This window comes from Butyrivibrio sp. (assembly GCF_017635265.1).
GTDB lineage: Bacteria > Bacillota > Clostridia > Lachnospirales > Lachnospiraceae > Butyrivibrio.
In genome coordinates, this window is the sequence record NZ_JAGBLU010000004.1 from 1 (window position 1) to 57671 (window position 57671).

At 39.0% G+C, this 57671-nt stretch carries 51 protein-coding genes (1 of these 51 running past the window's edge); 45 read left to right on the forward strand and 6 right to left on the reverse strand.

The window, feature by feature from the left end; all coding sequences use genetic code 11:
- Positions 1-152: transposase (locus J6O61_RS00545; RefSeq protein ID WP_442861687.1), on the reverse strand; the 152-nt coding region annotated here is incomplete at its 3' end.
- A gap of 105 nt (positions 153-257) precedes the next feature.
- Between J6O61_RS00545 and J6O61_RS00550 the strand changes: the two genes are divergently transcribed.
- The 28 genes from J6O61_RS00550 to J6O61_RS00685 all read left to right on the forward strand — a co-directional run bounded on the left by J6O61_RS00550 (position 258) and on the right by J6O61_RS00685 (position 34259).
- Positions 258-590, forward strand: a complete 333-nt coding sequence (locus tag J6O61_RS00550; RefSeq protein WP_292208284.1) for a hypothetical protein — start codon at positions 258-260, stop codon at positions 588-590.
- Positions 578-1435 carry a helix-turn-helix domain-containing protein gene (locus J6O61_RS00555; RefSeq protein ID WP_292208285.1) on the forward strand — a complete coding sequence of 286 codons (858 nt, stop codon included), beginning with the start codon at positions 578-580 and terminating at the stop codon, positions 1433-1435. Before J6O61_RS00550 ends, J6O61_RS00555 begins: the two co-directional genes overlap by 13 nt.
- 156 nt (positions 1436-1591) lie before the next feature.
- Positions 1592-2392 carry a signal peptidase I gene (gene lepB / locus J6O61_RS00560; RefSeq protein WP_292208287.1) on the forward strand — a complete coding sequence of 267 codons (801 nt, stop codon included), beginning with the start codon at positions 1592-1594 and terminating at the stop codon, positions 2390-2392.
- 48 nt (positions 2393-2440) lie between these two features.
- Positions 2441-2881 carry a hypothetical protein gene (locus J6O61_RS00565; RefSeq protein ID WP_292208290.1) on the forward strand — a complete coding sequence of 147 codons (441 nt, stop codon included), beginning with the start codon at positions 2441-2443 and terminating at the stop codon, positions 2879-2881.
- Between the two features lie 169 nt (positions 2882-3050).
- A complete protein-coding gene (locus J6O61_RS00570; RefSeq protein WP_292208293.1) occupies positions 3051-4523 on the forward strand; it encodes a transposase in 1473 nt (490 codons plus the stop codon).
- Between the two features lie 458 nt (positions 4524-4981).
- The gene (locus tag J6O61_RS00575) at positions 4982-7474 is read left to right on the forward strand and encodes an efflux RND transporter permease subunit (RefSeq protein ID WP_292208296.1); all 2493 of its coding nucleotides are present in this window, start codon (positions 4982-4984) and stop codon (positions 7472-7474) included.
- A gap of 1 nt (position 7475) precedes the next feature.
- Complete coding sequence (locus J6O61_RS00580; protein ID WP_292208298.1) at positions 7476-11186, forward strand: hypothetical protein; 3711 nt, start codon at positions 7476-7478, stop codon at positions 11184-11186.
- A gap of 159 nt (positions 11187-11345) precedes the next feature.
- Positions 11346-12002 (forward strand): F0F1 ATP synthase subunit A, encoded by a 657-nt coding sequence (locus J6O61_RS00585; RefSeq protein WP_292208572.1) that lies wholly within the window; start codon positions 11346-11348, stop codon positions 12000-12002.
- 27 nt (positions 12003-12029) lie between these two features.
- The gene (gene atpE / locus J6O61_RS00590; protein WP_292208300.1) at positions 12030-12248 is read left to right on the forward strand and encodes an ATP synthase F0 subunit C; all 219 of its coding nucleotides are present in this window, start codon (positions 12030-12032) and stop codon (positions 12246-12248) included.
- A gap of 32 nt (positions 12249-12280) precedes the next feature.
- Positions 12281-12772 (forward strand): ATP synthase F0 subunit B, encoded by a 492-nt coding sequence (locus tag J6O61_RS00595; RefSeq protein WP_292208303.1) that lies wholly within the window; start codon positions 12281-12283, stop codon positions 12770-12772.
- Entirely contained in the window at positions 12765-14558 is a 1794-nt protein-coding gene (atpA, locus tag J6O61_RS00600; protein WP_292208305.1) for a F0F1 ATP synthase subunit alpha, read from the forward strand. The genes J6O61_RS00595 and atpA overlap by 8 nt, the downstream gene beginning before the upstream one ends.
- The gene (gene atpG / locus J6O61_RS00605; RefSeq protein WP_292208307.1) at positions 14545-15474 is read left to right on the forward strand and encodes an ATP synthase F1 subunit gamma; all 930 of its coding nucleotides are present in this window, start codon (positions 14545-14547) and stop codon (positions 15472-15474) included. The genes atpA and atpG overlap by 14 nt, the downstream gene beginning before the upstream one ends.
- On the forward strand, positions 15461-16852 hold the full coding sequence (atpD, locus tag J6O61_RS00610) for a F0F1 ATP synthase subunit beta (RefSeq protein WP_292208309.1): 1392 nt from the start codon (positions 15461-15463) through the stop codon (positions 16850-16852). The genes atpG and atpD overlap by 14 nt, the downstream gene beginning before the upstream one ends.
- A gap of 2 nt (positions 16853-16854) precedes the next feature.
- Positions 16855-17280 carry an ATP synthase F1 subunit epsilon gene (atpC, locus tag J6O61_RS00615; protein ID WP_292208311.1) on the forward strand — a complete coding sequence of 142 codons (426 nt, stop codon included), beginning with the start codon at positions 16855-16857 and terminating at the stop codon, positions 17278-17280.
- Positions 17281-17294: 14 nt separating this feature from the next.
- The gene (locus J6O61_RS00620; protein WP_292208314.1) at positions 17295-17810 is read left to right on the forward strand and encodes a hypothetical protein; all 516 of its coding nucleotides are present in this window, start codon (positions 17295-17297) and stop codon (positions 17808-17810) included.
- Positions 17810-18862 carry an acyltransferase family protein gene (locus tag J6O61_RS00625; RefSeq protein WP_292208317.1) on the forward strand — a complete coding sequence of 351 codons (1053 nt, stop codon included), beginning with the start codon at positions 17810-17812 and terminating at the stop codon, positions 18860-18862. Before J6O61_RS00620 ends, J6O61_RS00625 begins: the two co-directional genes overlap by 1 nt.
- A gap of 43 nt (positions 18863-18905) precedes the next feature.
- A complete protein-coding gene (locus J6O61_RS00630; protein WP_292208320.1) occupies positions 18906-21368 on the forward strand; it encodes a homocysteine S-methyltransferase family protein in 2463 nt (820 codons plus the stop codon).
- Between the two features lie 20 nt (positions 21369-21388).
- Positions 21389-23014, forward strand: a complete 1626-nt coding sequence (gene ilvB, locus J6O61_RS00635) for a biosynthetic-type acetolactate synthase large subunit (RefSeq protein ID WP_292208322.1) — start codon at positions 21389-21391, stop codon at positions 23012-23014.
- 31 nt (positions 23015-23045) lie between these two features.
- Positions 23046-23528, forward strand: a complete 483-nt coding sequence (gene ilvN, locus J6O61_RS00640) for an acetolactate synthase small subunit (protein WP_292208325.1) — start codon at positions 23046-23048, stop codon at positions 23526-23528.
- Between the two features lie 111 nt (positions 23529-23639).
- Entirely contained in the window at positions 23640-24143 is a 504-nt protein-coding gene (gene ilvN / locus J6O61_RS00645; RefSeq protein WP_292208327.1) for an acetolactate synthase small subunit, read from the forward strand.
- A gap of 48 nt (positions 24144-24191) precedes the next feature.
- Positions 24192-25220 (forward strand): ketol-acid reductoisomerase, encoded by a 1029-nt coding sequence (gene ilvC, locus J6O61_RS00650; protein ID WP_292208330.1) that lies wholly within the window; start codon positions 24192-24194, stop codon positions 25218-25220.
- A 176-nt stretch (positions 25221-25396) separates the two neighbouring features.
- Positions 25397-27796 carry a YfhO family protein gene (locus tag J6O61_RS00655; RefSeq protein ID WP_292208332.1) on the forward strand — a complete coding sequence of 800 codons (2400 nt, stop codon included), beginning with the start codon at positions 25397-25399 and terminating at the stop codon, positions 27794-27796.
- A 138-nt stretch (positions 27797-27934) separates the two neighbouring features.
- Entirely contained in the window at positions 27935-29206 is a 1272-nt protein-coding gene (gene leuC / locus J6O61_RS00660) for a 3-isopropylmalate dehydratase large subunit (RefSeq protein WP_292208335.1), read from the forward strand.
- A gap of 57 nt (positions 29207-29263) precedes the next feature.
- Positions 29264-29755: a 3-isopropylmalate dehydratase small subunit gene (gene leuD / locus J6O61_RS00665; protein WP_292208337.1), complete on the forward strand. Its 492-nt coding sequence runs from the start codon at positions 29264-29266 to the stop codon at positions 29753-29755.
- Between the two features lie 105 nt (positions 29756-29860).
- Entirely contained in the window at positions 29861-30844 is a 984-nt protein-coding gene (locus tag J6O61_RS00670; protein ID WP_292208339.1) for a glycosyltransferase family 2 protein, read from the forward strand.
- Positions 30845-30901: 57 nt separating this feature from the next.
- Positions 30902-31708: an Mrp/NBP35 family ATP-binding protein gene (locus tag J6O61_RS00675; RefSeq protein WP_330613695.1), complete on the forward strand. Its 807-nt coding sequence runs from the start codon at positions 30902-30904 to the stop codon at positions 31706-31708.
- A gap of 38 nt (positions 31709-31746) precedes the next feature.
- Positions 31747-33153, forward strand: a complete 1407-nt coding sequence (locus tag J6O61_RS00680) for an AI-2E family transporter (protein WP_292208341.1) — start codon at positions 31747-31749, stop codon at positions 33151-33153.
- Positions 33154-33227: 74 nt separating this feature from the next.
- Positions 33228-34259 (forward strand): branched-chain amino acid aminotransferase, encoded by a 1032-nt coding sequence (locus J6O61_RS00685; protein ID WP_292208343.1) that lies wholly within the window; start codon positions 33228-33230, stop codon positions 34257-34259.
- 72 nt (positions 34260-34331) lie between these two features.
- On the opposite strand, the gene J6O61_RS00690 is transcribed toward J6O61_RS00685, so the two are convergent.
- The 5 genes from J6O61_RS00690 to J6O61_RS00710 form a co-directional block, all read right to left on the reverse strand.
- Positions 34332-34559, reverse strand: a complete 228-nt coding sequence (locus J6O61_RS00690; protein WP_292208345.1) for a hypothetical protein — start codon at positions 34557-34559, stop codon at positions 34332-34334.
- A 136-nt stretch (positions 34560-34695) separates the two neighbouring features.
- On the reverse strand, positions 34696-34842 hold the full coding sequence (locus tag J6O61_RS00695; protein ID WP_292208347.1) for a hypothetical protein: 147 nt from the start codon (positions 34840-34842) through the stop codon (positions 34696-34698).
- A gap of 267 nt (positions 34843-35109) precedes the next feature.
- Positions 35110-35367, reverse strand: coding sequence for a tyrosine-type recombinase/integrase (locus tag J6O61_RS00700; protein ID WP_330613699.1), 258 nt, complete (start codon positions 35365-35367; stop codon positions 35110-35112).
- Positions 35368-35450: 83 nt separating this feature from the next.
- Entirely contained in the window at positions 35451-36692 is a 1242-nt protein-coding gene (locus J6O61_RS00705; RefSeq protein ID WP_292208349.1) for a hypothetical protein, read from the reverse strand.
- Positions 36658-37509 (reverse strand): hypothetical protein, encoded by an 852-nt coding sequence (locus J6O61_RS00710; RefSeq protein ID WP_292208351.1) that lies wholly within the window; start codon positions 37507-37509, stop codon positions 36658-36660. The genes J6O61_RS00705 and J6O61_RS00710 overlap by 35 nt, the downstream gene beginning before the upstream one ends.
- Before the next feature lie 171 nt (positions 37510-37680).
- Between J6O61_RS00710 and ruvA the strand changes: the two genes are divergently transcribed.
- The 17 genes from ruvA to J6O61_RS00795 all read left to right on the forward strand — a co-directional run.
- Positions 37681-38301: a Holliday junction branch migration protein RuvA gene (ruvA, locus tag J6O61_RS00715; protein WP_292208353.1), complete on the forward strand. Its 621-nt coding sequence runs from the start codon at positions 37681-37683 to the stop codon at positions 38299-38301.
- A gap of 84 nt (positions 38302-38385) precedes the next feature.
- Positions 38386-39417, forward strand: a complete 1032-nt coding sequence (gene ruvB / locus J6O61_RS00720; protein WP_292208355.1) for a Holliday junction branch migration DNA helicase RuvB — start codon at positions 38386-38388, stop codon at positions 39415-39417.
- Positions 39418-39482: 65 nt separating this feature from the next.
- Complete coding sequence (zapA, locus tag J6O61_RS00725; protein WP_292208356.1) at positions 39483-39896, forward strand: cell division protein ZapA; 414 nt, start codon at positions 39483-39485, stop codon at positions 39894-39896.
- Positions 39897-39935: 39 nt separating this feature from the next.
- A complete protein-coding gene (locus J6O61_RS00730; RefSeq protein WP_292208358.1) occupies positions 39936-42203 on the forward strand; it encodes a peptidase U32 family protein in 2268 nt (755 codons plus the stop codon).
- 4 nt (positions 42204-42207) lie between these two features.
- Positions 42208-43569, forward strand: a complete 1362-nt coding sequence (locus J6O61_RS00735; protein ID WP_292208360.1) for an FtsW/RodA/SpoVE family cell cycle protein — start codon at positions 42208-42210, stop codon at positions 43567-43569.
- Positions 43547-44986 (forward strand): peptidoglycan D,D-transpeptidase FtsI family protein, encoded by a 1440-nt coding sequence (locus J6O61_RS00740; protein ID WP_292208362.1) that lies wholly within the window; start codon positions 43547-43549, stop codon positions 44984-44986. The genes J6O61_RS00735 and J6O61_RS00740 overlap by 23 nt, the downstream gene beginning before the upstream one ends.
- Positions 44987-45142: 156 nt before the next feature.
- On the forward strand, positions 45143-45472 hold the full coding sequence (locus tag J6O61_RS00745) for a hypothetical protein (protein WP_292208364.1): 330 nt from the start codon (positions 45143-45145) through the stop codon (positions 45470-45472).
- A gap of 19 nt (positions 45473-45491) precedes the next feature.
- Positions 45492-46601 carry a DUF2953 domain-containing protein gene (locus J6O61_RS00750; RefSeq protein ID WP_292208366.1) on the forward strand — a complete coding sequence of 370 codons (1110 nt, stop codon included), beginning with the start codon at positions 45492-45494 and terminating at the stop codon, positions 46599-46601.
- 25 nt (positions 46602-46626) lie between these two features.
- Positions 46627-47025 carry a GerW family sporulation protein gene (locus J6O61_RS00755; RefSeq protein ID WP_292208368.1) on the forward strand — a complete coding sequence of 133 codons (399 nt, stop codon included), beginning with the start codon at positions 46627-46629 and terminating at the stop codon, positions 47023-47025.
- 192 nt (positions 47026-47217) lie between these two features.
- The gene (locus J6O61_RS00760; RefSeq protein WP_292208370.1) at positions 47218-47754 is read left to right on the forward strand and encodes a hypothetical protein; all 537 of its coding nucleotides are present in this window, start codon (positions 47218-47220) and stop codon (positions 47752-47754) included.
- 340 nt (positions 47755-48094) lie between these two features.
- Complete coding sequence (gene recA, locus J6O61_RS00765) at positions 48095-49213, forward strand: recombinase RecA (RefSeq protein WP_292208372.1); 1119 nt, start codon at positions 48095-48097, stop codon at positions 49211-49213.
- A 286-nt stretch (positions 49214-49499) separates the two neighbouring features.
- Positions 49500-50120, forward strand: a complete 621-nt coding sequence (locus tag J6O61_RS00770; protein ID WP_292208374.1) for a regulatory protein RecX — start codon at positions 49500-49502, stop codon at positions 50118-50120.
- A 241-nt stretch (positions 50121-50361) separates the two neighbouring features.
- Positions 50362-51906: a ribonuclease Y gene (rny, locus tag J6O61_RS00775; RefSeq protein WP_022776027.1), complete on the forward strand. Its 1545-nt coding sequence runs from the start codon at positions 50362-50364 to the stop codon at positions 51904-51906.
- A 199-nt stretch (positions 51907-52105) separates the two neighbouring features.
- Positions 52106-52531, forward strand: coding sequence for a flavodoxin (locus tag J6O61_RS00780; protein ID WP_292208375.1), 426 nt, complete (start codon positions 52106-52108; stop codon positions 52529-52531).
- Between the two features lie 76 nt (positions 52532-52607).
- Complete coding sequence (locus J6O61_RS00785; RefSeq protein WP_292208377.1) at positions 52608-53153, forward strand: DUF3793 family protein; 546 nt, start codon at positions 52608-52610, stop codon at positions 53151-53153.
- 114 nt (positions 53154-53267) lie between these two features.
- Complete coding sequence (locus J6O61_RS00790) at positions 53268-53636, forward strand: metal-dependent transcriptional regulator (RefSeq protein WP_292208380.1); 369 nt, start codon at positions 53268-53270, stop codon at positions 53634-53636.
- A 320-nt stretch (positions 53637-53956) separates the two neighbouring features.
- Positions 53957-57671, forward strand: partial view of a hypothetical protein gene (locus J6O61_RS00795; RefSeq protein ID WP_292208382.1) — the 5' portion only. 188 nt of this gene lie beyond the right edge of the window; 3715 of the gene's 3903 nt are visible here — the first part of the coding sequence; it begins with the start codon at positions 53957-53959; the stop codon falls past the right edge of the window.

The window sequence follows — 57671 nt, forward strand, 5'->3', positions numbered from 1 at the left end:
GCGTAATTCTTCATGAAATCACCAATCTCATCCGTGATCACTTTCTTTCTGTATTTAGTTACGAAAATCACATGGTAAGTGAGTTTGTATACGGAATGTGATCCTCTTCTGTACTCGTTTAGGATATCTGATTCTACTATTGATTTCTGCATAAATTTACTTCCCACCCAAAAGAACAAATGTTTGCTTGTTTCTAAAAAGTGTGCTATAATACTAAATATAACTAAATATAGAATACTAATAAGGAATTTTTAACCGTGTACAGAACAAGGCAATACAGGATAAGCAACAACCACATACTCTATGACTATTGCAGGGATATCTGCAGAGCATCAGCCATTCTGTACAACAGGGCAAATTTCATCTTAAGGCAGTATTCGTCTGCAGTAGATTCAATGGCCTTGTTCAAGCCTCTTTTCCCAAATCAGATGATGGTTTACAGGCTCGTAAGGGATAGCCTTTTGGGGACTAAATATCTTGGTGACAGCAAGTGGCTCTCATATAATGCCCTTGATCATATGCTAAAGGTTACAAGGGATAAGGCATGTGACACCATGTCACGGAAATTGGAGAATTTATGTATAAGATAACAGGCAGACTTTCAGATGTACAGAAAAAAGAGCTTATTACAGGTTTCTTGAAAAACCTTGGAGAACGTCTGATGTTAAAGAGAAATGTCCGGAACATTTCACAGCAGGAGTTGGCGGAGTGCCTGAATATAGACCGTAGTACATTGAGCAAATATGAGAGTGGTGACAGGAATATGCAGGTGTCAATGTTGCCATTATTTAGCACGTACTGCAAGTTTTCCCTTCGAGAACGGTTTCCGGAGGATGAATCAAAAGAAATCCTTGACACCTTTTCAGTAGCGGTTATTATTACAGCTGACCGCAGGAAGCGCCGTGATCAGTCAAGGCAGAAAAAGATGGGCGTAATTGCACCTTATGGTCAGGTTGAACAAAAAAGAATTCTAAAGGGGCAAGTCTATGATGTTGACGGTCAGGAAGTATTTGAGCCCACTGTTCATAAGCAGAAACCCAAGTCATTGCGTGAAAAGTACAAGGATGCTGAGATGCACACTGAATTTAGTGCATATTCAGATATGGAGTTCTGTGATTTTGTAAAGAGCCAGAACGAAAGGCTTAAAGATTCCGTAGTATCAGCAGGCCAGTTCTTGAAGCAGATAGAAGAGTTGGCCAATAAAGAAACTTTAAAGGGATTATTGGCAGATTATATAGTAGACGAGCTTGTCATAAATCGTGTAGCCAATGAACACCCTGATGAAGTAAGTCGTAGAGCATACGCTTATTATCAGAAATTGTATCAGGAATATCTGTCAGGTGACAATGAGCGCAACGAAGGTAATGAGATTGATGACTGGCAACGCCCGGAAAAATTAAATCTTTTATTCATTGGAACAATCTTATTTTGCTAAACAATAGCTGAAAAAATGATTGATGAAGATTCAAGAGCACTCATGTTGAAGTTTATCAATTATTTATTGGTATCATAGCCATAATTATGCTATTTTATGTGTAAAAAGCCCGGGTAATACTTGAATACCAGATTGCGCCTTTATGGGAGTGGGACTATGTTAGCTCAAGCAGAAGAAGCTCAGATAATACCTATTGCAGATAACAATGGGAAAGATACTCTTTTTATATGGTGCGCCATATTATTGTCATGTTTCATCCTATACATGATAATCACCCTAATTCACGATATCGTAAGAGAAAAAAGGATTGAGAAATATAAGAGTACAGGATTATTTTTACAAAAACATATAGATATCGTTCCTATGTGGCTTCAGTTCATTCTAAGAGTCGGTATCCCTGTACTTGGTGTATTATTCCTTCTTAGCAAGGTTGTTTGTATTACCATAGTTGCCTCCGGTTCAATGGAACCAAAGCTCAAGACCGGAAATACGGCTGTTTATAACAGACTAGCATATACAAAAACAGTTCCTAAGAGGGGTGACATTATAGGCTTCTGGTCACAGGAATTTAATGCTACTTATGCAAAAAGAGTTGTTGGAATTGCTGGCGATAATGTTGAATTTCATAACGGCTATGTCTATATCAATGGTATGAGGGCCGATGAAAGTCGGTACCTCGATGATAACATTGCTACAAACTCTAAAAAGACCTTTACTGTGCCAGACGGGTGTGTATTCGTTCTTGGCGACAATAGGAGAAGATCCATTGATTCAAGGTTTTGGTCAAATCCGTATATTTCCTGCGATGACATTGTTGGAAAGTATATCGGGCAAGTTCCATTTGTACTCCCGGATATCTTTGGAATAGCTGCTGATGACAGGGAGAATCGTTCATATACCGCAGAAGATGTGAGAATGACAGTAGAGCTTATGGAATCGTATTCTGGGGAGGATTAGTGTCAAGACTAAACAACAACGATACAGTTCTAAATGAAGGAAAATGATATGGAAATAGAGAATAATTCAAAATATGCAGTTGTAAGATTGCCGCTGTTAAGGACTGAAATACTTGAAACCAAAGATCATGGCGAGATCTGCATAGATGTATCCGGTGTAAAGGAGTATCTTGAAAGCAAACGTTTACCGGAGTACAAATATGAATATTCAAAACCGAACATGTTATTTAGTAAAAAGAAATACAAAACGGCTCTTGAATCTGTTGATAAGGCAAACTGGGCATTTGCAAGTATTTATGGTTACTACACAGAAAACCCAGGAGATGACTATTACTATAAAATGGATATATTTGAGAACTGGTCGGAGGTTGATGGAATAAATAAGCAAAGGGGCTGCTTAAAATCTGATTGGCTGGATGCAGTAGATGAATATCTGAAAAGTTTAAATCAGAAAGAAACCGCAGAGGATATCGATTTGTGGTCGATTTGAAATTCCCCCAAAGTAATAGATAATATATAGGCGTTTGTGAAACGCCAAAAGCTGCATAAATACGGCACTTTTGCTCTATAAAAAATGAATAACCCCTCACCGGATATGGTACAATAGAATTGACGAGAAACCACTGACCAATACCAAGAAAGGAGTTATTCTGATATATATGATACCATATAAACAGCTTTCTTTGGCTGATATCTATGCAGATTGCCAAGATAAATTTGAAAATGACAAGCCTGCGTTTTTGTCTCTATTAGAAAACCATATCGACCTTGATGAAATTATTCCGCTTTCTTTTATAAAGCATTTCTATGCATCAACGGGAAGATCCCGTAAATACCCATTAAAAGCTATGCTCTGGGCTTTAATTATCCAACGCATTTTTACTATCCCCACAGATCAGCTTCTACTGGTCTTTCTTGCATACTCGAAGCCACTTCGTGAATTCTGTGGTTTTACCAAAGTTCCTGATGCTTCTAAAATAACCCGCTTTAAGCAAGATTTTCTGGATGACTTACAGCTTGTTTTTGATAAGCTCGTCGATATTACCGAGCCTATCTGTCAGGCTATTGATTCTGCAAAAGCCGACATGACCATCTTTGATTCTTCTGGGATTGAAGCCTTTGTCACTGAAAACAATCCCAAGTATGCTAACAGGATCATCAAACAGCTTAAGGCATATGCCAAAGCAATGGGGGTTAATAAATCCTATGATCCCTATAAGGCAGCCTATGGAGCAATGCCTTCTCATGCTTCTGCCAATCCTGAAATCAAACAGTTATATATCAACGGCCATTTCTGCTACGTTTTCAAGTTTGGCATTGTAACAAACGGCCTGGGAATCGTCCGCCATATTTCTTTTTACAACAAAGACTTTTTTTCATCTCACCCGGATATCGTTGTCGAAAAGAAATCTGATTCACCTGATGAGGACAAATGTGTTCATGACGCAAAACTTCTCATTCCCACACTTCGGGACTTCTTTTCAAAACATCCACTCATCAATCCAAAAACATTTTTGGGCGATGCTGCTTTTGATTCAGCTCTTCTGTATAAACAGCTACTTACAGGTGATACTTTTGGCACAGATAAACATTTTTCAAAAGCATATATACCCTTAAACAGTAGAGCAGGAATCAAATATCCTGATTGCAAAGTAAATGCTGACGGTATACCCTGTTGTCCTAATGATGACTCACTTCCGATGAAATCCGATGGTAAATCTTCAAGTAAGAATGGTTTAGTAAGGTTCAAATTTGTCTGTCCAAAAATCAAATATGTTTACGATAAATCTACCGGCAAGCAACATCGAGAGTGCCAATGCGATAACCCTTGTACCGGTTCTTCCTGCGGTCGTATGATACATATTTATCCCGAAAAGAATCTACGAGCCTATCCAGGAGTACTTCGCGGAACTGAAGAATGGGATAATACCTACAAGATCAGAACTACCGTGGAGCGCGATATCAACCATATGAAGGATAATCTTTGTTTGGCTGGACGTCGCACTCAAAATGAGAAAACTCTGCATGCTGATCTGATACTTGCTGGAATCACTCAGCTGATATCTGTAGTACTTGCCGACAAGATTCATCACCATGAATACATCAGAAGCCTCAAGCCACTCATAGCATAGGACTTACCAACTTAATAAGGCATCAGCCTTATTCAAGTGCGCCTAAGATAAGCTTTATCAGCCCAATTCACGTCTTTGCCCTCAAAAAAGCGTTCCAAAATGCTTTTGTTAAGGTTACACCTTAACTTCTAATGAGTTTCGCAAATACCTATAATATTTTTATATCGTTAATTCTATGAAATTCCGCAAGGGACTGGCAATTCAGATAAGAAGTTTTTGTGTGCAAAAACAACCAAGTAGAATAGGCAGTAAGTTGTTGCATGGCAAAACGCAAAATTTGATTTATAATATCAAATCCCTCTGAGTAATCAAATAAGATCAATACATTCAATAAATTGTTATTGTTCTAAATAAGGTGTACAATATATAGAATAGATGCATTCGATATTGTAAGAATATATATCGAAGATTTGATAGGTGAATTTCTTATTCATACATCAACATACAGGGGGAACAAAATGGATAATAGTGGGGAGAATACCGGCAATAGCTTTATGCTGAAAATCTGCGCATTTATTGTTGATAAGCGCAATCTTTTCTTTTTAATCTACGCGATTCTGTGTATTTTTTCAGTTATTTCAAGAGGGTGGGTAGGTGTAGAAAACCAGCTGTCTGAATATCTGCCCAAAACTTCGGAGACCAGGCAGGGGCTTGATCTTATGGAGGAGCAATTCACAACCTATGGTTCGACCAAGGTTATGGTTGCAAATATTTCATATGATCAGGCACTTTTGATTCAAAAGGATTTGGAAAGCATGGATGGTGTTTTTTCTGCTGAGCTTGACGATACAGATAAACACTACAACAACGGTTCTGCTTTGTTCAACATTACTTTTGACTATGACGAAACAGATGATATGTGTCTTGTGCTTCTTGATCAGGTAAAAGAGTATTTTGATAAATATGACTATTATCTATCAACAACTCTTGGAGATACCCAGTCCGAGCTTATTGCCAAGGAGATGGATGTTATATCCGTAATTGTGGTTTTTGTAGTTGTGGGAGTACTTCTTCTTACGTCTCAAGCCTATGCGGAGGTACCGATACTCCTTTTGACTTTTGGAAGTGCGGCACTTGTTCAGATGGGCTCAAACTTTCTTCTCGGAACAATTTCTTTTGTATCCAATTCTGTTACAATTGTGCTTCAGCTGGCCCTTTCAGTGGATTATGCTGTTATTTTTCTTAACAGGTATAAAGAAGAACATGCACTTTTATCTGCCAGAGAAGCCTGCATAATAGCTTTGTCTAAATCAATTCCCGAAATATCCGGAAGCTCACTGACTACAATAGGTGGTCTTATAGCCATGCTCTTTATGCAATTCGGAATAGGAAGAGATATGGGTATCGTTCTTATAAAAGCCATATTGCTAAGTCTTTTGTCAGTGTTCCTCTTGATGCCCGGAATCATAATGCTTTTTTCAGGTCTCATGGAAAAGACAAAGCACAAGAACTTTATTCCTAAGATTCCTTTTGTAGGAAAATTTGCATATGCCACCAGATTTATTATTGCACCGGCATTCGTCGTTGTGATAATAATTGCCAACAGAATTTCTTCAGGCACACCATATGTTTATGGTTATACCAAGATAACGCCTCCGCTTATCAATGAGGTTCAGGCTGCTCAGAATATGCAGGACGACAACTTCAGATCTGATAACATGGTCGCCCTGGTATTTCCGTCAGGCGACTATGACAAGGAAAAGAAACTTATAGAGGATCTTTTGGCTGATGACAATGTTGCTTCTATAACAGGTCTTGCAAATACTGAGGCTTTAAATGGATATACCCTTACAGAAAAGCTTTCGCCAAGACAGTTTTCCGAGCTCTTAAATATTGATTATGAAATTGCAGAGCTGATATATACAGCTTATGCCGTTAATGATGAAGACTACGCCAAGGTTGTAAACGGTCTTGCCAATTACAAAGTCCCCCTTATAGAAATGTTCATGTTTGTATATGAAGAAGTTGAAGAAGGATATGTGACTTTAAGCGATGATCTTATGAATAAACTTGAAGATGCGAACAGAATGATGGATTTTGCAAAAAAGCAGCTTCAGGGTGAAGATTATTCGAGAATACTTGTGTATTTAAATCTTCCGCAGGAATCGGATGAAACCTTTGCCTTTCTTGAGAAGATGCATACCTACGCAGAAAAATATTATGACGCGGACAAGATATATGTGGTTGGCGAGTCTGTCAGCCAGTATGACCTTAAAAAGTGTTTTGCCAGAGATAATACAGTTACCGGTGTGATTTCAATTCTTGCGGTATTGGTGGTGCTTCTTTTTACCTTTAAATCAGCAGGTATGCCGGTGCTGCTCATTGCTGTCATTCAGGGCTGTATCTGGATTAATTTCTCTGTGCCTGCCATAGAACATGACAATCTTTTCTTCCTGGGATACTTAATCGTCAGTTCGATTCAGATGGGTGCCAACATTGACTATGCAATCGTTATTGCGGGCAGATATACAGAGCTTCGACAGACCATGGGAAAAAGAGATGCGATTATCGATACAATGAACCTTTCATTCCCGACTATTATCACATCAGGAACAATGCTTGCTGTGGCGGGAACTTTGATTGGTAAAATGACATCTGACTGTGCTATTTATGGAATCGGTAAATGCCTGGGACGAGGAACCATTATCTCCATCCTAATTACAATGTTTGTTCTTCCGCAGATACTTTTGGTTGGAGATAAAGTCATTGAACTTACTGCATTTGTCATGAACGTACCGCTATCCACCAAACAAAGGTCAGGAACTATGCGAATAGACGGCATGATCAGAGGCCATATTGATGGAAATATCACAGGTGTGATTCATGCTGTAGTAAAAGGAAATGTCAGCGCATTTGTTGAAAACGGTGATGTAACCATGATGGACGAAGAACCATTTGATGCAGCTGCTGAAAACAGTGAATTCTATTATTCGGAAGGGGAGGAAAACTAACATGAAAAAAAGAATATGTGTACTCCTTTTGGGAATAGTAGTTGGTTTTGAAATGCCTCTTTTAACTCTGGCAAAAGAAGGAGAGGTAGTTGAGACAGGAACCCAGCAAAGAGCAATAGAAAATGAAGTCGATGTAGACGAAGACATAAAAAAAGATATTGAAGAAAAGATTTCCGAAGATATTGAAGAAATAACAATAAATACAACCGATGAATTTATTGAATTTGCTGAAAACTGCAAGCTTGATACATGGTCAGCCAATAAAAGAGTTATCTTAAATTCTGATATATCCCTTTTGGGAACAGGATTTGAAGGAGTTCCTACTTTTGCTGGGGAGTTTGTAGGTAACGGTCATACCATAGGTGATTTTACAATAGGAAAAGACTCCTCGCATATTGGGCTTTTTATAAATCTTCAAAAGGGAGGAATTATAAAAAACTTAAAGGTCAGAGGCTCTATAATTCCATCCGGTGAAAATATCATAGTCGGAGGTATTGTTTCTGATAACAGCGGAATAATCCAAAACTGTGAATTTGAAGGCGTTGTCACAGCCAATGACTATGTGGGCGGAATAGTGGGAATCAACCAGCTTTCCGGAGATATAAAGGAGTGTACTTCCAGAGGATTCATTCACGGCGTTCATTATGTTGGGGGAATCGCCGGTGAGAATATGGGAAACATTTATGGATGTACCAATGAAGCACTGGTGAATACAACCAATGAAGATACACAGATAACCATTGATTCCATGAGTGCTCTAAATAAAGTAATCTCACTTGTTAAGAATATAAACAGTACATCTGAAGAAGCAAATGCGGATGTTACAGCTTCTGATGTTGGCGGAATTGCGGGACAATCAATAGGAATAATAGGAAGAAGCATTAATATAGCAGACGTTGGGTATGAACATGTTGGCTACAATATAGGCGGAATTGCAGGAAGGCAGTCCGGATACATCTATTATTGCAACAATAACGGAAAAATACTTGGAAGAAAAGATGTAGGCGGAATAGTTGGACAGGCTGAGCCTTATATTACGGTTGATCTTAGTTCGGATATTGCTTACCAGTTATCGGAGGCAATCGGAAAACTCCATGATATTGTAACAGAAACGCTAAATGATACCAAAAATCAGTCAGGTGTTATTTCAAGCAGATTATCTGCTATACAGCAATTTACAGATGGAGCAATCAAGGATGTAAAGGTAATTGCAACCGGGGCTGTTGATTATGCAAACGGAATATCAGGGGCAGCATCTGAGGCTTTTTCAAGGGTTGATTATGTGCTTGATGAGGCTTCAAAGGAAGATGGGCTTCTTGATCAGACTTCAAATGCCATTAACAGTACATCCAAGTCTGTGGATGAGCTAAAAAAGGCTGTTTCGGATTTGGGCATTGAGCAGTATATGTCAGATGCCGAAAAGGAAGAATACAACAGGCATAAGGATATTTTGGAGAGTGTTGCAAGCCAATATGCAACACTTACCGCAGCTGCCGAGAAAGGTTATTATAACAAGTATATTGATGAGAATAAGTCTTCATATGAAGGGACAAGTGATCTTCAGTACAGCGGGAGCTTTGCTGACAGCTCCGACCCGGTTGAAAAATACAATGTATCGGGCTCATGGTCACATAGTACTGACGGAGCGTCTTTTCCGGTAACAGATTCGTCAGATGAAAGACAAACAGATGACATAACTCTTAGTGATAACGCACTGTCATATGCAGCAGATAATTCTGAAACCTATGCTCTTGCCAATTATACAAGTCCTGTGGATGGAACAACAGGTGCAGATTCATATTACCGTGATCTTTCTGACTCGTCTGCGCAAATAAGCTCAATAGTTTCATCCAATATTCAAAAAATGACTGAAGCAGCAAGGAGTGATGCCCTTAAATCAATGTCTTCACTGCAAAGTGCAACGGACAGTTTAAAAGAAGCAGGAAGCGATGCAAAGAGCATTGTTACGCATGTTTCAGGAATGGATAATATTGCATTTCCTCAGTTTAGCAATGATTACAGGGAACATACTACATCTTTTGTAAATAATATGCAGGGAATGAATGACAATTTTGGCCTTCTTAACTCTGAAATGAACAATGCTACAGGAGTAATAGTTGATGATCTTCAGGCAATGAATGATCAGTTTAATACTATAATGATGCTGTTCTCCGATGCAGTGGATGGTGTGCTTGAAGCTGACTATACAACAAATTATGAAGATATTTCTTTTGATGAAGCGGAAAACTGTACGGATGCAACAATTGACTGGTGTATTAATTACGGTACAGTTGAAGGAGATATTGACACCGGCGGTATAGCAGGAACAATGGCAATCGAATATGATTTTGACATGGAGAGCGATACCACAGGGATAAAGGACTCCAAACTTAACAGCTCCTATTTGACAAAATGTGTCCTTAGAAATAACAAAAACTACAGCGATGCAACAGGAGAGAAAAACTATGTCGGCGGTATTTGCGGTCTACAGGAAATGGGGACGATATTAAAGTGCTCTAATCTTGGAAATTTAAAATCAAATTCCGGACAGTATACAGGAGGCGTTTGCGGAAGGTCATTGTCATATGTTACTAACTCAAATTCAATGGGAATTCTCACCGGAGAATCCTATGTGGGAGGCATAGTCGGGGATGGATACAATGTAAGTGACTGTCTTTCGCTGGTTAAGATTGAGGATGCTGAAAGCTTTTTCGGGGCAGTGGCAGGGCATGTGGATGATGCCGGCGTTATCAGAAATAATACCTTTATAAGCGATGATCTTGCAGGAATAGACAGGATAAGCCATTCGCATAAAGCTGAACCTGTAAGCTATAACGAGAGTGAACTTCCCTATGACTTTAAAAAACTTAGTGTTTCTTTTGTGCTTGAGGATGAAGATATTGACGGTGGAAAAGAACTGATAAATAAAGTCAGCGCCGATTATGGAGATAGTCTGGATGAAGAAGCATATCCTGAAATAAAGGAAAAAGAAGGTTATTATGTGGCATGGGATAAGGAGAGCATAGACAGTATAAAAACCGATGAAACAGTAACGGCATCCTATGTTAAATACAGAACCACCATTTCGGAGGATATGTCTGAAACCGGTGATGGATTTTATCAGGATGAAATACTTGTCGATGGACTGTTTAAGGAGGGTGATTATCTTACTGTAGAACATGACATACATTATGAGGATATTCAGTATGAAAAGGTGACAAAGATAAAAGATCTGGTGGAATATGAGACAATGACTGTCAATGTTCCTGATGATGGGCAAAAGACTCATCAGATAAGGATCAAGCCTTTGACAGAAATTGCAGAGAGCTTAAAGGATTTTGATGTTTATCTTGTACAGGGAGATAATGAGATTCTGCTTCAGAAAACAGGAGTTCTAGGCGATTACAATTTGTACGAAGTCGATGGTAATGCCTTTTCGTTAAAGATTAAGTTTAACGGTGCACAGAGAAAAGCATATATTGTTTTGGCTGAGATTTTTGGAATTATACTTGGCGTATTTCTGGTAATTGCTTTGATCATTATCTTTATAGTAAGGCATAGTGGGAAACTTCCGGGAATACTCAATAAGATTTTTGGAAAGATTTCTCAAAAAATTGAGAGTAAAGAGCAGATTTTCTATGATGACAGCAGTGATGAAAAAAATGAAAGAAAAGATGACGGAAAAGAGGATGATAATGATGGCGGTAAATAGGCTTATATAGCGATGGTTTAAGGAAAAGTAGAAAGGAAAATAGTGTTGCACATTCCTTTCTACTTTTTTATAATGATTGGTAGTGCCTGATTCGTCTGTAAACAGGCATTTGAGGTTTGGGGGCTATATGGTATGAAAGAATTACTGAATGAGATTCTGATGGAAGACAAAACATTAATTCACTTTCCGTTTGGCAATGGCTTTTTTGATATTTACAAGTCTGTTGTTATTTCGTGGGTGGTTATTGCTTTTGTCTTTATTTTTATTCTGATCATGACAAGCAACCTTAAAGTTCATAATATATCCAAAAGACAGGCGGCAGTTGAGGCGTTTGTATTGTGGATAAGGGGAGTTACCGGGGGAATGCTCGGAGAAGAGGGCGAGAGGTACGTTGATTACATTGCAACCGTCCTTATATTTATCGCCTGCTCCAATATGGTGGGACTTTTTGGGCTTACACCGCCGACAATGGATCTCACAGTGACTATTGCGCTGTCAATAATGAGTATAGTTCTGGTGGAGGCAGCAGGCATTCATAAAAAAGGACCAAAAAAGTGGATTAAGGGTTTTGCGGAACCTATGGCAGTCATAGCACCGATGAACATTCTTGAACTTGTGATCCGTCCCTTGTCACTGTGCATGCGACTTTTTGGAAATATACTTGGTGCTACGGTAATCATGGAACTTATCAAGTTTGTGATTCCGGTTATTTTTCCGGCGTTTCTTAGTCTGTACTTTGATATTTTTGACGGATGCATTCAGGCCTATGTATTTGTGTTTTTGACTTCGCTATATATAAAAGAGGCCGTAGAATGATGTAAACAACATAAAGGAGGATTAAAAATGAGTTTAACAGCAATCGGAGCAGCTATTGCTGCATTTACAGGAATCGGAGCAGGCATAGGTATCGGACTTGCCACAGCAAAAGCTACAGATGCAGTAGCCCGTCAGCCTGAAGCAGACGGCAAAATCATGAAGCTTTTACTTCTTGGTTGTGCTCTTGCAGAGGCAACCGCTATTTATGGATTCGTAGTAGCTATAATGATTATTCTTTTCTCATAAAAGAAGATATTTTTGTATAAAGGGGATACAAAGTGTTAACAACCAGTATTGTAAACATAGCATGTACTATATTTAATCTTCTGATCCTGTATTTCTTGTTCAAGAAGTTTTTGTTCGGGAGAGTTGACAAGGTTCTGATGCAGAGAAGAGAAGAAGTTGAGACTGCCACCAAGGCTGCTGATGAGATGACAAAGTCTGCAATTGCCACCAAAAAAGATTACGAAAAGAAAATCGAAAAGGTTGATGAGGAAAAAGAGCAGATTCTGGCTGATATCAAAAAGCAGGGATATGATGAGTATGACCGTATCATAAATGAAGCAAAAAGGAGAGGCGAGCAGATTCTCGTAGAGGCAAGGCACAACGCTGAAGTTGAGAATGAGCGTGCCAAGGAAGTTTATGCAGCTCAGCTCACAGACATGGTTGTGGATGCCGCGTCTAAAATTGCTGCGACTAAGCACAGCAAGGAAGACGACATGGAACTGTATGAGAAATTTATAAGTGAAGCCGGAGCAAATAATGAGTGAATCTTTGAAAGCAAAACTGCGATATGCCAATACTGCTCCCAGTTCAGAACAGATAGAAAAGATAAAAAAGGTTCTTGAAAAGAAATTTGAAAATGCAGACATCGATATAGAAATAAAAGAAGATCCTTCTATCGGTGGCGGATTTATCGTATCCTGCAAGAACTTTGAATATGACTGGTCTGATGCGGGAAGAGCAAGGCAATTACGCGCAGAACTTAATAACCTTAGCAGAAAGTCAGGAGACCACGATACAGGCAGGATAATATCCATGCTCGGAAGAAAAGTGGTGGATTTTGACTTGCAGGTTGAGGATAAGGAAGTCGGAAACGTAACCTGGGTTGGTGATGGAATCGCCAATATTGATGGTATCGACCACGCTTTTTACGGAGAGATAATTGAATTTGAAGACGGCACCAGAGGAATGGCACAGGACATAAGAAGTGACCACATCGGGTGTATTCTTTTTGGCAATGATACAGGAATCAGACAGGGAACAAGAGCAGTCAGAACCTATAAAGAAGCCGGAATCCCTGTTGGTGAGGCTTTTATCGGAAGAGTTGTAGATGCGCTGGGCTCACCTGTAGATGGTCTTGGTGATATAAAAGAAACAAGCTACAGGCCGGTTGAACAGCTCTCACCCGGTATTGTCGAGAGGCAGTCGGTAAATGAACCTATGGAAACAGGAATTCTTTCTATTGATACTATGTTTCCTATAGGACGAGGACAGAGAGAACTTATAATCGGTGACAGACAGACCGGTAAGACTTCCATAGCCCTTGATACCATAATTAACCAGAAGGGCAAAGACGTTATCTGTATTTATGTTGCTATAGGTCAGAAGGCATCCACCGTTGCCAAAATAGTTCAGACTCTTAAAAAGACAGGCGCGATGGACTATACAATAGTTGTAAGCTCTACTGCATCTGACATGGCACCGCTACAGTACATTGCACCTTATTCGGGAACGGCTATGGCAGAGTTCTTTTTACATCAGGGAAAAGATGTACTGATAGTATATGATGATCTGTCAAAGCATGCGGTAGCTTACAGAGCGTTATCTCTTCTTCTTGAAAGATCTCCCGGAAGAGAGGCTTACCCCGGAGATGTATTTTATCTGCACTCAAGGCTTTTGGAAAGATCATGTAAGCTTTCGTCAGAACTTGGAGGTGGTTCCATCACGGCACTTCCTATAATTGAGACCTTAGGCGGAGATGTATCCGCATACATACCGACCAATGTAATTTCTATTACAGATGGTCAGATATTCCTTGAAAGTGATCTTTTCTTTGAAGGAATGAGACCTGCAGTAAATGTTGGACTTTCTGTTTCCCGTGTGGGAAGTGCGGCTCAGACCAAGGCTATGAAGAAAGCTGCGGGCAGCATAAGAGTTGACCTTGCACAGTACAGAGAGATGGCTGTATTTACACAGTTTTCATCAGATCTTGATGAGACAACCAAGAATCAGCTCCGTCACGGAAGTGTTTTGATGGAACTTTTAAAACAGCCTCTTGAACATCCTCTTAAGATGCATGAGCAGGTAATCGTCCTTGTGGCAGCCAATGCCGGAAGACTTGACTTTGTACCTGTCAAAAAAGTTAAAGAGTATAAGGAGAAGCTTCTTGGTTTTTTTAATGCTGAACAGGGTGAAATATGTGAAGAACTTGAAAAGAGCGGAGAGCTTTCGGAACAGCTAAAGAAAAAGATTCTTGATTGTGTAGATATTTTTAATGATATTGAAAATAAAAGGCTTAAAGAAGAAATAGAAGGTATTCATGGCAACAATTAAAGAGATAAGGGATCGAATAGATTCAGTAAATGATACCCGGAAAATTACAAATGCTATGTACCTGATCTCATCAACCAAGCTTCGAAAGGCAAGGAAAATGCTGACTGATACAGAACCATTTTTCTTTGCCACAAGAGCTATGATTTCCAGAGTGGTAAGGCACCTTCCCGAGGGAGTAGATAATATCTTTCTTGAGACGAGGCAGGATATTCCTGAAAAAGACAGACGAAAGGGTTATATTATTTTCACAGATGATAAGGGAATGGCCGGTGCTTATAATCACAATGTTTTAAAGCTTGCTGAAGAACATATTCTGGAAGACGGTGATAATTGGAAACTCTTTGTGATCGGGGAGGTTGGAAGGTTCCACTTTTTATCCAAGAATATGGATATAGAGGAATCCTTTATGTTTACTTCGCAGAATCCCACGCTTCACAGGGCAAGGAAGATAGCAGCAGAAATTCTGGATTACTATTATGAGAGAAAGATTGATGAATTTTTTGTGGTTTACACTACAGTTCATGGAAATGTGTGTGAAACCAGATTCGAAAAGCTTCTTCCTCTTGAACTTATTACAGATATTCAAAATGAGCTGATTCCGGGTGTTTTAAGAGAAGAGTTTCTTATGGATCCAAGTCCGTCGGCAATTTTGGACAATATAGTTCCCAATTATGTTACGGGATTTATCTACGGTGCACTTGTAGAAGCGTTTTGTTCTGTTCAGAGCGCCAGAATGATGGCTATGGACTCTGCCAACAAAAATGCCGGGAAAATGATAGATAATCTAAAGCGTACCTATAACAGACAGCGGCAGGCTCTTATTACTCAGGAGATAACAGAGGTTGTAAGCGGTGCCAAGGCTCTTAAACGGAGCAAAGAAGCAAAGAAAAAAGGAGCAAACCTTGAAAAACGGTAAGATTTTGCAGGTCATGGGACCTGTTGTGGATGTTAAATTTGAAGATAATGATCTTCCATATATAAGTGATGCTCTTGAAGTTTATGTTGAAGACAATAAGCGTGTCATGGAGGTTTCACAGCATATAGGAGAGGATACTGTCAGGTGTATTATGCTCTCGCCAAGTGAAGGACTTTGCAAGGATATGCAGGTTTTTTGCACCGGGGGACCTATAAGTGTTCCGGTGGGAGAAAAGGTTCTTGGCAGGTTATTTAATGTATTGGGAGAGACAATCGATCACAAGGGCGAACTTGAAACTGCGGAAAAATGGCAGATTCACAGACAGCCTCCAAGACTTGTGGATCAGAGTCCGGTTGTTGAAATACTTGAGACGGGAATTAAGGTTATCGATCTTCTTGCGCCTTACGCCAAAGGGGGTAAGATTGGTCTCTTTGGAGGAGCCGGAGTCGGAAAAACAGTTCTTATTCAGGAGCTTATTCAGAATATAGCTACTGAGCATGGTGGATATTCCATTTTTACCGGTGTAGGAGAACGTTCAAGAGAAGGAAATGATCTTTGGACTGAGATGAGTGAGTCAGGGGTTATTGAAAAGACCGCACTTGTTTTCGGACAGATGAATGAGCCACCCGGAGCCAGAATGAGAGTTGCTGAAACGGGACTTACAATGGCTGAGTATTTCAGAGACGTGGCACATCAGGACGTGCTTTTGTTTATTGATAATATTTTCAGATTTGTTCAGGCCGGATCTGAAGTTTCCTCGCTTCTTGGAAGAATGCCTTCAGCTGTCGGATATCAGCCGACTCTGGCAACAGACCTTGGACTTCTTCAGGAGAGAATTACTTCTACAAGATTTGGTTCTGTTACTTCTGTTCAGGCTGTATATGTACCTGCTGATGACCTTACGGACCCGGCGCCTGCAACGACTTTTGCGCATCTTGATGCAACAACGGTTCTTTCCCGTAAGATTGTTGAACAGGGTATATATCCCGCTGTTGATCCTCTTGAATCATCAAGCCGTATTCTGGAGGAAGAGATTGTCGGAAAAGAACATTATGAGACAGCTTTGAGGGTTCAGGAAATCTTACAAAAGTATAAGGAACTTCAGGATATTATTGCGATTTTGGGCATGGAAGAACTAAGTGATGAAGATAAGATAACTGTTCACAGAGCACGTAAGATTCAAAGATTTTTGTCACAACCGTTCCATGTTGCAGAACAGTTTACAGGTATTAAAGGAAAATTTGTTCCTTTAAAGGAGACAATAAAGGGCTTTAAAGCCATAATAGATGGTGAAATGGATAAGTACCCGGAGGCAGCCTTTTTTAATGTTGGAACAATTGATGAAGTAGTTGAGAAGGCAAAACAGATTGAGAGTTGAGTATGATTGAGGATAAAGTACCGACCTTTGGACTTCAGGTTATTTCTGTAAACGGAGTCTTTTATGATGACAAGGCAGAGGAGATAATACTTCCTTGCGAAGATGGTGAACTTGCTGTTCTTGCCGGTCACGAGGAGATGATCCTTGCATTGTCCGATGGTGTTATCAAGATAAAAAAGCCCGGCGGCGAGTGGATTTACGGTGTAGTAAGCCTGGGCTCGGTTCAGGTTGCCAATAACAGATGTATTGTGATAGTTAATACTGTAGAAAAACCGGGAGATATTGATAAAAGAAGAGCGCAGGAGGCCTATGAATTTGCTATGGAGCACCTGCAGCAGAAGCAGTCTATCAAAGAATTTAAAAAGTCACAGGCAGGACTTGCCAGAGCGCTTACCAGACTATCGGCTGCTTCCAAGTATAAAGACTAAGTGGGGAATGTGTTTTGAAAAGAAAAAGAAAATTTCTTTTGCTGGCCATGTTGCTGGGGATGATTTTAAGTGGCTGTCAGAAGGAAACGAATGATGAACTTGAAAGTTATAAGGAGAGCATGAGCTCGTTCTATGATAAGCTTTCGTATTTGGATGAGGCTATAAACGGAATCGATCCGGAATCTGAGACGGCAGTAGCCCAGCTTTTGGGATATTTGGATGAAATGAATGAAGCCTACAAAAGTATGGCTGAGTTGACAATTCCTGATGAGTTCTCGGGAATTTCGGATATTGCTGTAGAAGCAGCAGATTATATGGAAATGGCAGATCAGTTTTATCATGAAGCATATGATAATGAGTTTGATTCGGATACAGAGTATCTTGCCGGTCAGTACTACCAGAGAGCGTGTAGCAGAGTGCTGGTTATGCTGCAGGTCCTTCATGGAGAAGTTCCATCCGGAGAAGGAGTTACAGTAACAACCCAGGATTCCATTCAGTTCTCTACTATAGGAACGAGTTCAGAGGAATGATGAATACATTTATATATTTAGTAAAATTTATAGCATCAATGGGCGTGATAATCGGACATACCAGGTTTCCGGGAACTTTTGGCTACATATGGGATGCCGTTTCAAGATATATCTGCCCATTCTTTTTTGCTATTTCGGGGAGATTTCTTATTCCCTACAGCATGAAAAAAACTCCTGATATTAGAAAAAGAGTAGGAAAGGCCATAAAAAAGCTTTTAAAGACTACAGGCATAGTCTATGGGATTTATTTGGCGTACTCGCTTATATTTCATTTAAAAAACGGAATAGGCTTTGTTGAATGGTTTTCTTCCAAGTTTAATCTTTCGGAAGCCAGATGGTTCTTTTTGTTTAATTCCGGTAAGTTCATATATGACGGTTCATATACCTTTGATCATCTGTGGTATTTGTTTGCACTTTTTTATGTCTTTGGACTTATCTATATTTTCGCACCTGTACTCAGGAAATGGATGAAAGCTTTGGTTGTGATTCTATTGGGAGGTCTTTATTTTGGAGAACTTCTTCAGACCTTTTATCCCATAAGACCTTTTGATATTAGCATCACTACCTGGTATGTGCTTAGAAACTGGCTCTTTGAAGGGATGCCTTTTGTTCTCATAGGTATATGGTTTTCGGATTATATCGGAAAGCTAAAGGAAGATCTTGGAGAAGATAAGTTTAGAGCAAGAAGCAAAAAATGGATAATCCCTGGCTTTTGCAGTATTGCAATCGGAATGGTGTGTTCTGGTTTTGAGTTTATGCTTCTTGGCAAAAAAGAGTGTCCCTTTGGAGCTCTTTTAATGGTACTTGGAATACTGTTTTTATCTGAAACAGGTATAGGTGGAGGAAGGTTCTTGTGGAAGATCGGAAAAGAAGGCTCATCTGACATTTACTTTTACCATGTTCTTGTAATCTGTCTTGTGGATCAGCTTTCCTATTACAAGATAATCCCTGATTTTTCCATGGCGGCGAAGCCTTTTATTGTAATGGCTCTTTGCCTCATATTTATCTGGTATATTCCAAGGACTGTAAGGGCACACAAGAAAAAAGCATAAGGACAAAGATAACTGAAAATATAACTGTAAAGAGATAAAAGGTATGAACAGAGAAGAGTTTTTAGAGAAGTTTAAGGGGAGAGTAGTTTTTTTGGACGGAGCCACCGGAACAAACCTCATGAAGGCCGGCATGCCGGCAGGTGTCTGCCCCGAAAAGTGGATACTTGATCATAAGGAAGTTATGTTGGAACTTCAAAAAAGCTATGTAGATGCAGGGGCGGATATTATCTATGCCCCTACTTTTACAGGTAATAGGATAAAGCTATCCGATTATGGGCTTGATGATGATATAGAGTCTATTAATACAAGTCTTGTTGAGCTTGCCAAAAAGGCTGCCGGAAAAAAGGCCCTTGTTGCAGGTGATATCACCATGACGGGAAGGCAGCTTAAACCTATAGGAAATCTGGGATTTGAAGAGCTTATTGATACCTACAAAGAACAGATAAGGATACTTGAAAAAGCAGGGTGCGACATTATAGTTGTTGAGACCATGATGAGCCTTCAGGAGTGCAGAGCTGCACTTCTTGCAGCCAAGGAAGTTTCTGATATTGCCGTTATGGTGACATTAACTTTTGAAGCAGACGGAAGAACTCTTTATGGTTCCGGGGCAAAGTCAAGTGCCATTACTTTAGAGGCACTTGGAGCCTGTGCCATTGGTGCTAACTGCTCTACGGGACCTGACAAGATGGAAGAGATCATAAGGGATATGGCAAGCGTAACGGGTATTCCTATTATTGCCAAGCCAAATGCTGGACTGCCTTCTGTTGATGAGAATGGAAATACTGAATATGACATGGATGAGGATACCTTTGTCATAGAGATGAAAAGGCTTATTGATGCAGGTGCGAGTATAGTAGGTGGATGCTGCGGAACAACTCCTGCATACATTGGCTCCTTGAGAAAAGAATATGAGAGCTATAAACTTCCCGTTGATATTCCCAGAAAGATCGAGGGAAGAAGATATCTTTCTTCAGAGAGAAACAGCCTCTCTTTCGGACTTGACGATAATTTTATGATTGTCGGAGAGAGAATTAATCCTACCGGAAAAAAGAAGCTTCAGGCACTTCTTCGTGAAGGTGACCTTTCAATGGTTTCTGATTTTGCAAGAAGTCAGGAAGAAGAGGGAGCAGCTATTCTTGATATCAATGTGGGCATGAGCGGCATAGATGAAAAAGAAATGATGCTAAATGTCCTTGAGGAAGTTATGTCTCAGACGGATTTACCTCTTTGCATTGACACCAGCAGTAGTGAAGTCATGGAGGCTGCCCTTAGGATTTATCCCGGCAGGGCTCTTATGAACTCTATTTCACTTGAAAAGGGTAAGGCAGAAAAATTCCTTCCTCTTGCAAAAAAATATGGCGCTATGTTTATTCTTTTGCCCTTGTCTCCTGAAGGTCTTCCCAAGGATACAGAGGAAAAAATAGAAAATATAAAAGAACTTACAAAAATGGCGCAGGAAAACGGCCTTGAACTGGAAGATATAGTTGTTGACGGACTTGTTGCAACAGTTGGCGCTGATAAGGAAGCAGCAATAAAGACTTTGGATACTATAAGCTTTTGCCATGATAATGGTTATGCGACTGTGTGCGGTCTTTCCAATATTTCTTTTGGCCTTCCTGAGAGAATGAATGTAAATACAGCCTTTCTTACCATGGCGATTTCAAGGGGACTGACTATGGCGATTGCCAATCCGTCTCAGGAAATGCTGGTAAATGCAGCATTTGCGTCAGATCTTTTACGCAACAAGGAAGGGGCTGATATAAGATATATCGAAAGGATGCAGCGCCTTGCAGAAAAAAAAGAGGATAAAATCGCTACGGAAGGTGCAGGGGGAAAAGAGGATAAATCAGGCTCTACAAATAGTGATGATATTCTTGCTATAATAAAAGGTGACGTTCTAAAGGGCGCAAAGAGAACTATCGAAAAAGATACTCAGACAGCTCTTGATATGGGAATTGCTCCCAGAGTGATTTTGGACGAAGTGCTCATGCCGGCCATAAACGAAGTCGGAGATCTTTTTGATAAAGGAAAATTCTTTCTTCCGCAGTTGATTTCGGGTGCTGAAGCCATGAAGCTTTCGATTGGGATTTTGGAGCCTCTTCTTAAAGACAAAGATACATCGGACCAAAAGCTTCCGGCAGTAGTAATTGCTACTGTCCACGGGGATATTCATGATATTGGTAAAAACCTTGTTGCGCTTATGTTAAAAAACTATGGTTTTAATGTCATAGATCTGGGCAAGGACGTGCCCAAGGAAGAGATAATAAAGGCAGCAAGAGATAATGATGCCGGTATTATAGCTCTTTCAGCCCTTATGACAACTACCATGAAGGAAATGAAAAACGTGGTGGATTTGGCTCATAAAGAGGGACTGGATTCCAAGATCATCATAGGTGGTGCCGTTGTTACACAGGACTATGCAGATGAGATCGGAGCTGACGGATACTCGTCAGATGCTGCTGATGCAGTAAAAGTTGTAAAACAGATTTTAAATATCGAAGATTAAACATATTAAGGAGTTTATTCATGATAGGTGCGCAGGCAATCGTAAAATGTCTTCAATGTGAAAATACAGAGGTCATTTTTGGATATTCAGGAGTGGCAATTGATCCTTTTTGGAATGAAATGCTAAAGACAGATATCAAAAAGGTTCTGATTCGTACGGAACAGAATGCGGCTCATTGTGCCAGCGGATATGCCAGAGTCAGTGGGAAAGTCGGAGTGTGTGCAGTTACTTCAGGACCCGGTGCTACAAATCTCATAACAGGAATTGCAACTGCCTATGCGGACAGTATTCCTCTAGTTGCTATTACCGGACAGGTTAACAGCGATATGATCGGAAGTGATGTGTTTCAGGAAGCAGATATAACGGGAGCCGTTGAGTCTTTTGTTAAATACAGCTATCTTGTGAGAAATGTTGAAGATATCCCAAGGATATTTAAAGAGGCTTTTTATATTGCAGGAAGCGGAAGAAAAGGACCTGTTCTTATAGACATTCCTTTTGATGTTCAGACAGCGGAATTTTCAGGTAAGTTCTCATATCCTGAGACAATTTCCATGAGAACATATAAGCCAACGGTAAACGGTAATATTGTTCAGATAAAAAAGGTCATCAAAGAAGTTGAAAAGGCAAAGCGTCCGATTATCTGTGTGGGCGGAGGTGTTCATTTAAGCGCAGCAGAAGATGAGATAGTAAGGTTTGCGGAAATAAATGATGTGCCTGTCGTTTCTACAATGATGGGTATAGGAGTTATGCCGACAGACCATCCGCTGTATTTTGGCATGGTGGGAAACAACGGACAGGCCTATGCCAACAGGGCAATGAATGAGTCTGACCTTCTTTTGATGGTTGGTGCCAGAGTAGCAGACAGGGCTGTAAACAGACCGGATCTTATTACAGAGAATAAGGTCATGGTTCATATAGATGTTGATCCTGCAGAAATCGGTAAAAATGTAGGTCCTACAATTCCGCTTGTTGGAGATATCAAGCATATTTTTGAAGATTTTCTGGAACAGGATGATCACAATGATAATCATGATGACTGGGTTAAGCTTTTAAAAGAGTACAAGAAAGAAATGCAGGTAGAAAGAAAGCCTGCGGGAGCAGCTTATGTTGATCCCCAAATTTTTATAAATAAACTATCCGATGCCGTTGACAGGGATGCAATCTATGTGGCTGATGTGGGACAGAATCAGATGTGGTCCTGTTCATATTACAAGGTAAAAGAAGGAAGATTTTTGACATCCGGCGGCATGGGAACAATGGGATATTCAATTCCGGCTGCCATGGGAGCAAAGCTTGCTGATTCAAAAAAACAGGTACTGGCTGTGATTGGAGATGGTGCCTTTCAAATGTCAATGATGGAGCTGGCTACAATGAGGCAGTATGACATTCCCGTAAAGATTGTTGTTATGAAGAACGGATATCTGGGCATGGTCAGAGAACACCAGCACTTTGCTTATGACGATAATTACTCAATGGTTGAACTTTCAGGAGATCCTGACCTTTCACTTATTGCCGCAGCTTATGGCATGGGATATATGAAGGTGGATGGAAATAGTGATATAGATGGTTCTTTAATAGAGTTTTTAAAGGACGATAAAGCTTTCCTGATGGAAGTGGTTGTTGATCCTATGGCACTGACCAGATAAGTTTTTACATGGGTAAAGAAAGGTACTAGACATGAAGCGAATATATTCAGTTCTTGTAGAAAACAGAGCAGGTGTGCTTTCTAAAGTGGCAGGTCTTTTCTCAAGAAGGAATTTCAATATTGATTCTCTTGTTGTAGGTGAAACAGCAGATAAGAGTGTCTCCTGTATGACTATTGTTTCTACGGGAGATGAGCGCACTATTGAACAGATTGAAAAGCAGCTCAACAAAAAGATTGATGTTATCAAGGTTAAGACCTTTAAGGAAAGCATGAGTATCAACAGGGAGCTTATGCTTATAAAGGTGAAATATAACAGGGACAACAGAAGAGATATAATGGAAAACTGCCAGATTATGGGAGCATCCATAGTTGATATGTCCAAAAATATGATGGTCATTCAGATATGCGATACATCAGAGAGAATTGAACTTTTTATAGAGATGTTAAAAAGTGTCAGCATTGTTGAAATAGCAAGGACCGGAACAGTGGCTTTAACCAAGTGTAAGGAGCAGTAACTTTATTACTTTAAAGCCAAAAAGAAAAAATGATTGACACGGGGTTTATTGAGAGTATAATTTGAAATAAATTCCAAGCTTTACATACATGTATACAACAGGGGAGTATAAATGCAAAAAAAAGTTTTTCAGTTGCTTGTTGATAATAATCCCGGAACACTTTCCAGGATATCAGGACTTTTTTCCAGACGAGGATATAACATTGAAAGTATAACTGCCGGTACCACAGCAGATCCGAGATTCACACGAATTACCATTGTTGCGTCAGGGGATGATGTGATACTTGAGCAGATAGAGAAACAGGTGAGAAAGCTTGTGGATGTAAGAGATATTCATGAGCTTTTACCCAAAGACAGTGTTTACAGAGAACTTGCTCTTGTAAAGGTTAAAGCAGAAGCAGATAAGAGACAGAGTATTCTTGCTACAGCCAATATATTCAGAGGTAACATAGTCGATGTCAGTATTGACTCGGTAATTATAGAGATTACGGGAAGCCAGTCCAAGGTTGACGCATTTTTAAAGCTCCTTGAAGGCTATGAGATTCTTGAACTTGCCAGAACGGGAATTGCCGGTCTTGGGCGAGGCACAGATAACGTTATTTATTTAGACGAATAATTTGATTATTCAATTTTCAATATATCAAGATAGTAGGAGGAAAAATTAATGTCACAGGATGCACGTATTTTTTACCAGGAAGATTGTAATCTATCTTTGCTTGAGGGAAAGACAATTGCTATTATCGGTTATGGCTCACAGGGACATGCCCACGCTCTTAACCTTAAGGATTCAGGATGCAACGTAATTATTGGTCTGTACGAGGGTTCAAAGAGCAAAGCTAAAGCTGAAGCACAGGGGCTTAAAGTATATAATACTGCAGAGGCAGCCAGGATGGCTGATATCATCATGATCCTTATCAATGATGAGAAGCAGGCTAAGATGTACAAAGAGGATATCGAGCCCAACCTTCAGCCGGGAAATATGCTTATGTTTGCACACGGCTTCAATGTTCATTTCGGACTCATTAAGGCACCTAAGGATGTAGACGTAGCAATGATCGCACCTAAGGCTCCGGGACACACAGTTCGTAGTGAGTATCAGGCAGGAAAAGGAACACCTTGTCTTGTAGCTGTAGAGCAGGATGCAACAGGCAAGGCTCTTGACCTTGCACTTGCTTATGGTGCAGGTATCGGTGGAGCAAGAGCAGGTCTTTTAGAGACAACATTCAGAACAGAAACAGAGACAGACCTCTTTGGTGAGCAGGCAGTTCTTTGCGGTGGTGTTTGCGCACTTATGCAGGCTGGTTTTGATACACTTGTTGAGGCTGGTTACGATCCAAGAAACGCATATTTTGAGTGCGTTCACGAGATGAAGCTTATTGTTGATCTTATCTATCAGTCAGGATTTGCAGGAATGAGATATTCAATCTCAAATACAGCTGAGTATGGTGACTATGTAACAGGTCCTAAGCTCATCACGGATGAAACAAAGAAGACAATGAAGAAGATTCTTTCAGACATTCAGGATGGAACATTTGCCAAGGAATTCCTTCTTGATATGTCAGAGGCCGGTGGACAGGTACACTTCCAGGCTATGCGTAAGCTTCATGCTGAGCATCCATCAGAGAAGATTGGTGAAGAAATCAGAAAGCTTTACAGCTGGAATAATGAATCTGATAAACTTATTAACAACTGATTTGAAAATGAATATATTTTAGACTATGATAGAAAGGGTATCCTTTTGTGATACTCTTTCTATTTTTGTGCAAAGCACTTGCTGAGGGCTTTTTCGAGCTTAGTGCGAACAATGCAAGTTTACTTAACGAAGTTTTTTCGAGTTTAGTGAAGCCTGCAATAAGTTATGGAGTGAAAATGAAAAAGAAATATTATACCCCGATGATTATGTTTTTAAGTGCGTTTTTAATGTACGTGCTTGCCATCCTGCCTATTTTGATTTCCAGAGGATTGCCGTTTTTCTATTATGGCGATTATAATGTTCAGCAGGTTCCGTTCTATATTGCGGCCCACAGAGCCGTAAGAAACGGAGAGTTTTTCTGGAACTGGAATATAGATCTGGGCGGAACAATGTTTGGGGATTTTGCCTTTTATCTGTGGGGAAGCCCTTTCTTTTGGATTACAGTTCTTTTCCCTGAAAATGCAATTCCATACCTAATGCCGTTTCTCATGGCACTTAAGTATGCTACAGCAGCTACCTGTGCGTACCTTTATATTGAAAGGTATACTTACAAGTATACCTATGCCATGATTGGCGGCTATTTGTATGCTTTTTCCGGGTTTAATGCATGTAATATTGTATTTAATCACTTTACTGATTCTGTTGCCTTTTTTCCGCTTTTTCTCCTTTGTTTTGAAGAGCTTATGGATGCAGAGGGCAGAAATAAGTATAAAAGATTCATTTTGTTTGCCATAATGACTGCCTTTATGTCTGTTGTTAATTACTATTTCTTCTTTGGACAGGTAGTTTACATGGTTCTGTACTTTGTGGTCAGATACATAAAGGGAAGTACCGTAAAACAGGTTGCAGGACGTTTTTTTAGAGCTCTTTTGGGCGGGATACTTGGTGTTATGATCTCAGGCTTTTTCCTTATGCAGGCATTTGCAGGTATACAGGGAAACACCAGACTTGATAATTTTATAAACGGTTATGACATTCTTGTGTACCCAAGCGAAAAGCTATTATGGGATATAGTAAAGAGTGTGTCCATGCTGCCGGATATCATAGGAAAGGGAACGCTTTTTTATACAGGAACAGTCAAAAATGCTTCGCTTGCGGCATATTTACCGCTGTTTGGTCTATCCGGTGTAATTGCATATTTTCTTTTGAACAAGAAAAAGCATAATTGGGAAAAGACAATGCTCATAATATGTGCTGTTATCGCTTTTGTCCCTGTGTTTAACGCAGCCTTTTCAATGTTTAACAGTTCGTACTATGCCCGCTGGTTTTACATGCCAATACTTCTCATGTGCCTTATGACTGCTCAGGCTGCTCAAAGAGGTAAATCCAGACAGATGAAGATTGGGGCTGTGGCAGCTGTCTTAATGTTTATGTTCTTCTGCCTTGTGTATTTCTTCCCGTCCAAAAATGACAGTGGGGAGATGGTCATGTTTAACATGACTGAGAACAATACGATTTTTTTACGGGATGTGCTTGGAACAGCAATTTTGAGCTTCTTTCTGTTGATGTCAATATTTGTTGTTCCTAAGAAATGTAAACTGGACAAAGAAAAAGCCCTTATTAAAATAAGGGATGTTGTGATTTTGTTTGTTGTTATCTGCAGCTGCATTCTTGCTACCTTTATACCTGTAAAGAATGGAAGTTCTATAATCAGTGACAGAGGAAAACAAAAGTGGCAGGAGCAGATGCTGTTTAACAAAGTAAATGTTGATCAGAGTGATTTTTGCAGAGGTGAGGTGGATTCCACTTCAACCAACTATGATATTGTCTGGGGAATTCCTTCCATTCACTGCTTTTTAAGTACGGTTCCTTCGGAAATCTTTGACTTTCTCGACGGAACTTTGGGAATAACAAGAACTGTTGAGACCAACATACCTGTTTCAAGAGCCGGGGCAAGAGCGATTCTTTCCGCCAGATATTATTTTGAAAATGCAGATATCAGCAAGAACAGAGTTTACAACAACGGTGAGGGCACAGAAGGGTATGTGTTCATTGATAATCAGGACGGCTTTGATATTTTTGAGAATCAGAACTTCATTCCGATGGGATTCACCTATGACTATTACATACAGGAGTCTGAGTGGGAAGACTTAAATGCTGATGATCATGATCTTGATCTTGCCAGAGTTCTTATAATTCCTGATGAAGTTGCACTTGAAATCGGCGATACCCTTAATATGACTGAGCTTTTTGCAGAAGACCTCATGGAAGACGACTTTTCTTACTATGACTTTGAAATTGAATGTGACAAAAGAGCTGCCACGTCCTGCACGTCCTTTGAAACAGACACTTATGGCTTTACAGCTAAGACAGCTATGCTTAGTGATAATACACTTGTCTTTTTCTCGGTGCCATATACCAAAGGCTTTAGCTGCACTGTTGATGGACAGGAAACAGAGATTTTATCTGCTGATTACGGACTTATGGCCATACCTGTTCAGGGAGGATGCCATGAGATAAGAGTTACATATACCCCTGAAGGTTTTAAAAGCGGTCTGATCATAAGTATTGTCGGGCTGGCTGTTTTAGGCGTTCTTACATGGTATACATTAATTTATATCAAGAAAAATGATTAAATTTGATATGTGTTTTGCTTCTGATTTTCATGTTATATTTACTAGTATATTTTTGATATTTCTTATTACTTAGGCAGTATCCGCATCCGATCGGATTTAGTCAGATATAAACTATTATTGAAGAGGAGAATGACGTGTATGAGCAAAATGACCATGACTCAAAAAATTTTGGCAGCCCATGCGGGACTTTCTGAAGTAAGACCAGGGCAGCTTATTGAGGCAGACCTTGATCTGGTACTTGGAAATGATATTACAAGTCCCGTAGCTATCAAAGAAATGGAAAAGTTTAATAAAGAGGGAGTATTTAACAAAGATAAGATTGCCCTTGTACCTGACCATTTCGTTCCCAATAAAGATATTAAGTCAGCCGAGAACTGCAAATGCGTAAGAGAATTTGCCAGAAGGAACAGCATTACGAATTATTTTGAGGTTGGAAAAATGGGCATTGAGCATGCTCTTTTACCGGAAAGCGGACTTACACTTCCCGGCGATCTTATAATTGGAGCTGATTCTCATACATGTACATATGGAGCACTCGGAGCATTCTCTACAGGTATAGGCTCAACAGATATGGCAGCCGGAATGGCAACGGGAAAAGGCTGGTTTAAGGTTCCTTCTGCCATTAAATTCAATATTGTTGGAAAGCCTTCCAAGTGGGTAAGCGGTAAGGATGTTATACTACATATTATTGGAATGATCGGTGTTGACGGAGCTTTGTACAAATCAATGGAGTTTGTGGGTGAGGGCATAAAGAACCTATCCATGGATGACAGATTTACTATTGCAAACATGGCAATTGAAGCCGGCGGAAAAAACGGTATTTTCCCTGTGGATGAAATAGCTGTTAATTATTTAAATGAACACGCAAACGGAAAAAGCTATACCGTATATGAGGCAGATCCTGATGCGGAATATGACGAAGAGTATACCATTGACCTTGGACAGCTTAAGCCGACGGTATCTTTTCCTCATCTTCCTGAAAATACTCATACCTTTGATGAAATCGATGATATTAAGATTGACCAGGTTGTTATCGGTTCATGTACAAACGGCAGAATAGACGACCTTAGATGTGCAGCAGAGGTTCTTTCCGGTAAGCATGTGGCTGAGGAAATCAGATGTATAGTGATTCCGGCTACACAAAAGATTTATATGCAGGCTATGAAGGAAGGACTTCTCGAAACATTTATTAATGCAGGTGCGATTGTATCTACTCCTACCTGTGGACCATGCCTTGGTGGATACATGGGAGTTCTGGCTTCCGGAGAGAGATGTGTTTCTACAACCAACAGAAACTTTGTCGGAAGAATGGGAGCTATAGATTCTGAAATTTATCTGGCTTCACCGGCTGTTGCCGCTGCAAGTGCAGTAACAGGTAAAGTTTCACAACCATCAGAAATAGGTCTCTGATATCGCACCAAAGCTGATCAGATATAAACATTTGTTTACACAAGGAGAAGAATAGATATGAAAGCTGCAAAGGGAACGGTTTTTAAATATGGTGATAATGTAGATACAGACGTAATTATTCCTGCAAGGTATCTTAATACAACAGACCATGCTGAACTTGCAAAACACTGCATGGAAGATATTGACAAGGACTTTACTTCTAAGGTAAAGACCGGAGATATAATTGTTGCCGACAAGAATTTTGGATGTGGCTCGTCAAGAGAACATGCTCCGATAGCTATCAAAGCATCAGGTGTCAGCTGCGTCATAGCCAAGAGCTTTGCGAGGATTTTTTATAGAAACAGCATAAATATCGGACTTCCTATTATCGAATGTGAGGAAGCTGCAGAAAATATCAAGGCAGGAGATACAGTATCAATCGATTTTGATACAGGTCTTATTACAGATGAGACAAGCGGCAGGACTTTTACCGGACAGGCTTTTCCGCCATTTATGCAAAAAATCATTGATTCGGAAGGTCTTATCAATTATATAAACAACAAGGAATAATAAACAGATGCTTTGTTTTTTGAGGTGTGATGCCTTTAAAAACAAAGCATTTTATATTATTATATTAGTTGTGAATTTTTGAGAAAAGATAAGAAGGATTGTTATATGAACAGACTGTTTTGTGTTATTCCCTGCTATAACGAGCAGGAAGTTCTTCCGGAGACATCTAAGAGACTTGAGGCTAAGCTAAAAGAACTCATTTCTGCCGGTAAGATTTCCAAAGATAGCAGGATTCTTTTTGTAAATGACGGATCTAAGGATAATACCTGGAACATGATAAAAAAGCTTCATGAGGAAAACGAGATTTTTCAGGGTATTAATCTTTCTAAAAATATGGGACATCAGAATGCACTTTTGGCAGGCCTGATGACAGCCAAGGATCTTTGTGATGCTGCAATTTCTCTTGATGCAGATCTTCAGGATGATATAAACGCTATCGATGAGATGGTTGATAAGTTTAACAGCGGCATTGATATTGTCTATGGTGTCAGATCAAAGAGAGCTACTGACACATTTTTTAAGAAATTTACAGCAGAGACTTTTTACAAGCTTATAAATTCAATGGGCGGTAATACTGTTTATAATCATGCAGATTACAGACTTATGAGTAGGCGCGCCCTCATGGCTCTTTCTGAATTTGGCGAAGTTAATCTGTTCCTTCGCGGAATTGTTCCGATGATAGGATTTAATACCGATGTGGTTTACTACGAGAGAGCAGAGAGATTTGCAGGTGAGAGTAAATATCCTCTCAAAAAGATGCTTAGCTTTGCTGTTGAGGGAATCACAAGCTTAAGTACAAAACCTATAAAGCTTATTACAGGACTCGGATTTTTTATTTTCTTTGTAAGTATCGTTGTACTTATTTATTCACTTGGCAGGTATTTTACAGGACATACAATTCCGGGATGGACAACTACAGTTCTTTCCGTGTGGGCAATTGGCGGTCTGATTATGATTTCTCTCGGAGTAATTGGCGAATATGTCGGCAAAATTTATCTTGAGAGTAAGAACAGACCGAGGTTTATCATTGAGTCCTATGTGGGAGACAAAGAAGATATGGAAACATCAGAGTATGTATACAAGAGATGATGTTTTTTTAACTTATCGAGTAGTATAAATAAAAGTACGAATCAGGAGATTTTTATAATGGCTAAGAAACCGGAAGATTTTAAAAAACAGATGGAAGATAACATGAAAGCTGCACCCAATCCCAATTCTCATGTTAAAAAAGTTATAGGAATAGTCAGCGGAAAGGGAGGCGTAGGTAAGAGCCTTGTTACGGGACTTTCTGCCGTAGCTATGAATAAGAAGGGATATAAGACAGGTATCCTTGATGCAGATATTACAGGACCTTCTATTCCAAAGATGTTTGGCATCGGCAAGTTTAACATGGGAGATGAAAAAGGTCTTATTCCTGCAGCCACTTCTAATGGTACCAAGGTTATGTCTCTTAACATGCTTACGGAAAATGAGACAGACCCGGTTATCTGGAGAGGACCTGTTATCGCAGGTATTGTCAAACAGTTCTGGTCGGATGTTAATTGGGGCGATGTGGACTTTTTGTTTGTTGATATGCCTCCGGGAACAGGGGATGTTCCGCTTACAGTTTTCCAGTCACTTCCTGTTGACGGTATTATTGTTGTTTCAACACCTCAGGATCTGGTAGAGATGATAGTTGAAAAGGCTATCAATATGGCAAATTTGATGAACATTCCTGTACTTGGAATCGTTGAAAATATGAGTTATATGAAATGTCCTCACTGTGGTGAAATGCTTAATATCTTCGGTAACAGCAAAATCGAGAGCTATGCTGCGTCAAACGGAATCGATATTCTGGGGAAGATTCCGCTTGATCCTGAAATTGCAGCTCTCTGCGATGGCGGTAAAATTGAAGATATAAAAGAGAATTACCTTGAGAGTCTTGAGTTTATTCTAGAGGGAATGATTGACTAATATATTATTGATGAGAGATTTGACAGGGGAATATTGATATGAAGATTAAACCTGAAAAAAACCAGGTGACTTGGGCGATTACGATATTTATTTTGGCAATTGCGCTGATGATTGCCTATTATATTATTTTTGATGGAAGAACACTTGTAAATTCCATAGGTGGAGTGGTGGATTCTCTTTCAGGAATAATAATTGGTGTTGTTATTGCGTTTGTCTTGTTGCCGCTTTTAGAGGGGATAGAAGAGAAGATTCTTTATCCCTTGTATAAACTTTTTGGAAAAGAAACTTCTGAATATGCCAAAGAGGATAGAAAGAAGAGAGAACAGATCAGGAAAATAGCAATTCTTTTGACTATGGTAATATTTATTCTGATTATCTATAGCCTTTTTAGAATCATTATTCCGCAGCTTATTGACAGTATTAAGGAAATAGCAACGAATCTTCCGATATATGTAAACAATGTGGATGAGTATTCAAATCTTTTTTTGAGCAATAACCCTGAGTTGCAGAAGTTAATCGATTCTCAGCTGGATGCATATTATGAGAACTTAAGTGAATTCCTTACCAAAAAGCTCCTTCCTATGCTTCCTAGTGTTGACACAATGTTCAAGTTTGCATCAAAAAGTGTCTTTTCAATCGTTGGAGTTATGATTGACCTGATTGTAGGAACAATTGTTGCTATATATGTGCTTAATTCCAAGGAAAAGTTTACAACTGTAGGCAAGAAGATGGCTTATTCTTTCTTTAGGGAAGACTTTGCCAATGAGCTTATTGGTGGATTCAGATTCACAAAGACCACATTTGAGAGTTTTATCGGCGGTAAGATTATAGATTCTCTGATTATTGGAGTTATCTGCTATATTGGTGCTCTGATACTTAAGATTGATTATCCTGTACTTATATCAGTTATTGTAGGAGTAACTAACATTATTCCTTTTTTTGGTCCTTATATCGGAGGAATAGCAGGAGCTCTTTTATTAGTACTCATTGATCCGATTGAAGCGCTTATATTCCTTATTTTTGTGATTGTGCTTCAGCAGTTCGACGGTAATATTTTAGGACCGATGATCCTTGGTAGTTCAACAGGTCTTTCGAGCTTCTGGGTTATTTTTTCCATTACACTTTTTGGCGGATTATGGGGAATTATCGGATGGCTTATAGGTGTTCCTATTTTTGCCGTGTTCTACGCTTTTGTGGGGTGGATCACAAATATTCTTTTGGAAAAGAGAAAGTTAAGCACAAATACTGAGGACTACTATGATCTTGCCTATATAGAAAACAAAGAGTATAAACCTTTGAGCAATAAAGAGAACGTTAAGTTCAATGCCAGTAAGGAAGCTGATACATTTAAAAAGATATTTAATGTTGAGGGAATAAAGAAAGCTGCAAGGCAGAAAAAAGTTGCAAAGAAGGGGAAAACTTCTGATCAGGAAGATAAGTCTTGACGAATGCTTTTAAAGGATTATAATGATATTTATTAGCGCTTTGACGTATTAAAGTCTAAAAGGGGATGAAAATTATGAGTAAAAAGAATTTAGATTGGGCAAACATTGGATTTAGCTACATGGTAGCAGATAAGAGATATGTATCCAACTTCAAAGACGGCAAGTGGGATGATGGATGCCTTACAGAGGATTCGAAAGTTGTTTTAAGTGAGGATTCAGGTGTTCTCCACTATGCACAGGAATGCTTTGAAGGCCTTAAGGCTTATGAAACAGAGGATGGAAAGATTGTTACATTCAGACCGGATCTCAATGCTAAAAGAATGGTTGATTCAGCCAAGAGACTTGAAATGCCTCCTTTCCCTGAAGACAGATTCATAAAAGCTGTAGAGGAAGTTGTTGCAGCTAATAGAGACTGGGTTCCTCCATATGGTAGCGGTGCTACACTTTATATAAGACCTGTTATGTTTGCAACAGGAAATGTAATTGGTGTTAAGCCTGCTGATGAGTATCAGTTCAGAATTTTCGTTACTCCTGTTGGTCCGTATTTCAAAGGCGGTGCTAAACCAATCGTTGTTAAGATAAGTGATTTTGACAGAGCAGCACCACACGGAACAGGTAATATCAAAGCCGGTCTTAACTATGCAATGAGTTTACATGCTATCGTTACAGCACACGAAGAGGGATTTGCCGAGAACGTATATCTTGATGCTGAGTCAAGAACATATATTGAGGAGACAGGTGGAGCAAATATTATATTTGTTACTAAGGATGGAGGACTTGTTGTTCCTAAGTCACATACAGATTCAATTCTTCCTTCAATCACAAGAAGATCCATTGTATATGTAGCAAGGGAAATTCTTGGTCTTAATGTCGAGGAGAGACCTGTTAAACTTTCAGAAGTTGACGGTTTTACAGAAATGGGACTTTGCGGAACAGCAGCAGTTATCAGCCCTGTTGGCAAGATTAATGATCATGGCAGAGAAATCTGTTTCCCAAGTGGCATGGACGAGATGGGACCTGTTATCAAGAAACTTTATGATACTTTGACAGGTATTCAAATGGGAACTGTTGAAGCTCCTGAAGGTTGGATTCACGTAATTGAATAAATTTTGGCAGATATTTATATAGAGAGTAAAAGAGCTTTGCACCGCGGTGATGCAAAGCTCCTTTTTAAAAATTTATTTTGTTGTAATAGCCTGCTCGGCGTCAACTTTGGCGAAGAGGTCGCTGATCTTAGATTCAGAGAGTTTGAATCTGTCAAAAATACGATGACGAATCTTATCATCAGAAATGCCTTCTTCTTTACAGAACTTTATCATTTCCAATGCAGCTTCTTCCATTGTCTCTTTTCTTGTTTCTTCCCTGACTTCGCGTTTTATAGATAACTCACGGTCCCATTGTCTCATATATTCGTCGATGACCTCCTTGCGATTTTTAATCCTGGCGCATTTCCTGAAGCTTTTGACTATGTTCAGAAGAGATAGTGATTTTGCCTGATGCGCTGTTCTTACATAAGTTTGAATTCGAATCACTGCCAGCAACTTAAAAGTTAGGCTTTCCGTTGCAATAGAGATAGATGTGACGTATTCCATCATCATAATCAATGCCCGGATGAGTTATAAGAGTGGTACTTGCTTCATAGTACATATCACCGGCAAGAATAAGTACACCACAAATACAGCCTCTCACAAAATAGACAAGAGACTTTCATTATTTCCTAAAAAAGGATATAGTATAGTAATTAAAACACTTAATTATAATTCAATGGGAGATAGGTAATGGCAAAGAGATTAGAAAGAACTGGATATGATAGTTCTAAACTGGCTTCGCAGATTAAGATATTCGGCGAAAATGTCACTATCAAACTCTTTCTTTTATAAGATAGCAACCTAATTATAATAGTTGATGACAGCCCTTTTGTCAAATGCCCATTCCACATTTAAAACCGTCATGCAGTCACGCACAATACCCTGCATATACAGATGAAAGCGCATTTAACTGATTTCTCTTTTGCTCCATGGACGGATGAACATAGCGGTTAAGCGTGATCTGAACACTTGAATGCCCTAAGATTTCGCTTAGTGCCTTGGCATCCATCCCGTTATATACGCAGTTTGTGGCAAAGGTATGCCTCAAAACATGGAATTTCTTATGACTGATTCCGACATCTTTAAGTATTTTACCATATTTTATGCGAAAGCGTCGGTTGAGAATGCACTAATTAATGTTGATAAAGGCTTTTCTGAAAAATTTTTTCCTCATTGATCTTGTATCAAAGAGCCTTGCAACTTTGATTGTCAAAAATCTTTATAATTTGGATTTGGTCTTTGGTTAACATATGGCACTTCATCCAAATAGTAGTACATTTCTCTGTCGTAACTTATTGGAATATTGTGCTGGAACTCCAGGAAAAGATCCAGCTTATTACTGTAGGAGTCTGCTATCATTTTTGCTTTTTGGCTATCAATGCCGTGCTCAATATAGTATTTTTTTACTTTTAACGGTGTTGGCAGAAGCGAAGTATTGACCAAAGTTTTGTTATGTACTAACTGAAGTCTGTTTACCTCAAGCTTATCGATTCCATTATCTTCTAAACGCAGTAGTGATGCTCTGTTCATGTACTGTGGAATGTCAAAAAACATGGAATTTCCGTTATCGTATATTGGAGCCATTGAGACGAACTTGAGAGTATCCGGATTTCGTAATATTCCAAAATTATCCCAGTGTCTGTCTGCGTTTGTAGTGATGAAATCTATCATGATCATATAATCGAGAAAGTTTTGAACATAGCCGCAGTCTAAACCATTGTTTATGCAGATATCAATGAATTTATTTAACTCTGTTGAGGAATCATATGATTCCTCATTTTTATATCCTCCGGTAACTTGAAATGCTGTGATTAGTTCCAAGTGTTCATCGGTGAAAAAGTGACATCTGCTGTATTTATTGTTCTCAGAGTCCTCGCCAAGGATTTCATAAGGTGTATATTCACTAAATCCCTGTTGCCTATGAACCAAGGATACAAATGATTCATTAACATTTTGGATGCCATTGGCATATTTTGGATTGCTCAACTTATCCAAAAACCATTTCCCTTTTATGTTTATGGCTTTTTTGTCCAAGGATCCGTTTAATGCTGCATCAGGCGAGTTTGAATAATGTGCTCTTCCCTCACCGCTGTGAAAATGTATTGTCTTATTCCCGTTTTTAAATAGATTAACTTCTTTCCATAATAAAGTAAGTTCTGCAGGGCATATCCAATATGTATCGGTAAGGCTTAACCCCAGGTTTTTCATTAGAAGTTCTGAAGGAGAAGAGCAGTCATATGCCTTTAGAAGGGAAAGAAGATGCTCTCTCCCTTCAGGAATTGAGCGCTGTTTCCACCAGTCATATAAATGCTTGCTTTTGGTTGAACCAAGGTAAGGCATATGCATAGGATTGATAATGTGGTGATTCATGATTTCACCATCATTGTTTAATTGCAAAATTGCAACATCTATATCTTTATGTTTCAGTATGAACATTCTGTCTTCGTTCATAATATTTTGATACCTCTTTTTCGAAATTGATCTGATTTATGTATTTTTCTACAAAAAAGCCCATTCGAGCGCATTCTGCATCAAATTTGGAGGAACTGTCGCTAAAATATGGTTCATATTGCAATTCATATTTTTCCTTTTGGTGATAAAAAGTAATGGTGTAATCGGTGGAATTCTTTTTAAAGCTGTATTTTATTCCGGAGTTTGTCCGTGATACAGTAGGTTGTTTTTTACTTTTTGCAGGATAGAGATCATGTGATGATATAAGCTGCTTGTTGCAGTCATTGTCAACAATAAGACCGGCAGTGGTCATGTAATCAGCTATTTTATCGATAGACGATTCATTGACATATATCATGTTTACTGTATGAATCTGCTTCTTGCCGTAGTAATGAATCACATAGCAGTTATTTTCTTCCGAATACTGCAAATAAAAAAGAAGATTATGTCCCGGGCTGATTCCCATAGCATTTTCAAGTATTTTTTCGTTGTGCTCATATGAAACAATCATAGAGTTCGAGCATTGAATGTTATCAAGAAGTGTCAGGTCTTCCTCAATTTCATGAAGCCGTTTTTCAAGATCCTGCCGTGAATCAAAACACTGTTTGCATAGTTTTTTCTTGTCTTTTGATAGATAAACAGAGACAAGGCGGTAATGCGTGTCTTTAAATTGAAGATACTCGCTTTTATTACCACGGATATTTTTAACAGAAATATAGCCTGGGATGGCGTACTTTTTAGAGAGACATTGAAGAAATGTCTTTTCTGATAAAAGAGAAGATTTAGTTTTGGTTAGAAATTCTTTCAATTCACTCATAAACAACCTCTTATATAGTTGAGTTATTTGTATTGTAGGTTGTTTTGCAAGGCAAGTCAAGGAAATCTTAAGAAGCCATCGAAAAAACGTTCAATTACAATAGTATAAATATTTTTATAGATTAATGTTACAATACAAATTATGAATTAAAAGAATTGGCGGGATAAGATATTGATAGCATATGTAAATGGAATTTTAGAAAATATAGAAGAAGGACTGGCTGTAGTTGATGTAAATGGCGTTGGCTACAATGTGAATATATCCGGATCTACCATGGACAGGATGCCGGGAATAGGAGAAGCGGTCAAACTCTATACATATACAAACGTAAAAGAGGATGCCTTTACGCTTTTTGGCTTTCTTTCAAGGGATGAGCTTAATCTTTTTAAGATGCTCATAACAGTAAACGGTATAGGTCCCAAGGGGGGACTGGCTATATTATCTGTTATGACGCCGGATGACTTAAGATTTGCGATTATAGCAGGAGACAGCGGAGCAATTTCCAAGGCTCCCGGAGTTGGAAAAAAGACTGCGGAGAGGATTACTCTTGAACTCAGGGATAAGATTAAGGCTACAGAAGACAGTATGCTTGCATCTGCGGCTGGCCTTTCTTCATCAGAAATAAAAGAAACAGAGAATCCTGCAAGAGATGAGGCTGTCGCAGCGCTTGTAGCTCTTGGTTATAATGCGGCAGATGCGACAAAAGCAGTGAGAAAGGTTCTTTCTATTAATCCGGATATGTCTAATGATACTGAACTGCTTTTGAAACAGGCATTAAAAGAGATGTTTTGATAATGGGGTATCTTTTATCACATAATAAGAAACAACTGCAATAGAGTTAAAAAATAAATTTATTTTGAACTTGGGAAGAATAGTATGGAAAAACGTAAGATTGTAACTTCGGCAAGGGGAGTTGATACACAGGCAAATGTAGAGGATGCCAGAATAGAAGGATCTCTTCGCCCCAGAAGTCTTGATTCATATATAGGACAAAAGAAAATAAAAGAGAGCCTGAAGATATATATTGAAGCTGCTAAGGGGAGAGGCGAAAGCCTTGATCATCTTCTCTTTTACGGACCTCCCGGACTTGGCAAAACCACACTTGCGAGCATTATAGCCAATGAGATGGGAGTTAATATTAAGATAACATCGGGACCTGCCATTGAAAAGCCGGGTGACATGGCGGCAATCCTTAATAATCTTCAGGAAGGGGATGTCCTTTTTGTTGATGAGATTCACAGACTAAACAGACAGGTTGAAGAAGTTCTTTATCCTGCTATGGAAGACTATGCTATAGATATCATGATCGGTAAGGGACCTACAGCCAGATCCATAAGGCTTGACCTTCCGCATTTCACGCTCATAGGTGCAACCACAAGGGCGGGAATGCTTTCAGCTCCACTGCGCGACAGATTCGGAATGATACATAGGATGGAGTTCTATGATATTGATGAGCTTTGCCGGATTATCTGTCAGTCTGCCAAGGTGCTTGATGTGGAGGTTGATACAAAGGGTGCTGTAGAAATGGCAAAAAGGAGCAGAGGAACACCTCGTCTTGCTAACAGAATCTTAAAAAGAGTACGTGATTTTGCTCAGGTAAAATATGACGGAGTCATAACAGAAGAAATTGCAAATATTGCTCTTGATCTTATGGATGTTGATAAGCTTGGCCTTGATCACACTGACAGGAATATCCTTCTGACAATGATAAATAAGTTTGGAGGCGGCCCTGTTGGACTTGATACTTTGGCTGCCGCTATCGGTGAAGATGCAGGAACTATTGAGGACGTATACGAACCATATTTAATAAAGAACGGACTCATAAACAGAACGCCAAGAGGACGCGTTGTTACAGATACTGCATATCATCATTTAGGACTTGAAAACAGTAGCGTGGGCGATATATAATTTTGAAATAAAAGATTGCTTGGATTTAGCAATTTCACATTTGAGTTTTTCAGGGGGAGTGTTACATGGCATCCAAAACAGATACCGAAGTTATAATTGGTGGAAAAGTTTTTACATTAAGCGGCTATGAAAGTGAAGAGTACCTTCAGAAGGTTGCTTCATATATTAATAATAAAATTGCTGAATACAACAAGATTGATGGCTTTAAGAGACAGCCGATAGATACTCAGAATGTATTGCTGCAGCTCAACATTGCTGATGATTATTTTAAATCCAAAAAGCAGATAGAGCTTATGGAAGAGCAGCTTTCTGAAAAAGAAAAAGAGCTGTATGACCTCAAACATGAGCTTATCGCTACTCAGATAAAGCTTGAGAATACTGAAAAAAACTCAAAAAGCCTGCAGAACAAACTTGATGATTCATCCAAGAAAATCATTCAGCTTGAGACACAGGTAAAAGGAACAGGAAGTAAAAAGTAATTTTTAGGCTGTCGGAAGGACAGCCTATTTTTAAGTGATATGAAGAAAGTTGAATTACTTGCCCCTGCAGGGGGCTATGAAACAATGGTGGGCGCATTCAATGCGGGTGCGGACGCTGTATATCTTGGCGGTTCTAAATTTGGCGCCAGAGCCTATGCGGATAATTTTGATACGCAGGAGGTTTTGGACGCTATTTCTTATGCCCACTTATTTGGTAAAAAAATTTACATGACAGTAAACACTCTTGTGAAAGAGAGAGAATATGGCGAACTCTATGATTTTATGCTTCCTTTTGCAGAAAAGAAGCTTGATGGAGTGATTGTTCAGGATCTGGGAGTTATGAAGCTTATCAGGGATGAGTTTCCTGAAATCGAACTTCATGCCAGCACGCAGGCAACCGTTACAGGAGTATATGGTGCCAGACTCTTAAAAGAGCTTGGATGTGTGAGAGTTGTCCCTGCCAGAGAGCTTAGTCTTTTGGAAATGAAAGAGATAAGAGAAAAGGCTGATGTTGAAGTCGAAGCCTTTATTCACGGTGCTATGTGTTATTGCTACTCGGGAATGTGTCTTTTTAGCAGTATGGTCGGCACCAGAAGCGGTAACAGAGGAAGGTGTGCGCAGCCTTGCAGATTGCCATATGCACTGGCTGGTTCATCTGCGAAAGAGCAGTATCCACTTAGTCTTAAGGATATGTGTACTGTTTCTATGATTCCGGAGCTGATCGAGGCGGGAATAGATTCTTTCAAGATAGAAGGAAGGATGAAGCGACCTGAATATGCTGCAGGAGTAACATCAATTTACCGTAAATACATAGACCTTTATTATCAGGAGCCGAAAGTTCTTCATGAGATTTCAAAAGAAGATATGGAGGTTTTAAACTCTCTGTATCTGCGAACACAGATCAGTCAGGGATATTATCACAAGCATAATGGCAAGGATATGATCACGTTGGAATCGCCATCTTATAACGGAACTTCTGATAAGGTTCTTTCTAATGTAAGAGAGAAGTATCTAAGTGGAGAGTTAAAACTGAAGGTCAGCTTAAACTGCAGACTTGTAGTTGGGGAAGAGGCTGCACTTACCATGACGCACATTCATGATGGACAGGAATATTCTCTTACAGTTCATGGAGGCAAGGTTCAGGGAGCTCTAAAAAAACCTATGGATGAGGAAAGTGTGTTAAAACAGCTCTCCAGGTTTGGGGGAACTTCTTTTGAGCTTGATAATATCCATATCCTGATAGATGATAAAGGAAGCGGAAGGGGGATATTTATTCCCGTTAGTGAGCTTAATGAGCTTAGAAGGAATCTCTGCGAACAGATGCTTTCGTGCATTCTGGAAAATGATGATGTTGATTTAAAGTCCGGAAAAGACGCTGACAGGATTAATAAGATAAATGATAAAACTGCCGCTAAGCCTGAAAAAGAGAGTTTGAAACTTTCTGATCACGAGCCCTCTTTACATGTTCTTGTTAATACAAAAGAGCAGCTTGATGGTGTACTTAGAGTTCAGAAAAAAACCTGCAGTATTTCAAGGGTTTATATAGACAGCAATATCTTTCTGGAAAATGACAGATCTTTTGATAGTGAAGGAATTGAGGTGTTCGTGGCACTTCCTTATATGACAAGACACGAAAACTTTGATGGAACTCTTGATATTATGAAAATAGCTGATTCGGCTATGGACAAGGGAATTTCGGGACTTCTTGTGCGTAATCTTGAGCAGTTGGGGATTCTTAAAGAGAAAGGCTATACAGGGAGGATTATCCTTGATTATGGGCTTTATATATGGAATGAGCAGGCTGCGGATATGGTAAAAAATCTTGCATCTGAAGTATCTGCACCACTTGAACTTACTATTCATGAGGCACGTGAAGTGGCTGAAAAAGTCAGAAAGAAATCCGGTATTCCTGTGTCGCTTAATGTTTACGGCTATGCGCCTATGATGATAAGTGCAGGATGTGTAAAAAAGACATTGGAAAAATGCACCGGTAATCAGGGAAAAGTGTTTGCATCCAAAACAGCTATTATTGACAGAATGGGCAATGAACTTAAGGTTACGACCAACTGCCGAAATTGCTACAATGTCATTTGGAATGCACTTCCAACTTCACTTCATAAGAAACTTCCGGGGATTATGGATAAGTTCTCTTTTGACAATTTCAGAGTTGATCTGACTATTGAAGATGGAAAAGAGGCTGAAAAAATCGTGACTTCTTTTGCTGCCCTTATGAAAAAAGAAATTGCGGATACAGGATTTGATGGTCTTGAATATACAACTGGACATTTTAAACGCGGAGTAGAGTAATCCAATGGAATTATACGTAACTGAAATATCAAAATATGTCATAGCTTTTCTGATGTTCTTATATACATTGGAATCCTTTGTGGCATTTAGATGGAAGACAGAAAATAAAAGAAAAGGTTTGTATATAAGACAGGTGATTTTGATGTTTGCTATTCAGATTGCGTGTTTTGTTCAGATAATGGCGAGAACCGGCAAACCTGTTTATTTGTTTTTCTTTGCTTTTCAGATAATTGCTTTTTCATCGGTGATTCTTTTGTTTTATGTTATTTATCCTGATGGAAACAGACTGATAATAAATAACAGCTGTATGCTCATGATGATTGGGCTTATTATGCTTACAAGACTTTCCTATGACAGGGCGGTAAAGCAGTTTTTTATCATAGTAGCTTCATTTATTGTAGGTTTTATTGTGCCTGAAATAATATTCAGGTTTGAGTTTTTAAAGCGCTTTACCTGGATATATGCTGCTCTTGGCGTAGTAGCCATCGGGGTGGTTCTTCTTATGGGAGCTGTTACTAACGGTTCCAAGATTTCATATACCGTTGCAGGTATAACGCTTCAGCCTTCGGAATTTGTAAAAATCCTTTTTCTTTTCTTTATGGCAGGAGCATTGGATAATGCCGAAAATATTTGGCAGCTGTTTATTGCTTCGGTTGTTGCAGCTCTTCATGTGATCATTCTTGTTTTGTCAAAAGATCTGGGAAGTGCGCTTATTTTTTTTGTCATTTATCTTGCACTTATCTATATATCAACAGAAAATATAGGATATCTGGCCATAGGACTTTCTTTTGGTGCCTTGGCCAGTGTGATAGCTTACAAGCTCTTTTCACATATTCAGGTTCGTGTTCAGGCGTGGCTGGATCCGTTTACAGATATTGAATCTACGGGATATCAGCTTTCACAGTCTTTGTTCGGAATCAGCTCCGGTGGCTGGTTTGGACTTGGACTTTACGGCGGTTCACCAAAATCAATCCCGTTTGTAGAGCAGGACTTTATCTTTTCTGCTATTGCTGAAGAGATGGGCGTTATTTTTGCGGTACTGATGGCACTTGTCTGTGTCAGTACTTTTATTGAGATAATGAGACTGGGATATTTTCTCAGGGATACATATTACAGACTTGTGGTCTGCGGAATTGGAGTGGCCTATATTTTCCAGACTTTCCTTACAATCGGAGGCGGAGCTAAGTTTATACCGCTTACAGGAGTCACACTTCCGTTTGTAAGCTATGGCGGCTCATCGGTACTTGTGACAATCATGATGATAATGATTGCGCAGGGAATTTTTATGATAAGGACTGATGAGAGATATGAAGCTATTGAGAGGATGAAGAGGCGCAGAGAAAATGAGAGACAAAAAGAATACTAGGAAAAAGAAAATCAGATCATACCCAATAATTGTTCTTTCTGTTTTCTACGGAGCTTTGTTTGTAGCTATGCTATCTTACATTTGTTTTTATTCGTATAACAACAGACAGACACTTATGAATAATAGTTTTAACACAAGGCAACAGATTCTTTTGTCTCAGAACATTAGAGGCAAGATACTTTCAAGAGATGGAGAAACGCTGGCTTATACGGAAGTTTCAGAGGATGGAACGGAGAAAAGAGTATACCCTTATGGCAAAGAATTTGCTCATGTTGTGGGATATTCAACTAACGGTAAGGCAGGGATAGAAGCACTTACCAATTATTATCTGATAAATTCAGGAATTGATCTGACTCAGAAAGTAAAGCTTGATGCTTCAGGAACCAAATATCCGGGCGATAGTGTAATAAGTACTTTGGATGTGAATCTGCAGGAAGTGGCATATAATGCACTTTCAGCCAGAAAAGGCGCAATAATAGTAACCAATCCAAAAACAGGCGAAGTTCTTGCACTTGTTTCAAAGCCTGATTTTGATCCCAATACCATTGCGGAGGAGTGGGATAGCCTTTTGGCAGATACATCCACTGATGCCAAGCTGTTAAACAGAGCAACTCAGGGACTATATCCTCCGGGCTCTACATTTAAGATAGTCACTTCACTTGCCTATTTAAAAGATCATCCGAGCGACTATAGCAATTATAAATATACTTGTTCCGGAAGCTTTAAGGTAGGTGAAGACAGCATTTCATGTTACCACGGTCAGGTTCATGGCAGCCTTGATCTGTTTACTTCTTTTGCTGAGTCCTGCAATTCATCTTTTGCAAATATAGGTGTGGGAGTATCAGAAAGTTCTTTTAACAGTGCCCTTGATGATCTTATGTTTGGTAAGGAACTGCCTCTTGATGTGCTTTATTCAAAAAGCAGTGCAACATATACTGAAGGAATGTCAACCGCAGATATAATGCAGCTTGCCATAGGACAGGGGACAACTTCGGTTACTCCGATACATATGAACATGATCACGTGTGCAATTGCCAATGAAGGAAATCTCATGAAGCCTTGTTTTTTTACCCAGGTAAAAACTGAGGAAGGAAAGGTAGTGGAGAGTACTTCTTTCGAAAAATACAAAAGGTTGATGTCTGCCGATGAAGCTGCGGTTCTGCGTCAGATGATGGAACAGGTGGTATTAACGGGAACAGCCAGCAAGTTAAAGGGACTTTCATACAGTGCCGCAGGTAAAACGGGATCTGCAGAGTTTAACTCACAATCAGATTCTCATGCGTGGTTTACGGGCTATGCACCGGCTGATGATCCGGAAATTTGCGTGACGATAATTGTCGAAAATGCAGGTAGTGGCGGAAGTTATGCTGTGCCTATTGCAAAGCGCATATTTGACGCTTATTTCGGTGTAGAATAGTGATTATGACTTACTTGTTCGGAAGATATATTTTGCTTGTGATTTTTTGATAAGATAATTTAAGTTTTAATTATAGCTATATATGTTAGAATATTTAGTGACATATTTAATGAAATTAAAGTGACAATTCGATTTTTTGGTACTTTGGGAGTAGATATGGTAAAAAAAAGATTCTGTGAGTTTTATAAGAATCTGTATTGGGGAAGTTCGGTAAATAACAAGGCCTTAGTTAAGTGGAAGCTTTCTCATGGCGCCGGACAGATTTCTGTTTTCTGCGTGACAAGAGCACTAAACTCCAAGGATCAGCTTGATATAATCCATTGTGCTTTTTTGAAACAGCCTTTTTTTAAGGAACATCCATCGTTTGTTTATGGTATAGCAACAAGCCGTGATGAGGCTGTGGATATTGTTCTTAGAATTTCGCAGGAAGCGTCGATGGCAGGGCTTGACGGAAGACTGCTTGATTATCTTGATAGCAGGGAATAAGTTAATTAGCGGGGATTTTATGTTGGCGGGAGTTTTAACTGTTTTAAAAATATTTGGGATAGCGCTTCTTTGTATTTTGGGGCTATTGATATTTTTGCTTTTACTGGTTCTTTTTGTCCCTGTCAGATACAGACTTGATGGGAATATACCAAGGATGAATCCGGATGAGGGCTTTGACGTTGAAAAAATAAATGTAAACGCGTCGTTTTCATGGCTACTTCATATAATAAGCGGTGGTATAAGCTATCCGGAGAACAAAGAGTTTCAAATAAGGGTATTTGGAATAAAAGTTTACCCTTTTAAGGAAAAGAAAAATAAATCCGATAAAAAAAGTGATGATAAAAAAACATCATCCGGTGTCATTGAAATGAGCAACATGGGTGAGCAGACAGAAAAGCCGGAAACAGGTAAAGATGCAGATAATGCTTCAAAAGAGACTGATGAGTCAAGCAATGTTGAGAGTACTGTTACAGTAAATACGGAGATTGACTTAAATATAGAAAACTTGGGTGAAGAAAATTTTGAGAAACAAGAAGCTGTTTCTGATAACTCTGGAGTTGAAGAGACAACTGAGAAAAAATCTGATGATGAGAATCCAACTGACAAAGGATTAGGCGCTGAGAAAAAAACGGATGGTGAAAAGTCAGATGATAAGTCATTTTTGGATGTGCTTTGGAATATAATAGACAATGTGTCAAATATTCTGAAAACGCCACAAAATGTGTTTGAAAAAATACAATATACAACATCTAGAGTTTGTGGTAAGATTAGTATGATTAAAACCACAATTGAGAATGACATCTTTAAAAGGGCATTTGACCTTGTTAAAAGTAAACTTATAAAAATAATCAGGATGATTCTTCCCGATAAATGTGATGTGCGATTGAACCTTGGAACCGGAGATCCGGCTCAGACGGCTGAGATGATAGGCATTTTTGGTGCTTTATATCCTTTCTTTTATAACAAAGTCTGCTTCGAGCCTGATTTTGATGAAAAGGTAATAGAGCTTGATGCACATTTAAAAGGACATATCACAGCTTTTACAATAGTTTACAGCGCGGCGGTTTGCTTTTTTAACAAAGATGTGAAAAAGGTAATCAGACGCTTCAAAAAAATATTAAAATCATAATAAGACTGATTATCCGGAGGGTATGATGGGAGAGAACAATTTTAACGGTGTAGTTGAGTCATTGTTAAACGGAATGCATTCCGTTATGGAAGCTAAGACAGTAGTTGGTCAGCCTACACAGGTAGGAGATACAATAGTACTTCCTTTGGTAGATGTTTCTTTTGGTGTTGGTGCCGGTGCAACATCAGCTGATAAAAAGAATGGCGGTACAGGCGGATTTGGAGCAAAAATGTCTCCAAGCGCAGTACTTGTTATAAAGAATGGTTCCACAAAGCTTGTTAACATTAAGAATCAGGATGCGGTTACTAAAGTTCTGGATCTTGTACCTGATATCGTGGATCGTTTTTCAAGTAAAAAAGAAAATATCATGGATGATGAAAAAGCAGTAGATATTGCTTTTCCGCAGGAGGGTAAGGAAGAGTAATATTTAGGCACATCGAAGAATAAATAAATAGTACAAAATCCTGATAATTACTTCAAGATACTGCGTTGTCGTCAGTCATTGATGCTTATATTGACATCATCTTCCGCTTTGTATCTGAAAATTATTTTAGGATTTGTATCAGGTATTAATTATTTGGTGTATAGGTAATTCGTAGTAACGGGGGCAATTGCTATGGAAGAAAAGAGAAATTTGGAAGAGATCATATTAAACGGCACAGAAGATGATCTTGCGCAGCTTCGCGTATGGCTTTTTAAAGAGAGTGTACGACTGGAGAATCATGAGAGCGCTTTATCCGAGCGGTATGAGAGGCTTGAAGCAGACGAGCAGGCTTTTAGAGAAAAAATGGATAAGGCTGAAAGAAAGCTTGAGAATGCATCCAAAAAATTAAATAATGATAAGGCTTTATTTGAACAGAGGCTAAAAATCCTTAACAGCGGATTTGAACAGCTCAACAATGATAAAAAGAAGCTTGAGGCTGATTTCATCAGACTTGAAAGAGAAAAAATGTATCAGAGAGAGAACGAATATGATGCTCTTGATCTTCTTTTTAGAGGAGCAAACACTCCGCTTACATTGAAAAAGAGATACAAGGATCTCATGAAAATGTTCCATCCCGATAATATCAGTGGTGATGCTGAGATGGTGCAGCTCATAAATCAAGAGTATGCCGCACTTTGCAGACAGTACGATATGAGTGCGTTTAACTGATATTTTTTTTGAAGCATTCAAGTAGTGTAGTTATTCTTTAGTATGAATGTATTAGAATATTTACCTTTTAGTTAGGTATTTTTTGACAAGAAATTAATAATATGATAGCATAATCAAGTCATTGTTCTTTTTTATGGGCAATGGCTTGTGTATGTTCTAAGGGGATGATGTGTTTCGGAGTGTATCAGATTCCGGATGCAAATAGATCGTTTGGCGTTTCTGCCGGGGATTTCATAGATTTATTAATTAAAACATTTTATAGAAAAATTATTGACACAATCGAACATTTGTTTTAGTATGAAAATATGCAGAACGGATGTTCTAAAAGAAGGAGATTGGTATGGAAAGAGAAGATAAACAAAAAGCATTAGAGGCAGCTCTTGGACAGATTGAAAAACAGTTCGGTAAAGGCGCTGTTATGAAGCTTGGCGACTCATCAGATACTATGAATATAGAAACTATTCCTACAGGCTCACTCAGCCTTGATATAGCACTTGGTCTTGGTGGTATTCCCAAGGGGAGAATTATTGAGATATATGGACCTGAATCCAGTGGTAAGACAACTGTTACTCTTCATATGATAGCTGAAGTTCAAAAACGTGGTGGTATTGCAGGATTTATTGACGCCGAGCATGCGCTTGACCCTGTTTATGCCAAAAACATCGGAGTTGATGTTGACAATTTGTATATTTCACAGCCGGATAGTGGTGAGCAGGCTCTTGAGATTACAGAGACTATGGTTCGCTCCGGAGCTATTGATATAGTAGTTGTTGACTCTGTTGCAGCGCTTGTTCCAAAGGCTGAAATTGATGGAGATATGGGCGATTCACATGTAGGTCTTCAGGCAAGGCTTATGTCACAGGCTCTTCGTAAGCTTACAGCTGTTATCAGTAAATCTAATTGCACAGTTGTATTTATTAACCAGCTCAGAGAGAAGGTTGGAGTTATGTTTGGCAATCCTGAGACTACAACAGGTGGACGTGCACTTAAGTTCTATTCATCGGTTCGTATGGATGTTCGCCGTATTGAAGCTATTAAGCAGAATGGTGAGAATATTGGTAACAGAACAAGAGTAAAGGTTGTAAAGAATAAAATCGCACCTCCATTCAAGGAGGCTGAATTTGATATTATGTTTGGTAAGGGAATATCTATAACAGGTGATATCCTTGACCTTGCTGCGGGAGTTGATATTGTCAATAAGAGTGGCGCATGGTATCAGTACGAGGGTGAGAAGATTGGACAGGGACGTGAGAATGCAAAGCTTTATCTTGAGAATAATCAACTTATCAGAGATGAGATTGAAGCAAAGGTAAGAGCTCATTATGGTCTTCCTGTAGATGGCTCTTCAGTAGCTGTAGCTGCTACAACGGCTGATAAAGCTTCAAGTAGTGCTGATTCTGCTTCATCTGATGATGATGGAGTTAAGACTTCTGCCAAGAAAAGCAAAGCGTCTAAGTAATTAGAGGTTACTTTATCAAATATTTGAAAGCTGATGCTTTAATATTACTTATGTTCGTTTATTTGGCATCATTCTTTAGATTCTTTATGTTAAACTCATTTATCGGTGGCCGGACGGCCACCGATTTCTACGTAAATTCAACGTACTTTATTGATATCGATAAACTAATGTGCATTCTTGTTTTTTAGGCCTTAAGGATGGCGTCAGTACCGGAAATAGTTGGGCAAAAAGCTAAACATCAATTATCAATTTAAATTGCATTAACTGATTTAATGAGGATAAATAAGTGATAATTTCAGACATAATTGAATTTGATAAAAAAAGAAGTAAAGTTTACATCGATGGTGAGTTTGCTTTCCTTCTCTATAAGGGCGAGCTAAGAGATTACAGTATCAAGATTAACAATGAATTATCAGAAAACTCATACGAAACAATAACAAAAGAGCTTCTTCCAAAAAGAGCTACCAAAAGAGCAATGAATCTTCTTCAAAAGAAAGACTACACTGAAAAGCAGCTGCGTGATAAGCTGTCGGAAGGACTTTATTCTGATGAAGCCATGGATGCGGCAATAGATTATGTTAAATCCTACAGATATTTGGATGATCGCAGGTTTGCAAGGGATTATGTCGTATATCATATTGAAGCCAGAAGTAAAAACAGAGTAGTCAATGATCTGGTCTCTAAAGGAATTTCTAAACAGACCATTATTGATACATTTGAAGAGTTGGAAAATGAGGGGCTATTTGGAGATATTTCTGAAAATCAACTAAATCAGATCACTGATTTACTGAATAAAAAACATTACCGCTCTGATATGGAATACAAAGATAAGCAGAAAATTATGGCTTTTTTGTTGCGCAAAGGTTACGATATGGATTTGATAAAAAAAGCCATGGAAAATACTTAAACAAATTTCTTTTATTACTTTATTATTTTACTTTTACTTTAAGATATAATTCATACTTTGGCTTGACATACTTTCACTTTTGATTTTTAATTTTCTTTTTTGAAGAGGCCTACGCTTCTTGACACTGTCATTTATAAAAGGTAAAATTTAAGTGTTGTAAAATTGTATCTGAGTGGGCTTTTTTGGGGTTCACTATACAAAATATTGTACAATGAAAATTGAATAAGGAGGTGCTCCTGTAATGACCACTGTTATTATTGCAGTAGTAGCAGCTCTTGTCGCTTTTGTTGCAGCATGGTTCATATCCACCGGTTATCAGAAAAAAGTAACTGAGGGTAAAATCGGAAGTGCAGAGGAAAGGGCAAGAAAGATTATTGACGAAGCACTCAAAACTGCCGAAGAAACGAAGCGTGAGAAACTTCTTGAAGTAAAGGAAGAGGCACTGAAAACACGTAATGATCTCGAAAAGGAAGTTAAGGATCGTCGCAATGAGGTTCAGCGTACTGAAAGAAGAATTCAGCAGAAAGAGGAAAACGTCGAAAAAAGATCTGAAGCGATTGAAAGAAAAGAGCAGAGCTTAAATGCCCGTGAAGAGGCACTTAGCAAGAAGAGTGAAGAGGTTGCAAAGCTAAATGAACAGAGGATACAGGAACTTGAAAAAATCTCTGGCTTAACCTCCGAGCAAGCAAAAGAGTATCTTTTAAAGATTGTTGAAGATGATGTAAAACATGAATCAGCTGTCATGATTAAAAACATGGAAGCTGAGGCTAAGGAAGAAGCGGATAAGAGGGCGAAGGAGATAGTTGTTAACGCAATTCAGCGTTGTTCAGCTGACCATGTTTCTGAAACTACAATTTCTGTAGTACAGCTTCCTAACGATGAGATGAAAGGTAGAATCATCGGTAGAGAAGGAAGAAACATTAGAACTCTTGAAACAATGACCGGTGTAGATCTTATTATTGATGATACACCGGAAGCTGTAGTTATTTCCGGATTTGATCCTATACGTAGAGAAGTCGCTCGTATAGCACTTGAGAAACTTATCGTTGATGGAAGAATTCACCCGGCTAGAATCGAGGAAATGGTCGAAAAGGCACAGAAGGAAGTTGCTGCCAAGATCAAAGAAGAAGGTGAAAATGCTGCAATTGAAGCGGGCGTTCATGGACTTCATCCGGAAGTTATAAAGATTCTTGGACGAATGAAATTCAGAACAAGCTACGGACAGAATTGCCTTAAGCACTCTGTCGAAGTGGCACAGCTCTGCGGACTTTTAGCATCAGAACTTGGACTTGATGTTCGTGTTGCTAAGAGAGCAGGTCTTTTACATGATATTGGTAAGGCTGTAGATCATGAGCTTGAAGGCTCACACATTCAGCTTGGTGTAGATATCTGTAAAAAGTATAAGGAATCTCAAATCGTTATTAATGCGGTTGAGGCTCATCATGGTGATGTAGAACCACAGTCACTCATAGCAGTCCTTGTTCAGGCAGCTGATACGATTTCATCAGCAAGGCCCGGCGCTAGAAGAGAGACTCTTGAAACTTACACATCCAGATTAAAAGAACTCGAGGACATTACCAATAGCTTTAAGGGTGTTGATCACTCATTTGCTATTCAGGCTGGTAGAGAAGTCAGAGTAATGGTAGTTCCTGAGCAGGTTTCAGATGCCGATATGGTACTTATGGCTCGTGATATTGCAAAGAAGATTGAGGATGAAATGGAATATCCGGGTCAGATTAAGGTCAATATCATAAGAGAGAGTAGAGCAACTGAATACGCAAAATAATTTTAAGAAGCTGTCCGATGAGGACAGCTTCTTTTTGCGTGTAAAGCAGAGCCATGTGGCATTAGCGACATTTTTTCTCAATAGAACAATGCAATTTATCTTGAATGAGCTGTAAGCCTATGCTAACATAATGATGTTAGCGATGTCTAACACATCTAAAACGTTTCCTAATATAATATAAATAATCGGAGGAATTAATATGAGCAAAGTTAAAGTTGTTTACTGGTCAGGAAGTGGTAATACAGAGGCTATGGCAAATGCTGTTGCTGACGGAATCAGACAGGCAGGTTCAGAAGCTGAAGTGGTTACATTTGATTCTATCAACCCATCAGATCTGTCTTCAGATACTTCAATCGCACTTGGATGCCCTGCAATGGGAGCTGAAGTTTTGGAGGAGTCTGTTGTTGAACCTTTCATTTCAACTTTCGAAAATCAGTGTGCAGGCAAAAAACTTGGTCTTTTCGGCTCTTACGGATGGGGAGATGGACAGTGGATGCGTGACTGGGTTGACAGAATGACAGCTGCAGGTGCAACAGTAGTTGGAAATGAAGGTGTAATTGCAAACAATGCTCCTGATGATGCGGCAGTTGAAGCATGCAGAAATCTGGGATTGGCTCTTGCCTGATAAATGAGTTCTGAGGTAGAACTGCTTTAGAAAAACAACAATTTTAGAGGAGAAGAGTAAAAGAGTATAAACGGGGATGAGTACAGAATTAGCAAATAAAATCGATAGAAACAATGTCAGACATATGATGGTGCTAAGTTGTGCACCTCTTTTGGCAGGGCTTAAGATAGCATCTTTATTTGTTACGAGAGCGATTAATTATGAGGAAGTTTTAAGCGTGCTTAAGGGTACAGAAGTTGAAATATTAACTCTATCAAGTAATAATGGGATGCTTACTCTTTTGCTCTATAACCGTGAAGAATTATCCAAGTACCTTAGCAGGAATATGAATGCATCTTTTTTACGAAAACTTGAATATAAAAGCTGCGATGTGGATGTTGTGCTTAATGAATTTGCTTATAGATATAGTTTGTATTTAAAAGATCGCATGGATTTTCCTCATGAGATGGGTATTATACTTGGGTACCCACTTGAAGATGTTAACGGGTTTATGTGTAATCAGGGAAAAAACTATTTAATTAGCGGATATTGGAAAGTATATAACAGACCTGCCATTGCAAAGAGGATATTTAAAGAGTACGATGAAGCGACTGAGCGTATGATTAAAGAATTGGTGGAATAAGAGGATATAGTACTTGATTAAATTGATTGTGTGCAATATAATATCATTGAGATTGCTAATTAAAAGAAAAATCTGTACATTATATGTTAAGAGAATGTGGAGAGGGGTTTTAAAATGCACGAATCAGGCGAAGACTATATCGAGACAATTTACCTATTAAAAAAGAAAAAGGGCATGGTACGTTCTATCGATGTTGCTAATGAACTTGGCTTTTCAAGACCAAGCGTATCAAGAGCTGTAGGAATTCTAAAAGACAATGGACTGATTGTTGTTGAGAGTGACGGAGAAATTGTTCTTACGGATGAAGGCCTAAAAACTGCAAAAAAAGTATATGAAAAGCATACCAATCTTACAAAATTTCTTATGGTCACAGCGGGAGTCAATGAAGAAATTGCAGAGACTGATGCTTGCAGAATCGAGCACATCATTAGTCCGGAGACTTTTAAAGGAATAAAAAGGTTCTTGAAAGAAAATGCTAAATAATTATAAACACCGATGTATTGTCTTGTTTGTAGTTAAGCGGTGTAAGTCAGAACACCGGGGAAATCACATTGTACATTTTTGGTGTAACTTGTGATTATAATAAAATTTAATAATGATATGTAGAAGACAGCACGAGTGCAATGTTATTGCATTTGTGCTGTCTTTTTGTGTGAACGTTTTGAGTTTAAAATGTGTCCTTTTTATGAAAATTTAATATTTTTCTACAAAATCATGACTGATTATGATGATTTTTATGATTGATATTTTTTTATTATAAAAAAGGATTTTTTTATGAGATTTTATGAGAGGGAGGCAGTAATATGCACAAGCGGCTAAAGAGATTTATTACATTTATGCTGGCGCTTACGCTGATCTGTACAAATTTTGGCAGTGATTTTGCAAGTGCCAGAGCATATGCAGTTACTGACGAGGATGAACTTGAAGTTACGGTTGACTCATCTGAAATCAGTGACATTTTCGAGGATATTCCTGATGTTGAAACGTCAGAGGAGTCTGAAGAAAACGAGGAGGAGATAGTAGTCAGCAGTGAGGGAGAAGTTGACTATTCTTCAGCAGAAGCGGCTGTAGTAGATGCTACTCTTGTTGAGGAAAAAAGTGAGGGTTTAGAGAATAATATAGAAGAGTCTGTTAAGGAAAGCTCAGCTGAGGGAGAAGCAGTTGCAGCGATTTCTGGCAGCACAGAGGAAGGCAATGCAGCTTCTCTTGCATCATCAGATGCGGCTGCACTTGCAAGTTCTGAGGATGCAGCTACACTTGCGTCATCAGATGCAGCAGCGCTTTCAAGCTCCGAGGATGCAGCTACACTTGCGTCATCAGATGCAGCAGCACTTGCAAGTTCGGACGCGGCAGCTTTGGCATCATCAGATGCGGCAGCGCTTGCAAGTTCTGAGGAAGAAGAACCAATAGAGTTTAGTCCGGATCCTGTAGTTTTAAATGGGGTAAAGATTACTCTTTACGCTATGCCAGGAGTTCTTCCTAATGACGCAGAGCTTCAGGTTTCAGAAATTGAAAGTAATCTTGAAGATAAGATCACGGAAGCTATTGATGAAGATACAGGTGCAGACGTTGAGGTAGTAAAGACAATCTCTTACGATATCAAGATTTATTCAGAGAGCGAGGGGGATTTCGTTCAGCCTGAAGATGGAACTGTAAGAGTTACTTTTGAAGAAATTGACGAGGCTTCCGACGAGGAAATAGCACTTGCTGTTTACCATGTTGAAGAGTCAGGTGATGAAGTTGAAAACGTTGATGAGGTAAAAAAGGGAGAGGAAAATTCAACTGAGACAGAAATAGGCTTTGATGCAAAGCATTTCTCAATTTATACAATTGCTTTTCTAAAAGAAGAAATCGAAGGAAAAGCAGCCAAATTTCAAATTGTCCCTATAGATGAAAACGGAAAGGAAATCAATATCTCTAATTATGGTGAAACTATAGTAACTATTGACTCGGATGTTGTTTCTTCTGCTGAGGATTTGGCTTTAAATCTTCCTGGGTATGAATATATCAGTGCTTATTATGAAAAGGATATTGACGGAGCAAAACGAAAAGCGGATGTAACTGGTATAGAAGTTGATACTACTGATCAGAAATTGTTTATTAGCTATGAATATTCTGGCACTAGTTATACGGATCAGTTTGATTGGGTTAAAAAGAAAAAAAATGAAGGTAGTAACATACCAAAAATCAAATATATATATAAGAATTCTGATGACATATCTGCAGATTCTGAACTTATATATTTCTTTGTATTGATAGATGGCAATGAACCTCCGTTAACATCAGATGGTGATAGTCAGGGGAAATATTACCCTTCATATGGAAGTAACGGATATAAAGATGGAAAACGTTATTATGGAGAGAGTGATATTAACAATAAGTGGGTTGGAAGAGCTAAGTCTTTACTGCTTGTAGATGATGAAGACAAAGATGGTGTTAAAGCCTCATATCATAAAATGAATACTGAAAATATTTATGATCTGACAGGCGCAAAGGTAGAGAAGTATATCATTGAGAAACCAACAGACAAGATCAATGATTATTTTGCATCTGAGTATCCGGGGTATGGCTTTGGTGACAATGATAATGATTATAACTTAACAGAAGAAGATATAGTATGGTATGTATATAAGAATCAGATTGATGCATTCCATATCGATGGATATATCAATTCTGCTGTTAGATATAACACAAACTTTGGTGCTACACCTGATACGTCAACAGATACAGTGAGATTTTTGACTAACTATAATATCAAAGATTATGGTGATGTATTCAGCACATCAAGAGATGGATATACTTTTGTTGGATGGAGTACTGATCCTTATGATTATGAGTCAGATGGCATAATAGATAACAATACATATTATTACGGAAATTACAGTCATGCTGTTGCGGTAAATGAAGTAATTACAGTTGGTAAAAAGGTAACTCTTTATGCTCAGTGGAAGAAGGATGGCGTTCTGGATACAAACATCGAAGTATGGGCCAAGGATGATGAGTGGTTCTATGATGGAACAGAACATACAAATAACGAAATCCTTAAGCAGACAAGCGATGATCCTAATTACGAAGTAACTGCTATTGTAACAAATGGAAAAGTAAAGAATGTTAGTGATACAAGTGCTCTTAACAATAAGATCACTAAGGTAACAATTAAGGATAAGACTAGTAACAAGGAATATACATTTACTGTTAATGGTAATAGTGAAGTAGTAACTATCAATGGCGAAAAGACAAAGGTAACTGTTCATAACAGTACACTTACGATTAAGCCAAGAACTGTTACACTTACTTCAAAGAGTCTTTCAAAGAAATTTGATGGAACTTACCTTACTGCCGATGAGCGCTATGCAGCAGGTGAGAAGTATGCAAGAGATATTACTCCAACTGCCTTCAATAAAGAAAAAGGTGAAGGCTTTGTGGCAAATGAAGGTATAGTAGAATCAGCTACTGAGTTTACAGGCAAGCTACTTGCTATAAAGAAAGTCGAAAAAGCTAATACTTTTAACTACACACTACAAGAAAAAACACTTGCAGAAAACTATAAAATTGAGCGAGAATATGGAAATCTTGAAATAACTCCTCCTGATGAGAAGATTAAATTAAAGATCAAATTAAAGGCAAATGCTGATGGTACAGGCCGTGACACTTACGTAATATATGATGGCACTACACAGCAGGCTATCATGGAAGTTCATGTGACTGTTGAAGGTGAGGTTGATACAGAATCACTTCTTAAAAGAATTATTGAAGCTCTAAAAAATGGAGCATCTAGTCTTTTAAATGCTGGAACACTTGTGGCTTATGCTGCAGACAAGCCGGGTGATCCGATTAAGGTTGATGCGCAGACCATCAATATAGCAGGACTTGAGATTACGGTTGATAATCTCTATGTTCATGGCGGAGCAGGAACTGATGTAGGCCATTACCCAATCATTCTTGATTATTCAGGTATGACAATAGTAACTACCATAAATGGAGAAGAGATTGATCTAAGCAAGGTAGTAGAGCTTGAAATTGACAGCATAAAGGGCGAAACAGAAAAGTATAATGTTAACCCTGAAATCAAGACTGATGAAGATATCATTGGCTGGCTCCATGTAAGTGAGAGAGAAGTTACAATGCTTTCAGATACAGCAAGCAAGCAGTATGACGGGACACCGCTTACAGCCAAACATGTAACGGAGACAGAATATGTTGAAGATAAAACTTCCAACAAAGGATTTGTTCCCGGAGAAGGAGCTGACTATGATATAACTGGATCACTTGTCGGTTCAGCAACAGAGACACAGTCAGTAAGAAATGATTACACATACACATTAAAGAGTAATACTAAGGCATCAAATTATATTATTACTCAGGAATACGGTACACTTACAGTTACACCACTTGGCGGAGGAGACAATCCACCACCACCTGGACCAAATCCCGGACCCGATCCTGACCCGGATCCTAGTCCTGATCCTGATCCTGATCCGGATCCACCAACAACCACAACAGTCGTTCCTCCAAGTC

What these genes read in the sequence shown, in the direction of transcription:
- J6O61_RS00555 (WP_292208285.1), top strand. Translation starts at nt 578, where the DNA reads ATGTATAAGATAACAGGCAGACTTTCAGATGTACAGAAAAAAGAGCTT.
- lepB (WP_292208287.1), top strand. Translation starts at nt 1,592, where the DNA reads ATGTTAGCTCAAGCAGAAGAAGCTCAGATAATACCTATTGCAGATAAC.
- J6O61_RS00565 (WP_292208290.1), top strand. Translation starts at nt 2,441, where the DNA reads ATGGAAATAGAGAATAATTCAAAATATGCAGTTGTAAGATTGCCGCTG.
- J6O61_RS00570 (WP_292208293.1), top strand. Translation starts at nt 3,051, where the DNA reads ATGATACCATATAAACAGCTTTCTTTGGCTGATATCTATGCAGATTGC.
- J6O61_RS00575 (WP_292208296.1), top strand. Translation starts at nt 4,982, where the DNA reads ATGGATAATAGTGGGGAGAATACCGGCAATAGCTTTATGCTGAAAATC.
- J6O61_RS00580 (WP_292208298.1), top strand. Translation starts at nt 7,476, where the DNA reads ATGAAAAAAAGAATATGTGTACTCCTTTTGGGAATAGTAGTTGGTTTT.
- J6O61_RS00585 (WP_292208572.1), top strand. Translation starts at nt 11,346, where the DNA reads ATGGAAGACAAAACATTAATTCACTTTCCGTTTGGCAATGGCTTTTTT.
- atpE (WP_292208300.1), top strand. Translation starts at nt 12,030, where the DNA reads ATGAGTTTAACAGCAATCGGAGCAGCTATTGCTGCATTTACAGGAATC.
- atpA (WP_292208305.1), top strand. Translation starts at nt 12,765, where the DNA reads ATGAGTGAATCTTTGAAAGCAAAACTGCGATATGCCAATACTGCTCCC.
- atpG (WP_292208307.1), top strand. Translation starts at nt 14,545, where the DNA reads ATGGCAACAATTAAAGAGATAAGGGATCGAATAGATTCAGTAAATGAT.
- atpC (WP_292208311.1), top strand. Translation starts at nt 16,855, where the DNA reads ATGATTGAGGATAAAGTACCGACCTTTGGACTTCAGGTTATTTCTGTA.
- J6O61_RS00625 (WP_292208317.1), top strand. Translation starts at nt 17,810, where the DNA reads ATGAATACATTTATATATTTAGTAAAATTTATAGCATCAATGGGCGTG.
- J6O61_RS00630 (WP_292208320.1), top strand. Translation starts at nt 18,906, where the DNA reads ATGAACAGAGAAGAGTTTTTAGAGAAGTTTAAGGGGAGAGTAGTTTTT.
- ilvB (WP_292208322.1), top strand. Translation starts at nt 21,389, where the DNA reads ATGATAGGTGCGCAGGCAATCGTAAAATGTCTTCAATGTGAAAATACA.
- ilvN (WP_292208325.1), top strand. Translation starts at nt 23,046, where the DNA reads ATGAAGCGAATATATTCAGTTCTTGTAGAAAACAGAGCAGGTGTGCTT.
- ilvN (WP_292208327.1), top strand. Translation starts at nt 23,640, where the DNA reads ATGCAAAAAAAAGTTTTTCAGTTGCTTGTTGATAATAATCCCGGAACA.
- ilvC (WP_292208330.1), top strand. Translation starts at nt 24,192, where the DNA reads ATGTCACAGGATGCACGTATTTTTTACCAGGAAGATTGTAATCTATCT.
- J6O61_RS00655 (WP_292208332.1), top strand. Translation starts at nt 25,397, where the DNA reads ATGAAAAAGAAATATTATACCCCGATGATTATGTTTTTAAGTGCGTTT.
- leuC (WP_292208335.1), top strand. Translation starts at nt 27,935, where the DNA reads ATGAGCAAAATGACCATGACTCAAAAAATTTTGGCAGCCCATGCGGGA.
- leuD (WP_292208337.1), top strand. Translation starts at nt 29,264, where the DNA reads ATGAAAGCTGCAAAGGGAACGGTTTTTAAATATGGTGATAATGTAGAT.
- J6O61_RS00670 (WP_292208339.1), top strand. Translation starts at nt 29,861, where the DNA reads ATGAACAGACTGTTTTGTGTTATTCCCTGCTATAACGAGCAGGAAGTT.
- J6O61_RS00675 (WP_330613695.1), top strand. Translation starts at nt 30,902, where the DNA reads ATGGCTAAGAAACCGGAAGATTTTAAAAAACAGATGGAAGATAACATG.
- J6O61_RS00680 (WP_292208341.1), top strand. Translation starts at nt 31,747, where the DNA reads ATGAAGATTAAACCTGAAAAAAACCAGGTGACTTGGGCGATTACGATA.
- J6O61_RS00685 (WP_292208343.1), top strand. Translation starts at nt 33,228, where the DNA reads ATGAGTAAAAAGAATTTAGATTGGGCAAACATTGGATTTAGCTACATG.
- J6O61_RS00690 (WP_292208345.1), bottom strand. Translation starts at nt 34,559, where the DNA reads ATGAGACAATGGGACCGTGAGTTATCTATAAAACGCGAAGTCAGGGAA.
- J6O61_RS00705 (WP_292208349.1), bottom strand. Translation starts at nt 36,692, where the DNA reads ATGAACGAAGACAGAATGTTCATACTGAAACATAAAGATATAGATGTT.
- J6O61_RS00710 (WP_292208351.1), bottom strand. Translation starts at nt 37,509, where the DNA reads ATGAGTGAATTGAAAGAATTTCTAACCAAAACTAAATCTTCTCTTTTA.
- ruvB (WP_292208355.1), top strand. Translation starts at nt 38,386, where the DNA reads ATGGAAAAACGTAAGATTGTAACTTCGGCAAGGGGAGTTGATACACAG.
- zapA (WP_292208356.1), top strand. Translation starts at nt 39,483, where the DNA reads ATGGCATCCAAAACAGATACCGAAGTTATAATTGGTGGAAAAGTTTTT.
- J6O61_RS00730 (WP_292208358.1), top strand. Translation starts at nt 39,936, where the DNA reads ATGAAGAAAGTTGAATTACTTGCCCCTGCAGGGGGCTATGAAACAATG.
- J6O61_RS00735 (WP_292208360.1), top strand. Translation starts at nt 42,208, where the DNA reads ATGGAATTATACGTAACTGAAATATCAAAATATGTCATAGCTTTTCTG.
- J6O61_RS00740 (WP_292208362.1), top strand. Translation starts at nt 43,547, where the DNA reads ATGAGAGACAAAAAGAATACTAGGAAAAAGAAAATCAGATCATACCCA.
- J6O61_RS00745 (WP_292208364.1), top strand. Translation starts at nt 45,143, where the DNA reads ATGGTAAAAAAAAGATTCTGTGAGTTTTATAAGAATCTGTATTGGGGA.
- J6O61_RS00750 (WP_292208366.1), top strand. Translation starts at nt 45,492, where the DNA reads ATGTTGGCGGGAGTTTTAACTGTTTTAAAAATATTTGGGATAGCGCTT.
- J6O61_RS00755 (WP_292208368.1), top strand. Translation starts at nt 46,627, where the DNA reads ATGGGAGAGAACAATTTTAACGGTGTAGTTGAGTCATTGTTAAACGGA.
- J6O61_RS00760 (WP_292208370.1), top strand. Translation starts at nt 47,218, where the DNA reads ATGGAAGAAAAGAGAAATTTGGAAGAGATCATATTAAACGGCACAGAA.
- recA (WP_292208372.1), top strand. Translation starts at nt 48,095, where the DNA reads ATGGAAAGAGAAGATAAACAAAAAGCATTAGAGGCAGCTCTTGGACAG.
- rny (WP_022776027.1), top strand. Translation starts at nt 50,362, where the DNA reads ATGACCACTGTTATTATTGCAGTAGTAGCAGCTCTTGTCGCTTTTGTT.
- J6O61_RS00780 (WP_292208375.1), top strand. Translation starts at nt 52,106, where the DNA reads ATGAGCAAAGTTAAAGTTGTTTACTGGTCAGGAAGTGGTAATACAGAG.
- J6O61_RS00785 (WP_292208377.1), top strand. Translation starts at nt 52,608, where the DNA reads ATGAGTACAGAATTAGCAAATAAAATCGATAGAAACAATGTCAGACAT.
- J6O61_RS00790 (WP_292208380.1), top strand. Translation starts at nt 53,268, where the DNA reads ATGCACGAATCAGGCGAAGACTATATCGAGACAATTTACCTATTAAAA.